Here is a 54,760-nt window from a genome sequence, read left to right as displayed (position 1 = left end):
TTATTGAACGAGAAAAGTCAGATCTTCGTCCACGCCGAGCCCTATGCAGTCTCCGATTATGTTAACCAGTATGTCGGTACGCACTCTATTCGCCTGCCCAAGGGCGGGCGCCCGGCAGGCAGGCTGCACCACAGAATCTTCGGATGCCTCGACCTGTGTCGAATCAGCTACGGCGGTAGCGTGAGGGTAATCTCGCCTGGATTAGAGACCTGTTATCATCTGCAAATAATACTCAAAGGCCATTGCCTGTGGCGTGGCCATGGCCAGGAGCACTATTTTTCGCCGGGCGAACTATTGCTGCTCAATCCGGATGACCAAGCCGACCTGACCTATTCAGAAGATTGCGAGAAATTTATCGTTAAATTGCCCTCAGTGGTCCTTGATCGGGCATGCAGTGACAACAATTGGCACAAGCCGAGGGAGGGTATCCGTTTCGCCGCGCGACACAATCTCCAGCAACTCGATGGCTTTATCAATCTACTCGGGTTAGTTTGTGACGAAGCGGAACATACAAAGTCGATGCCTCGGGTCCAAGAGCACTATGCGGGGATCATCGCTTCCAAGCTGCTCGAAATGCTGGGCAGCAATGTCAGCCGTGAAATTTTCAGCAAAGGTAACCCGTCTTTCGAGCGAGTCGTTCAATTCATTGAGGAGAATCTCAAACGGAATATCAGCCTTGAGCGGTTAGCGGAGCTGGCGATGATGAGTCCACGCTCGCTCTACAATTTGTTCGAGAAGCATGCCGGCACCACGCCGAAGAACTACATACGCAACCGCAAGCTCGAAAGCATCCGCGCCTGCTTGAGCGATCCCAGTGCAAATGTGCGTAGTATAACTGAGATAGCCCTAGACTACGGCTTCTTACATTTGGGACGTTTCGCTGAAAACTATAGGAACGCGTTCGGCGAGTTGCCTTCCGACACCCTGCGTCAATGCAAAAAGGAAGTGGCTTGATTACGAACGTAGCCGAAGAAGGGATGGGTTGAATCGCCCCGGCTTTCTTAGACACGGCGGTTGCAGGAGCTGAGTGCAACACGGTCATTGAATTGAGGCTGGAGCATCATGCCGCATAGCCAGGGCTTCCTGCATCACCTCACCCATGACTTCGATCGGGCACTTAAAGTCGAAGCGCTTACGCGGACGCATATTCAGTTGCAGTGCAATGGCGTCGAGTTCTTCCTGGCTGTGTACCGACAAGTCCGTGCCCTTGGGCAGGTACTGGCGAATCAGGCCGTTGATGTTTTCGTTGCTGCCGCGCTGCCAAGGGCTATGAGGATCGCAGAAGAATATCGCCACACCGGTTCTCTGGGTGATCTCAGCGTGCCGCGCCATCTCCCGCCCTTGGTCGTAGGTCATGCTCTTGCGCATCGCCAGCGGCATGCGATTGAGCGCGGCACTGAAGCCCTCCATCGCCGAGGTCGCCGTCGCGTCGTTCATCTTCACCAGCATCAGGTAGCCACTGGTGCGTTCCACCAAGGTGCCCACCGCCGAGGCGTTGGCCTTGCCCTTGATCAGATCACCTTCCCAATGGCCCGGCATCAGGCGGTCTTCAATTTCCGGCGGGCGCACGTGGATGCTGACCATCTCGGGAATCTGGCCGCGCCGATCTACACCGCCAGAACGTGGCCTGCGTGTCGTCTTACCTTGGCGCAGGCAGATGATCAGCTCCTTGCGCAGCTCTCCGACGGGCAGGGCGTAGATCGCGCTGTAGATCGTCTCGCGACAGACGTAGGCATCTCTGAGGTTGGGTATGTTCATGCTTCGCAGCTTGCCGGCAATCTGCTCGGGAGACAAACGCTCACGCAGCATGTGGGTCACCAGCTCGAAGGGGTTCTACCCCATTTCCACGGACGGTTTGAAAAGGGCTGAAAACTTCAGATCTTGCCGGGCGACTCTACGACGCATTCGTGGGTTATGAAACCGCTCGATGTAGTCGAATAGATCCGCCCGAGCCTCATCACGAGTTCGATACGACTGATGGACAACGCGCTCCCGTTTGAGCTGACCGAAGAAGCCTTCACAGGCAGCGTTGTCGCCGCAATGCCCGACGGCACTCATACTGCACACCAGCGTGTTGCGATTCAGAAAGCGCTGGTAGTCGGCGCTGGTGAATTGGCTGCCGCGATCCGAATGCAGGATCACTGACCAGTCACCCTGGCGCTGCCAGATCGCCATCTCCACCGCTCGAATCACCATCTGCCGATCCTGGCGGTGATGCATCGACCAACCGATCACCAGCTTGCTGTACAAGTCGAGCACCACGCATAGAAAGAGTTTGCCTTCCTGGGTGGCGATTTCCGTGATGTCCGTGACCCACTTGCGCTCTGGTTCCTGCGCGGTGAAGTCGCGCTCCAGCAGGTTTTTCACGCCTGCTGGGCGGCTGCTGGCGACTCTTCCAAAGCCACGCCGCTTCCGGCGTGGCCAGCCTTGAATTCGCTCAGCCGCCATCAGGCGAGCAACTCGGTTCAGGCTGACGGCTTCGCCCTCGTCGAGCAAATCCTCGTGCATTCGTGGCGCTCCGATCACACCCCGGCTGTCCTCGTGAATCTCCCGAATGCGCTTCACCAAGCGCGCATTCTCCTGAGCTCGCGCGCTTGGTTCACGATCCTGCCAGGCGTAATAGCCGCTGGCAGAAACCTTCAGGCAACGGCACATCAATCGTACCGGGTACTCGTTGCGGCAGCGCTGGATCACCGTGTACCGCTCGATGACTCCTTGGCAAAGTACGCTGCCGCGTCTCTTAAAAAATCACGTTCCTTGGTTACTCGGGCCAACTCGCGCTTGAGGCGGGCAAGCTCCTCATCCCGCGGGCTTCCCGTTCCAGGAAAGGCTTTCTCAGTACCTGGTTGTGCCTCCCGCACCCAGCGTGTGAGCAGGTTGGGAGCAACACCAATCTCCATGGCCACCTGTCGACAGCTCGCCCCTGAACGACGAACCAACTCGATGGCTTCCCGCTTGAACTCGGGACTGTATTTCTTGCGTTTCATGAACACTCCTTCAGCTCGGTGTGAGCTTACTCGAAAGTGTCCGTGCTGACGGGGTAGAACCCAAGCGTTCACTGCCTGGCAACAGCTTGCGCCTGGGCCGGCAGGCTTGGCGCCGGCGCTGCATCTGCTGCTGCGCTCCGTGGGCCGAGTAGGTGCCGCAAGCCTGGCGATTACGACGCAGCTCCCGGCTGATGGTCGAGGGGGATCGGTTGACCAGGCAGGCAATCCTTCTCTGACTGAAGCCTTGGACATGACCGATTTGGATCGTGGCGCGCTCTGCAACGCTGAGTTCGGAATAGGACATGGGGCAGCACCTTACCGGAAAGGTCAGGTGTTGCACTCAGTTTTTGCCGCCGCCCACTCTCCAAGCTCTGAAATAGCGTTTCTCAAACTCCACTGGCGATAGCTGCATAGCGCTGCTGTGCCGGCGTTTGCCCGCGCTCTTTGTGGCCGCCTGCCAATCCAGGTCGGGTTTTTCGACCCGAAATGCCTTTGCGCATCTCCACTTTCAGCGTCTGACCTTGCTGGCCAGTTCGCCGCCGATGCCGAAGTGGCCTTTGGGCATCTCGGTTATGATCACTCGTACGCTGGTCAGCGGCGCATCCAGGGAGCGCGAGATGGCCTCGCTGACTTCCCGAATGAGGGTTTCCTTCTGCTCGTCGCTGCGGCCTTCAAGGATGTGGATCTGGGCAATAGGCATGGTGTGCCTCCTGAAGAAGAGGCCGCCCGGGCAGGGCGGCCGGATGGCTCAGACGAAGCGCGCGGAGACGCTGCCAAGCCCCTGGTAGCGCACGGTGATGTTGTCGCCCGGCGCTACTGCGACGGCGGCGGTGATGCCGCCGGTCATGATGAAGGTGCCGGCCGGTATGTGCTCGCCGCGCTCGGCCAGCAGGTTGGCGAGCATCGCCACGCTGGACAGCGGATGGCCGAGCACCGCGGCACCGGCACCGAGTTCCACCACCTCGCCGTTCTTCTCCATCACCACGCCAAGAGTGCGCAGGTCGACATCCTCCAGGCTGGCCATGCGACCGCCGGTGATATAGCGGGTCGAGGAGGCGTTGTCGGCCACCACGCTGATCAGGTCGAACTTGAAGTTCTCGTAGCGTGAGTCGATCACCTCGACGGTGGGGATCACGTAGTCGACCGCGGCGATCACGTCGCCGATATGGCAACCAGGCCCCACCAGCGGTGCCTTGGTGACCACCGCGATTTCCGCCTCGATCTTGGGGTGGATCAGCTTGGAACACTCCACCGTGCCGCCGTCGGGCACGCTGAAGTAGTCGGCGAGAAAGCCGTAGATCGGCGTCTCCACGCCCATCTGTGCCATCTTCGCCCATGAGGTCAGGCCCATCTTCAGGCCGACGATCTTGTTGCCGCGCTCCTCCTTGCGCCGGCGGATTTCCCACTGGATGTCGTAGGCATCGGCGAAGGTCATCTCGGGATAGTCGTTGGTGACCTTGTGGATGTCATGGGCCTGCAGTTCGGCGTTCTCGATGTGCTCGGCCAGGGCCAGCACCTGCTCGGGGCTGAGGGTACGGTTCATGCGCTCACCTTCTGGTTCTGGCGGGCCCGGGACATATCCAGGGCGAGGTCCTCGATCATGTCTTCCTGGCCACCGACGGTGCCGCGGCGCCCCAGCTCGACCAGAATGTCGCGGGCCGGTATGCCGTACTTCTTCTCGGCGCGCTGGGCAAACAGCAGGAACGAGCTGTACACCCCGGCATAGCCCAGGGTCAGCGCATCGCGGTCGACGCGGATCGGCTGATCCATCATCGGCACCACCAGGTCCTCGGCGACGTCCATGATCTTGTAGAGGTCGATGCCGGTTTCCACGCCCATGCGCTTGCACACCGCGACGAAGACTTCCAGCGGGGTGTTGCCGGCACCGGCGCCGAGACCGGCGACCGAGCCGTCGATGCGTGAGGCACCGGCTTCGATGGCGGCCAGCGAATTGGCGATGGCCATGCCCATGTTGTGGTGGCCGTGGAAGCCGATCTCGGTGGCCGGGTTCAGCTCGGCGCGCAGCAGGCCGATCTTCTCGCTGACTTCATCGGGCAGCATGTAGCCGGCGGAGTCGGTGCAATAGATGCAGTTGGCGCCGTAGCTTTCCATCAGCCGCGCCTGCTCCAGCACTTTTTCCGCGCTGATCATGTGCGCCATCATCAGGAAGCCTACGGTATCGGCGCCCAGCTTGCGTGACATGCCGATGTGCTGCTCGGAGACATCGGCCTCGGTGCAATGCGTGGCCACTCGAATGGTGGAGACGCCACAGTCGAGCGCCATCTTCAGGTGGTCGACCGTGCCGATGCCTGGCAGCAGCAGGGCGGATACCTTGGCCTGCTTGAGGCGCGGGATCACCGCACGCAGGTATTCCTCGTCGCTGTGCGCGGGGAAACCGTAGTTGATCGAGCGACCGCCGAGGCCGTCGCCGTGGGTGATCTCGATCAGTGGCATGCCGGCAGCGTCGAGGCCGGTGGCGACCGCGATCATCTGCTCGAGGCTGATCTGGTGGCGCTTGGCGTGCATGCCGTCGCGCAGGCTCATGTCGTGCAGGGTGACGTTCTTGCCTTGCAGATTCATGGTGCGACTCCTTTAGGCCAGTGCCGCTTCACGACGTGGCAGTTGAATGGTGCCGGCGGCGATTTCCTCGGCGAACATCTCGCCGGTGCGCAGGGCGGCGGCGGTCATGATGTCGAGGTTGCCGGCGTACTTGGGCAGGTAGTCGCCCAGGCCCTCGACTTCCATGAAGATCGAGACGCGGTTGCCGTCGAATACCGGGCCGTTCTTCAGCCGGTAGCCGGGCACGTACTTCTGCACCTCGGCGATCATCGCGTGGACCGATGCGGTGATCGCATCCTGGTCCGGTTCGGTTTCGGTCAGGCAGTGGATGGTGTCGCGCATCATCAGCGGCGGCTCGGCCGGGTTGACGACGATGATCGCCTTGCCTTCCTTGGCCCCGCCGACCTGCTCGATGGCGCCGGCGGTGGTGCGGGTGAACTCGTCGATGTTCTTGCGGGTGCCCGGGCCGATGGAGCGCGAGGACACGGTGGCGACGATCTCGCCGTAGGCCACCGGCTGCACGCGCGATACCGCGGCGACCATCGGGATGGTGGCCTGGCCACCACAGGTGACCATGTTGACGTTCATTTCCAGCGTGCCGACATGCTGCTTGAGGTTCACCGGCGGCACGCAGTACGGGCCGATGGCGGCCGGGGTCAGGTCGACCATCAGCACGCCCAGCTCGTTGAGCTTGCGGCTGTTCTCGGCGTGTACATAGGCGGAGGTGGCATCGAAGGCGATGCGGATATCGTCCTCGAGCACGTGCGGCAGCAGGCCGTCGACGCCCTCGGCGGTGGTCTTCAGGCCGAACTCGCGGGCGCGCTTGAGGCCATCGGACTCGGGGTCGATGCCGACCATCCAGACCGGCTCGATCCACTCGGAACGCAGCATCTTCATCACCAGATCTGTGCCGATGTTGCCCGGGCCGATAATGGCGGCTTTCAGTTTCTTGTTCATCAGGCTGTCCTCGATCAGATGAAGCGCACGGAGGCGCTGCCGATGCCGCCGATCTCGACGCGCATGAAATCACCGGCCTTGACCGGTTCCAGCGGAACCAGCGAGCCGGACAGGATCACTTCGCCGGCCTTCAGGCCGATGCCGAAGTGGCCGAGGGTGTTGGCCAACCAGGCGACGCAATTGACCGGCGAGCCGAGCGCAGCCGCTCCAGCGCCGGTGGAGAGCAGCTGGCCGTTCTTCTCGACCAGCATGCCGCAGGTGACCAGATCGACCTGGCGCGGTGAGACGGCCTGGTCGCCGAGCACGAACAGCCCGCAGGAGGCGTTGTCCGCCACGGTGTCCTGGATCTTGATCTTCCAGTCCTGGATGCGCGAATCGACCACTTCGAAGCAGGGGATCACGCATTCGGTGGCAGCCAGCACGTCGGCGTTGGTCACGCCCGGCCCCATCAGGTCCTTCTTGAGGATGAAGGCGATCTCGCCCTCGGCGCGCGGCTGGATCAGCTTCTCGCTGATCGGCATGGCTTCGCCGCTGTTGTAGACCATGGCATCGGTGAGGTAGCCGAAGTCCGGCTGGTGCACGCCGAGCATGTTCTGCACGGCCTTGCTGGTGACGCCGATCTTCTTGCCGATCACCCGCTCGCCGGCGGCCAGGCGGCGTTCCAGCATGCGCAGGGAAATGTGGTAGGCGTCCTCGACGCTGATGTCGAAGCCGCGGCTGGTCAGCGGCGTGACGGTCTCGCGCTGGACCATCGCCTGGTAGAGCTCGTCGCCGAGTTCGTTGATCAATGTCTTGTCCATATCGGTCTCTCTCAGGAATGGAGGGCGTCGGCCTCGGCGAGGAAATTCTCGACCAAGCGGGCGAAACGCTCGGCGTGTTCGATCTGGGTCCAGTGGCCGCACTGGCCGAACACGTGTAGCTGGGCGTTGGGAATCCACTGCGCGAGGGTCAGCGAAGCCTGCAGCGGGATGATCCGATCCTCGCGGCCGTGGATGACCAGGGTTTCGTTGGGCAGGGCGCGGATATCGGTCTCGTTGCTGGCCAGATCGTCGACTCCGTTCTGCCGTGGCGGCGGGAACATCGCGGCGAACGACTCCTGAAAGCCGGGGCGGATGCTGGCCTGGTAGCGCAGCTCGGCCAGCTCGTCGTTGACCAGGGTGCGGTCGTGGGCGAACAGATCGAGCAGCCTGCGCATGTTGGCCAGCGACGGCGTGTAGCCCCAGGCTGTTTCCAGTCCTGCGGTGATGGGGAAAGACACACCGACGCTGCCCATCAGCACCAGCCGGCGCACACGCTCGGGGTGACGGATGGCCAGTGCCAGTGCCAGCCCGCCGCCGAACGAGTTGCCGACGATGTCGGCCTGCTGGATGCCGAGGGCGTCGAGCACGCCGATGGCATGCTCGACCCAGCGCGCCTGGCTGTACTTGCCATCGGCCGGACGTTCGCTGTAGCCGAAGCCGAGCATGTCCGGGGCGATCACCCGGCGCGTCTGCGCCAGCTGCGGAATGATCCCGCGCCAGTTGGCCCAGGCGGTGACGCCGGGGCCGGAGCCGTGGATCAGCAGAGCCGGGAAGCCTTCGCCCTGATCATGCAGGTTGGTGCGGTAGCCGGCGGCGAGGATTTCGCGACCGATTTCAGGGCTTTGCTGCGGTGCGTTCATGACCAGGTCCTCAAAGTTTCACACAGATGTTTTTCAGCTCGGTGTAGAACTCCAGCGAGTGCACACCCCCTTCGCGCCCGATGCCCGACTGCTTGCTGCCGCCGAAGGCGGTGCGCAGGTCGCGCAGGAACCAGCTGTTGACCCAGACGATGCCGGCCTCAATCTGCCCGGCGACGCGGTGGGCGCGCGAAGCGTTCTCGGTCCAGATCGCCGAGGCCAGGCCGTAAGGCAGGCTGTTGGCCAGTTCAATGGCTTCCTCCTCGCTGTCGAACGGGCGGATATGGCAGCAGGGGCCGAAGATTTCCTCGGTGACCACCGCCGAATCGTCGGCCAGGCCGGTCCAGATAGTCGGCTGCACCCAGGCGCCGCCGGCCAGGTGCGCCGGCATCTCCGGCACGCCGCCGCCGGTGACAACGGTGGCGCCGTCGTCGACTGCCTGCTGGTAGTAACTGAGGACTTTTTCACGGTGCTTATGGCTGATCAGCGGGCCGAAATTGGCCTCTGGATCGTTCGGTTCGCCGATCTTCAACGCTTCGGCGCCGGCCTTCAGGCGGGCGACGAACGCGTCGAAGATCGGCCGCTCGACATACACCCGCTCGGTGCCCAGGCAGACCTGGCCGCAGTTGGCGAAGGCCGAGCGCAGGGTGCCCTCGATGGCCTTGTCCATATCGCAGTCGGCGAAGACGATGCCGGCGTTCTTGCCGCCCAGCTCCAGCGACACCTGGCGCACGCCCTTGGCCGCGGCGCGCATGATGGTTTCGCCGGTGCCGGTCTCGCCGGTGAAGGTGTAGGCGTCGACGTCCGGGTGCTCGGTGAGGAAGGCCCCGGCCGAATCGCCGCCGAAACCGTGCACCACGTTGTACACGCCGGCCGGCACACCGGCGGCCTGCATCACCTCGCCGAGCAGGGTGGCGGTCAGCGGGGTTTCCTCGGATGGTTTGACCACCACGCAGTTGCCGCAGGCCAGGGCCGGGCCGACTTTCCAGGTCATCAGCAGCAGCGGCAGGTTCCACGGGCTGATCACCCCGATCACCCCCTTAGGCCGGCGCACGCCGTAGTTGAGTGCACCGGCGCCGTCCGGGGTGGCCATCTCGAAGGCTTCATTGGCAACATTCTTGAGCAGGTCGGCGAACACCTTGAAATTGGCCGCGCCGCGCGGAATGTCGATGTGGCTGGCCAGCGACTTCGGCTTGCCGGTGTCCAGGCATTCGGCCTCGAGAAACTCGCCGAAGCGCGCCGTGATGCCATCGGCCACGCGATGCAGAATCTCAGCGCGCTCGGCCACCGTCATCTTCCCCCAGGGTCCCTTCAGCGCAGCGCGTGCCGCCCTGACCGCGGCGTCGACCTCGGCGCGGCCGGCCTCGTGGACGCGGCCGATCACCTGGCCGTTGGCCGGGCTGACATTGTCGAACAGCTTGCCGCTGGCCGAACCGACGAAGGCACCGCTAATGAAATGCTTGATTTCTTTCATCTGCGCAATCTCTGCAATAAGTCGTACCGGACCATCAGGTCAGCACGGTCATGAATCGTTCGTTGAGAATGCGGTCGTGGTAAAAGATCGCCTTGCCCAGCTGGTCGGTGGTCCAGGTCACCGGTTTGTGGTCCGGGTAGTTGTAATCTCCCCCGCAGAACACTTCGTTGCGGTTACCGGACGGGTCGAAGAAGTAGATGGTCTTGCCGTGAGTGAGGCCGTGGCGGGTTGGGCCGATATCGATAGATGTGTCGGTCATGGAGATCAGGTCGGCGGCGCGAAGCAAGTCTTCCCAGGTTTCGAGGTGGAAGGACACATGATGGAGGCGGCCTTTTTCCGGATGGTGAATGAAGGCCACGTCGTGGGCCTTGGTCGACAGACTGAGAAACTGGGCGACGCGCGTGCCATTTTCGTCCAGCACCTGTTCGGCCAGATAGAAGCCGAGCACCTTGGTGAACAGGTCATAGGTCGCCGGCAATTCGTCGCCATACATGAGGGCGTGGTCGAAACGCACAGCCGCCATACCTTTCAGATCGCGCGGCCATGCCTCGGGATTGACGTCATTCAAACCCCACTTTCCAGTATATTCCTTGTCTGCATACAACTCGAAGTGATGCCCGGAGGGGGCCTGGAAGCGCACGCGCCGGCCACAACTGTTCAGTTCACCTGCGGGTAGCTGCTCAACGGCACAGCCATATGCCATCAGATCCCGCTCCAGTTGCCGGAGAGCATCCTCATCCACAACCTTGAAACCCATAAAATCCATGCCCGGCTCGTCAGCCTCGCGTAGCACCAGGGAAAACTTATCCACTTCGGTCCAAGCCTTCAGATAGACACGGCCCTGGTCGTCACGGTCCATCTCGATCAGGCCCAGCAACTCGACGTAGTGTTCCAGGGCCTTGCTCATGTCCAGTACACGCAGCTGCACATGGCCCGGTCGCATTACACCTTTGTTCATGACGTCACCTCTTCATAGTTCTTGTTGTCAGGTTTGTTTCCGCCAACGTGGCGAAAGTACTCGATGGTCAAGTCGGTTTGCGGAAACACTTGACAGGCCAGGGCCAGGCCTTCGGCGGCGGCCTTGGCCGGCACGTGACCGCGGCTCATGCGTCCGCTCCGGTAGGCTCCGCTGAGCACCCGCACTCTACAAAGGCCGCAACCGCCACCGCGACAGCCCACCGGTATGCAGCGCTTGCCCTGGGCTTCCATGGCGCGCAGCACCGACTGGCCCTCCGCGCAGCGGAATGACTGGCCGCTTAGCACTTCGAACACCTCGTAGCCGGCACTGTTCATATTCATCCCAGATACACTAAACATGACGGAAGTATCCCCCAACAGCTCTGGGTGATGCCGGCAAAACCCCGAAAATGAGCGTCAGGGACCTCATGTACGTTGCTTCTTCGCATGTCGATTTCTCTTCTTAACCAGACATAAGGGTCAACCGAGGTCTCCCCCTGCCACCGGAAGAGTTATACCGGTGATGTAGGAGGCGGCGTCAGAAGCAAGGAACAGAATTGCCTCGACCTGCTCGTCAATGCTTCCGTAGCGTTTCATAAGGCTGCTGTCGAGGGACTGGTCGACGATCTGCTGGTACCAGACCTTCTCCTGCTCACTCGGCTCGGCGCTATTGCGCGGAATCCGCCGTGGCGGCGCCTCGGTGCCACCCGGTGCGGTGGCGTTGACGCGGATGCCGCGCTCGGCGGTTTCAAAGGCCAGACAGGCGGTCAGGGCGTTAACGCCACCCTTCGCCGCGCCGTAAGGCACGCGATGGATCCCGCGCGTGGCAACGGAGGAAACATTTACGATGGCGCCACTGCCCTGCTCGATCATTGGCGCCAGCGCGGCGTGGCAGCACCATAGGGTAGGAAACAGTGAACGCCGCACTTCGGCCTCGATCTCGCGTTCCTGGTAATGCTCGAATGGCTTAGCCCAAATGGTGCCGCCAACGTTGTTGATCAGAATATCCAGACGACCGAAGCGCTCGAGCGCCGCCGCCATCACCCGTTGGCACTCGGCGAACTGCTCAAGGTCGGCGGTCAGGGTCAGCACCTCAGCAACTCCGACCAGTTCGTCGGCCAGCTCATGTATTAGCTCGGAACGGTCGACCAGCAGCAGTCGACCGCCTTCGGCCGCCATCCGTTCGGCCACGCGGCGACCGATGCCCTGGGCGGCGCCGGTGATAACGGCAACCTTGCCCTGGAAACGTTTGTTCATGAACCACCTCGGTTGTGTAGCCCGGATGCAATTTGGGAAAGTTCGTAGAGAACCTGGGCCCTACTGCCCGAATAAAACAGGCCCGCTCACCTAGTAAGCGGACCAAAGGAGCCTCTAGGCGCTGGCGGCGAACTTCTCATAATAGAAATTGGCCGGCTGGATGCCCTGTGCCCGGATGTACTGACTGACCGCCTCGACCATCGGTGGCGGACCGCAAAGGTAGACATCTACCTCACCGCCGTTGAGGTGTTTGGGCTCGATGTACTGGGTCACATAGCCCTTTTGCGGATAGGCGCTGTCCGGGCTGGCGACGCAGGCGGTGTAGCTGAAGTTGGGAATGCGCGCGGCGAATGCCTCTAGCTTGTCCATTTCGACCAGGTCGTGGTCATGGGTGACGCCGTAGATCAGATGGAGCGGGTGCTCGCTGCCCTGCTCGGCGATCTTCTCCAGCATCGCGGTGAACGGCGCTAGGCCGGTACCACCCGCCAGCAACAGCAGCGGCCGCTTGATCTCGCGCAGATAGAACGCGCCCAGCGGTCCAGCCAGACTGACGCTATCGCCGACCTTGGCGAGGCTGGTCAGGAAACTGCTCATCAGCCCGCCCGGCACGTTGCGGATCAGGAAGCCGACCTCGCCATCCTTTTGCAGCGAGCTGAAGGAATAGGCGCGGGTCTGGTCGCTGCCCGGCACTTGCAGATTGACGTACTGGCCTGGCAGGAACGCCAACTGGTTCAGCGATGCGCTTTTGATAGACAGCGCGATGGTGCTCTCGGACAGCTGACGCACGTTGCTGATCGCTGCCTGATAGCTGGCCTGCTGGGTCTTGCAGACGTCCGATGCGGCCGGAACGCGAATCACGCAGTCGCTTTCGGCGCGCATCTGGCAGGTCAGCACGTAGCCCTGCTCGGCTTCGGCTTCGCTAAGTGCATCCTCGATATACTCCTCGCCGAGGCTGTAGCGGCCGCTCTCGGCGAAGCATTTGCAGGCGCCGCATGCACCGTCTCGGCAGTCCAGGGGTAAATTGATGCCTTGGCGGTAGGCTGCATCAGCAACAGTCTCGCCAGCATTAGCATCGATGAAACGAGTGACGCCGTCTTCGAAGTTCAGTGCAACCTTGTGTGTCATGGCGGCACCTCAGACGTGGTATACATCGATAACTTGGCGGATGTAGTCGTTCTTCAGCACGACCTTCTTGGCCTTAATCAGCGGGGTCTCGCCACATGTGTCGAGGGTGCAGAAGTTGGTGCCAAAGAAGTGGTCCACCGTCTTGTACCGATAACTCATGGTGTGCCAGTTGTAGCGCAGCTTACAGAAGCCGCCGGACTGCTCGAGCAGCTCCAGATTGCTGATGTTGTGGCTGGTTCGGGTGTCCGGAATGGTGGCACTGGAGCGCTCGGTCTTGATGCGGAACACCCGATCCTCTAGGCCACCGCGATTGCCGTACCAAATCAGCGAGATCTGGCTCTGCGGGTCTTCGGTCAATTGGTCGCGGTCGTCCCAGGCCGGCATCCAGAAAGTGGCGTCCGGCGCGTACATTTCCAGCCAGCTTTCCCACTGCTTGTCGTCGAGATAGCGTGCTTCGCGGTAAAGGAAATCGCGCACGGCTTCGTAGGAGATAGTCATTTACACGCCCTCCGCATGGATCAGCCGATCCTGTTCTGCCTTGACGGCCTTGATCATCTGCTGTTGCCAGTACTTGTGCTGCATGACGAACAGGCCTTCGTCTTCCGAGCGGACACCGCTCAGCTTCGGATGCAGATCGATCTCCTTCGCGCCCTCGTCCGGCCCCTCGATCCAGTGTTTGGCGCCACGGGACATGTCGTTCATCCCCCCGCCGGCGAAGCCCTCCTGGCAGGCGCGGAATTCCTCCAGGTCGTCCGGGGTGGCCATGCCGCTAACATTGAAGAAGTCCTCGTACTGACGGACACGGCGGGCACGCGCCTCGGCGCTTTCGCCTTTGGGCGCGATGCAGTAGATGGTGATTTCGGTTCTATCCACCGACAGCGGACGGGTGATACGCAACTGCGAGCCGAACTGGTCCATCAGGTAGAGGTTCGGGTAGAGGCAGAGGTTGCGGGAGACGCCGATCATCCAGTCGGCACGGGCTTCACCAAACTCGCTGGCTAAGCGATCTCGCTCGGCGAACAGCGGGCGGTTTTTCGGGTCACCCCAGCGTGCCCAGACCATCTGGTGGCCGTTTTCAAAGGAGTAGAAACCGCCGCCATCCCCGCCCCAGCTACTGGCGCTCATGGCGCGAATATCATCGCCCGCTTCTCTTAGCTTGCGCTGCTGCTGGGTGGCGGCGTAGTTCCAGTGAACAGTACTGACGTGGTAGCCGTCGGCACCGTTCTCGACCTGCACTTTCCAGTTGCCTTCGTAAACATAGGTACTGGAACCGCGCAGCACTTCCAGACCTTCGGGCGACTGGTCGACGACCATGTCGATGACCTTCCTCGACTCGCCGAGGAACTCTTCCAACGGGGCGACGTCCTCGCGCAGGCTGCCGAATAGAAATCCGCGGTAGGAAGCAAAGCGCGCAACTTTCTTCAGGTCGTGCGAGCCGTCACAGTCGAAGCTGTCCGGATAGCCGGCGCCCTTGGGGTCTTTGACCTTGAGCAGCTTGCCCGAATTGCTGAAGGTCCAGCCGTGGAACGAGCAGGTGTGGGTGGCCTTGTTTCCACTCCTAAAGCGACAGAGCGTGGCGCCGCGGTGACTGCAGGCATTGATGAAGGCATTGAGCTCACCATCTTTGTTGCGTGTGATGAATATCGGCTGCCGGCCCATCTGCGTGGTGTAATAGTCGTTCTTCTCGGGAATCTGGCTCTCGTGGGCGAGATAAATCCAGTTACCCTCAAAGATGTGTTTCATCTCTAAATCGAACAGCCGAGGGTCGGTGAACATCTCGCGCTTGCAGCGGTAGATGCCCTCATCCTCATCTTCTTCAACGAGACTATTTATATAGTCGAGCCCCAGGTGCATTGTCATGGTCATGCCTCCATTATTATTGTTTCTGTTGCATAAAGCCTAAGGGGTAGGCCTTTCTAGAGATATCCATTTTTTGCACTCCTGTATCCGCCTCTTGCAAGACTGGACTTATCCCTATCAAACCGGACACTGCAGCCCGTTAAGGAACTGCTGACCAAAATTAACGTGTCGCACCTACAGATACTTCTTGAACGTCGCCGCCGCAATGCACACCGCCACGCCGAGCAGTGCCGCGCTGGGCAGCAGGATCAGCAGCGGGTTTACGCTGACCGGCAGTGCCAGGTAAGTCACCCACGGCAGCACGGCCAGCGGGGTCAGGCTGGCCCGGGCGCGGTGATAGATGAACCCCGACTCGCGTCCCGCGCCGAAGCGGCGCACATCCCGGCGCACCAGGCCGTCCACCAGCCCGACGAAGGCGGCCATCAGGAACAGTGGCAGGGTCAGGCACAGCACCAGCAGCCGCACGAGGAAGACCAGCGTCGTGTAGGCCGCCGCGATCAGGTAGCTCTCCACGTTCACGTAGACCAAGCCGATGTAGTAGCGGAGATCCTTGCTCGGGCGATGGCTGCCGGCGCGGGCCTGCGCCGAGGCGTCGCGTATCCAGTCCAGCAGGCCGCTCTTCACGAACAGCCAGTCGTAGCCCTGCTCCACCAGCCGGTGCGCGGTGCGCCCCGGCTCCTGCACCAGCGCGCTGCGCGTGAAATGCGTGGAGAGCTGATCGAGCTCGTAGTGCAGCATACCCTGCGCGTGGCGCCAGCCCTGCTCGGGCCAGAAGAAGTGCATGCCGACGCATTCGATCAGGATGCACAGCAGCAGCGCGCCGCACAGCACGCCGAAGAAGCGGAACGGCAGCGTGACCAGGCCGGCGATCAGGCCTTGCTGTCTTTGCTGCTGGCGCTGGGCCGCGACGGCCGGATCGCTCATGCTCCTTCCTCTTCAGCGGCGGCCATCTGCCTGAAGTCGTCCAGCAGGTCGTCGGGCAGCGCCTCGTCCTGCAGGCCGGGGATGCCCTGGTTCTCCCACCAATCTCCCGCCTCGACGTAGTGCTGACGCATGTAGCCGGCCAGCTCCTGCAGGTCCTTCGGCATGGCTTCGTCGGGGTCGGGAGCGGGCAGCGGCATGCGGACTTTCCAGAGGTTGCCGCCCTCGCTCAGCGCGAAGCACTGCCCCTTGGGCAGCGCCACCACATGCGCCGGCTCGATCAGCGGCACGCTGTTGCTGCTGATGCGGTCCTGGGTGTTGGACGTGAACGCGGTATTGCCGCGCGGGTCGGAGCTGTCGGTGGCGCCGCTCATCAGTGCCGTGGCGTACACCTCGACCTTGGGCAGTTGTCGCGTCAGCAGCTCGGCGGTGGCGGTCTCGCGCACGCGCAGCATGAACAGATTGTTGAAGTTGCCGACCACCTGGCCGGCCTTGGCACGGTTGCCGATGCGCGCCTCGATGTCGCTCAGGGTCTGCGTGTAGGCCGTCACCTGCACGCCGGCACCGCCGCCCTTGTTGACCATCGGGATGAACTCGTCGCCCATGAGTTCATTGAATTCGTCGGCGTGGACGTTGATCGGAATCCTGGCGCCCGCGGCGGCGCCGGGCAGCCCGTCGTCGATGCCGAACTTGTAGATATGGCCGGCGACCGAGACCAGGTCGCTGAACATCGAGTTGCCCACCGCCGCCGCGACTTCGGCGTCGGACAGCGCGTCCAGCCCCACGTAGACCACCGCGCGTTTGCGGATGACCTGCATCCAGTCGAAGATCGGCCGCGGGTCGGACAGGTCGGAATAGTTCGGCGCCAGCAGTTGCGCGATCTTGCCGGTGGTGAGCTTCTCCAGCAGCGGCAGCAGCGAGGCGACGATCTTGTCGAAGTACGTCCGGTCGTAGCGCACGGCGCTGCGCAGGCCGTCGAGCACGGGGTCATAGACGCGCACCTGGGACAGGTACTGTTCGAGGGCCACCACGCGCTTCTCGCGCCCGATCATGTTGCGCGGGATGTTCTTGTCGTTCAGCTTCGCTTCGAGCTGGACGATGACCTCCCAGGCCTTCGGCTCGTTCCTGGCGAAGTAGTGCTGGGCGTACTCGATGAACAGCGCGTCGATGTTGATGACGTGGCGCTGGATCAGCAGATAGTCCGGCCGCTGCCCCAGCTCGACCAGGGCGCGCGCGATGATGTTGACGAAGCGCCAGGCGAATTCGCGGAACGCGGCGCTGTTGCCTTCGCCCGAGAGCTGTCCGGCGATGCGCGTGGCCACCTCGGAGATCCGCCCGAACCGGCCCACGGCGTTGTAGCGCGCCGAGATGTCCGGCCAGCCCAGATGAAAGACGTAGAACTCGCCTTCGCGCCCGGCGCGCTTGGCCTCGACGTACATGCGCTTCAACAGGTCCGCATCGCCCTTGGGGTCGAAGACGATCACCACCTCGTGCTCGCCGCGGACCTTGCGGCGGATGTCCTGGGTGATGAACAACTCGGCCAGCCGCGTCTTGCCCACGCGCGTGGTGCCCAGCACCAGGCTGTGGCCGACGCGCTCGCCCAGCGGCAGGGTGACGTCGACCTCGTGCGGCTCGATGCCATGCAGGCGCGGCAGTCCGCCGACCGGCGGCAGCGGCCGTGCCGGATTGAAAGGACTGTCCCAAGCCAGGACCCGCGCAAGCTTCGAGAGTGGAAACGGCGCGAACTCAAGCCGCTCCTCCAGCCGCCGGGCGGCCCGGTAGATCGCCATCGGCTCGACGTAGCGGCGGAACTCCGGCCGGTAGGTCTGCATCAGCCGGTGCGTGTGCCGCTGCTCCCAGCGAAAGCCCCGGCCGACGAACAGCCGTTGCTGACTCACCGGCACGTCGCGGCTGGTCATCACGTAGCGCGGCAGGCGGCGGATGTTGCGGCGATGGCGCAGGATCGCCCAGGCATCGCGCAGGCGAATCGCGCCGAAGGTCAGGAAGGCCAGCGCCGAGCCCAGGCCGAGCAGCGGGTTCAGCGCGAGCGACCACGGTGCCACCAAGCACAGAATCGCGGCGCCGGCGCAAACCGCCACGGTGTAAAGCTCCACCGCTGGCCGCAGCAGCACCTCGACCGCATGCGGTTGGGCCATTTGCGCACCTACTGCTCGATGCCGGTGGACGTGATGAGCACCGGGTAGTGGCGCAGGCCCAGGCGCTGGGCCAGGTCGTCGCCGGAGGCCGGCGAGAGGGTCAGGCCGGGAGCAAGCCTGCGCAGCGCCGTCAGCGCGGCCATCGACTCCACGTTGACCACCAGGCCCACGGCCTGCAGCTCGCGCAGCGCCGCCTGCCGCTGCCGCAGCCAGGCACGCGACCGCTCGTCGTCGCCGATCAGGAACAGCGGCGTCAGGCCCGGCGCCCGGATGACGCGGCGCTGCACGTCGCCCGGCGACAGTTGCGTCGAGCGCACCGGCAGCATCGCGGCCTCGGCGTCGGCCGCGTTGCCCACGCGCGGGGCTGGCATCGGGGCCGGCGGCGTGGCCTGGTCCGGCTGAGGATTCAACGACTGGTAGTACGGCAGCGCGGACGCGCCGCCACGGTCTTCGACCACGATCAGCGGCGCGGCGGCGGTCTGGGCGAGGACGCTGGTCGTGGACAGCAGCCCGATGGCGGCGATGAGGGCGATGGGGTTCATGGCGTGGCGGCCCGGAAGGTTGTAACGGGAACGCCGGGGCCGAGCACGCGGGTCAGGTGCCGATGCACGCTGCGCCGGTAGCGCGCCGCGGGTGCCCCGCCGGCGGGCCGGTGGTAGCGGCCGATGGCGAGCAGCCAGTCCTCGCCCGGCGTGTGCCGTTCGCGCAGGATTTCCGCGGCGATGGCGAGGTTGCGGTACGGGTCCAGCAGCTCGCAGGGCTGCGTGTAGCGATGCGCGTGGTAGCCGAGATTGACCTGGCCGAGGCCGGCGTCGATGCGATTGGCCGGCGTGCGGGCGAGCGCTCGGCGCAGCCCCGCGCAGGCCGCGGCGCGGGTGGCGTAGCGCTGCGGCGTGCCGGCGACGTTGAGCGTCCAGGGCCAGGGGATCAGGCGCCCGCGCAGCGTGGCGCCGCTCTCCTGCAAGGCCACCGCGTACAGCACCGCCGCCGGCACGTCTGCGCGATGCGCCGCCAGTCGATAGGCCGGCGGCGGCACTTCCCGCGCCAGGGCGACCAACGGCCAGCCGCCGGTGGCGAGCAGCAGCACGGCGCTGGCGCAGCGGATGGCGACGCGGGACGGCCGACGCCCCCCGCCCGGAGTACCTATTGCCGCTGCCATTGGCCGTTCACCTCGCGCACCACGGCCGGCAGATCGCCGGGCAGGCCGAGCGACAGCCAGCGCCCCGCGTCGTGGTTGAGCGTGATGGTGCGGGCGCGCACCCTGGCCGGCTCGATGCCCGCCCGGCTGGCCCACTGGCGGATGCGCGCGTCGTCCTGGCGGCTGCCGACCATGTAGATGTCGAAGGCCGTGCCGGCCGCCTGCAACTGCTGCACGCGCTGCGCGCACGGTGCGCAGTCGGCCTTGACGAAGACCGCCAGGCGCCCGGAGCCGCTGTTGCCGGCACCCTGCGCCTCGGCGCCGGGCAGGCTCACGCGCGGCTGGCCGGGAAACAGGCGCTGCCACGCCGCGTCGTAGGCCCGCTGGTAGGCCAGCGTCTTGCCGACGCGCCGGGCCTCGGCCTGCACCTGCAGCTCGGCGTAGCGGCGTCGTTCCGCGTCCGTGCGCGCTTCGATGCCCAGGGCCGTGAGCGGATCGAGGTTGGGCGAATACACACCCAGCGGCCCCTGCATCAATTGGCGGTAACGCGCCCATTCCTCGGGCTGCAATCCCCAATCGCGCGCCAGGCGCTCGTCGAGCGCGGCATCCGCACCCGGCTGCACCTGGGCGGGCACCATGCGGGAGTTCGTCACCGGGGCCGGCTGGGCGGATGCGCCGAAAGCGGCGAACAGGACGACGGCGGCGAGCAACGGCCGCAAGATCATGGCGACCTCCTACGGCACCGCGACGCGCTGCGTCTGGCCGTTCACCTGGAACACGCCCGCCTGCGCCTCGATGGACTGCAGTTGCCAGCCGCCCTCGGCATCGCCCTCGCGCAGCAGCCGGGCGCCCGCGAGCGAGACCGCGGCGGTGGAGGTGATCGACAGAAAGCGCTCGCCTCCACGCAGCTCCACGCCGAGCACCCGGAACGGCGGCTCCGGCACCTTGGGCTTCGTCGCAACCGGAGCGCGCGGGCGAGCGGCGGATGCCACCTGCCGGGACCTCTCCAGGCGGGTCTCGATTCCGTTCACGCGCGCCTGCAGCGTCTGCAGGTCGACGGCCAGGGCCCTCCTCTCATCGGCCTCTTCGAGGCGCGCCATCCGCTCGTCCAGCGCCTGCCGCGCGGTGGCGAATTCTGCCTGGCTGATCGGCACCGGCCGGCGCTTGTCCGCATCGGCCTGTCGTTCGAGATCGGCCACGCGCAGGCCCAGCGCGTTGACCTGCGCATCCTGTGCGCTGCTCTGGGTCTGTTCGGCGAGCCGCGACAGACCGACGCTGTTGATGAGTGCCACGGCACTGATGAGCAGCAGCCAGAAGGCCGCGGCGACCTTGAGCCAGCGCGTGCGGGAATTGCGCTCGGATGGCGCTTGGGGAAAGGTCATGGCTGCAGCTCCTCGGGCCGGTCGGCGTCCGGCACGGGCGTGGCGGTGCCGGGCGGGTTGGCGGAAAGGAAGGTGGAAGCACCGTGCTGGCTGAAGCAGACCTGGCGGGTCAAGTCATCGACCGACAGCTCCCAGGCGGGGCCGGCAAGGGTCAGCAAGGCATCGCGCAGCATCAGCGGGCCCAGGCGCAGGTGTGCGGCAGGCAGCGGCAGCGCGTAGAGCGTGGCGGCTTCGACCGCATCGCAGAGCCGGTAGCCCGAGCGCAGGAGCACATGGCGCATGGCATCGCCCACGCTGGCATCGAGCATGGGCGGAATCGAGACCTCTACCGCCTGCTGCAAGAGATCACGCTGCGCAGGTTCCGGCACCAGCTCGACCAGGGTGTAGCGGCCGTAGCGGGCCACCGGAACGAAACCCGGCTCCGGCGCGACGGCGGTTGGCGATGCGGCCGGCACCGCTGGCGCAGACGACGCGGCGGTCGTGGCGCAGCCGGCGGCCAACAGGCTGCCGGCCAGCAAGCCAGCGGCGAGGGCCAGGCGGTGAACAGCGCGGATGGATGGTTGCATGGAGGGCGCTTCCCTGGAACACGGAGCGCTCACCATCGCCGCCGCTTGGCCTGTGGGCAGCAAACAAAACGCACTGACGCCCGCCCGAATACATGGCTGGGCAGCGCCATGGACTGTCATACGCCCAAGAAAAAGGTTCATCGCGCTTTCCCGGGGAAGGCAGCCTTGATTTTCAGAAAGAAGTATTCCGAGTCCCGGAAACCATAGGCCATGCGCTTGATCACCTTGATGCGGTTGTTAACCCCCTCAAGTATGCTGGTATGCATGTGGAAGTGGGCACTGGCAAGGATGCCTCGGGCGTATTTGCGCAGGTTGCGAGCAAAGCGTTGCAGTGGCGCGAGGCCGCTCTCGCGAGCATGCCGCAGCCAGGTTCGCCAGCGCCGCCAACCCTCTCGTACGCTGGGGGCGTACCAGACATCCTTCAGCGCATCCTTGAGCACATAGACCGTAGCCAGCGGCTGGTTGGCAGCGAGCAGTTCCTGTAACTGCACGGCCTGTCCGGCCTTCAGGTTGTCGCGATTGCGCAGCAGCAGCCAACGACTCTGCTTGACCGCCTTTCGTGCCAGCTTGTCTTCGCGCAGAAGGTTGGCCTGGTCGACCCGGATACGGTCGATCACATCCCGCCCGTAGCGCGCGACGACGTGAAACGAGTCGTACACCACTTCGGCCTGCGGGCAATGCTTTTTCACCTCCAGGTCAAAAGCCGTGTTCATGTCCATAGCCACCGCCCCGATCTGTTGGCAATGCTCGCCGAGCAATTCAAAGAACGGGCGGATCGATTCACGGCTGTTGCCGTGGCCGACCCACAGCACCCGTGTTCGCTCGGCATCCATGATGACCGTGGCATAGCGATGCCCCTTGTGCAGGGCGAACTCGTCCATCACCAGGCGGCGGACACCATGTGAATCGAAGGTGCCTACCTCGGCTTGCAGGCGTCGTTTATCGAGCGTCTTGAGGGTGTGCCAGTGCAGGCCGGTGAGCTGGCTGACGTGGCTGATCGGCAGCAGCCGCAGCAAGCTTTCGAGCCAGACCCGTAACCGCTGGGTTAGGCGAGATGCAGGCTCCAGCCAGTCGATCCGCTCGGTCACCCGACCACAGTTCAGGCAATCGACTCGGCGCACTGGAAGTTGAAGCAGGACGCGCTGATCGAACAGATCACGATCACTCACCAGACGAATCCGGCGCTCGTGAATCAACGGGCTGAGCTGACCACAACGCCCGCATTTGGGCACTGAACCGGCTTGAGGCTCGAGTTCAATCCAGAAGGAAGTTGTTGGCGGATGGGCGGCAGGCAACGGCGTCATAGCCTGGCCAGAAAGCGGCAAGATCAATAGGATGCACGGCGACAGCAGGGACAGGTGAAGGGTGTGTTTGGCGACTGCCAATTTACCTGCTTCCCTGACTGTCAACTCGCTCTTCCCCCAGAGTCTGCGAAGAACCAAGAAAAACGGCCCCGAAGGGCCGTGGAAAGAAGCCGGCGACCCCGAGGGGCCACCGGCATGGGCGCATGGATCAGACCGTGACAAGCTGCCGGGCCAGTGCGACCTCGACGGAATCACCATCCTGGTTCAGAACATCCAGGCCCGACTCGGGTACGTCTCCCGACGTGCTTTGCGACACCATGATCTTCCGGGCCATCAACCCCAGGCAGGTCATCTGCGAGGAGTTGGCGTAGCCGAGGTAGATCACGCGCACCGGCTGCTTCTGGCCGATGCGCCAGGAGCGCCGGGCGGCCTGCTGCAACGAATACACGTTGTAGCCGGACTGGAGGAACACGATGGTCGGGAACTCCAGCAGGTCCAGGCCGGTTTTCACCAGCTCGGGATTGGTGATGAGCACGTCGATGCCACGGTCCAACTGCTCGGCGATCCAGTCTTCCCGGCGGGAGGCATCCACGCTCGCGCGCAGTACCGCCACCTTGAAGCCCTCCTGCTCCAGCAGCACCTTCAGGCGCGATGCGGTGTCGCGCGTGCCGGTGTAGACCGAATAGACCAGGGTCTTGCGACCTTCTGCCTTCTCCTGCTTGCAGATCTCGATCAGCTCGCGTTCCTTGGGCATCACCTCCAGCTCGTTGAACTGAGCCGGCACGAACGCCAAGGTGTTGCGCGTGCGCGGATGCACCACCGTTTCCGACCGGAAGCAGCAGTCCGGCCAGGCCAGCAGCACGTTGAGGACCACACCGAGCAGCGTCGTGTCGCGCTTCGCCAGGGCCTGCTTCAGCTCCTGGGTCAGCCGATCCGCCAGATCGCGGTAGGCCGCGGCTTGCGCCGTGTCCATCGCGACTTCGCGGAACTCCTCGTCGTAGGGCGGCAACACGTTGCCACCGATGTCCTTCAACTTGAGGAAGACCGTGAACGGCAGGACGCAACGCAGCACACCCTTGGGACCGAAGCCCGGCGCCTTGACCGTGCGCACCGATACCTTGGTGCCCTTGGCCGTCTTGTGCGCCGTGCCCGTGCTCTCGGAATAGATATCCTTGAGCACGCCGTGATCGCGCATGAACGCCATCGCGGCCGAGGTCATGCTGCCGTTCTTCGTCGGCCGGTAGCCGTCTTCGATCATCCGCCCTGGCAGGGCTCGGAACAGCAGGTGGAACAGGTCGTCGCCGTAGCCGCCCATCAGTGTGCCGGTGAGCAGCAGCGTCTTGCGCGCCTTGGCCGCCAACACCCCCATTGCCTGGCCCTGAGCGGAGCCGCCGTTCTTGTACTCGTGCGCCTCGTCGGCGATGAGCAGGTCGAACGTGCCTTGGGGAAGCTGCCTCTTGATGAACTCGGACGGCTGGTAGCCGCCCTCGCCGAAGCCGAACTCCATGTTGGCCATCGCGCGTTCCATCCGGTGGGCTTGCCGATCCGAGAAGACCAACTCGCCGCGGTCGTCCATCAGGTTGATGAACTCGTGGACGTTGTCCCCGAGCATCGACGCGAGGAAGGCGTCACCGAACTTCTGCATCAGCTTCTGCGCGGTGACTTCCCCGATGGTTGGAATACGCTTCAGTGCCTTGAGCACGGTCGAGGACTGGTCGCTGGCGGACAGGCCTCTGGGACGGATCAAGGACCACAGCGGTGCACGGCAGTGGCTGCACTTGCGGCGGGACTCTTCGGCTTCGAGTTCGACCGGGTTGATCGGCTCGCCGTCGAGATCGGTGATGACATGCCCGCAATCCGGGCAGGCCCCCACGTCGCCGTGAGGCGTGCGCCGTCGAACGAAGACAGGTTTCCAGTGGAACCCCATCCGCATCCGCACTCGGCCCAGGACGAAGAACTCCTGGCCCTGCGCCGGCACGTCCAATTGCTCGCGCAGTTTCAGCAGCTTGACCAGCGTGTCCGGGCCGTTGAGCACCCAGACCTTGGCACCGGCCACCGTCTCCTGGATCTCGCGCCGCCACTTGTAGACCAGGTGGGGTGGCGAGAGCACCAGGGTACGGCGGTAGCCTTCGGCGTTGAGCACGGCGGCAGTGGCAATACCCACTGTCGTCTTGCCGCAGCCCATCTCGCCATTGACGATCGCGGCACGTTCGCCGCGATCGACCAACAGCTCGGTGACGGCGTGGACCACATCGGCTTGCGCCGGGAACAGCTTGCGCTTCAGCGCGGCGAGGATCAGTTGCCGATGCACCCGCACCTGGCCGGTGTAGACCGGAGGATTGGCGCGGTTGAGCGAATCGAGCAGTTCGTCGCCGAACTCCGATACGAAGTCCTGCAGGCTGAGCGTGAGGGGTGAAGCGGCCGCTTCGAGCAGGTCGCCCTGCGCAGCGGTTTCGGGAACGGTTTCGAGATCGAGGGACATGGTGATGCTCCAAGGAGATGGGGCATGCACCTCCCCCACGGGGCGGTGACATGCCCCTGGGGGGGAAGAAAGATGCGGCAAAGAAACGTGTAGGTGCCGCTGGATGCGGATCAGTATTCGCTGGGCAACAGCAGCGTGGTGACGCTGCGATCCCATTCGGTGATGATCCAAAGCTTCAGGTCGCGCGTGACCTGGTAGGACGAAAACAGACGATCCTCACCGGATTGCAGCGCAGCGTCGTTCAATCGCCGATCGTCGTCGCTCAGGTCGCCCCAGTCGCCATGAAGATGGCGGCGCAGGTACGGCGTGGGGTTGAGCCGGCCCTGTCGGACCAGCTCGTCGACGCCGGCGTCATGACCACCTGCCCGGGCGAAAAGCGTGCTTGTGACGCGAGGTTGAGGATTGCGAGTGCCATGGTGGTTTCTCCTTCTGGAAGAAGGGGCCACGGCACCCCATCGGGGCAACGTGACCCCGGTGGGTGGATGAAAGCGACGGCGAACCGTCAGGGAACAGGGATCAGCGGATGGTCAGCACTTCGCCCCACGTGGGCGAGCCCAGCGTCAAGTCCCATGCACGAATGACCGGCACGAACTTGTCGGTGAGGATGCGCGTCTCGGCCACGGAGCCATCGTCGCGTTCGGTGTATTCCGTCTGGAGGGTCTTCTCCTTGTGGGTATCACCTTTGACGACGAGCACGCGCCCGCTCTTGGACTTCACTACGCCGGAGATCGCGCCTGCGGCCAAAGCCAGGGCGAGATGCCAGTGCGACAAGGCCCGCGCGGGCGGACGCAGCGATTGCTGCGCGGCGCCCAGGTGCATATCGAGCGCCGGCCAGGGTCCTTGTAGCCGGCCGACTTCATCGGCGAACTGCTCGGGCTCCATCGTCACGCGATAGAAGTGCTCCGGCTCGGCCGGGCTGGCAGGGACGGTGTACGGCAGGAACGGCCATTCGAGCGGCAGTTCCTCGGCTTCGGCGTCACCCTGTCCGATCTGCAGCAGCAGACCGCGCACGGCCTTGACCGACTCCGATGCCTGGTCGCGTTGACGAATCCTGCGACCGAAGATCACCACCTGCTTGAACTGCGTCTCCACCGCACGGTAGATACGCAGGTCGGCGAAGTGGCGCGTCAGCCATCCGACCAGCTCGGCGTCGAGCACGTAGGACGGCACGATGAAGATCAACACGCCGCCGTACTGCATCAGCGGCAGCGCACGCTGATAGAAAAGCTTTTCCAGCCGCGCACGGCCCTGGCCCTGATAGCCGATGTTGCCGTTCACGTCCTTGCTCAGGTCGCCATACGGCGGGTTCAGCCACAGCAACCCGAAGGACTGGCGCGAGATCAGCGTGTCCATCAGGTCACCGTGGATGCAGCGATCGACCAGTTGCCGTGCGTGGCGGGCACGCTCGGCGTCGTACTCGACGGCGAAGGCCTGGACCTGCTCGCGCCCGAGGGCGTGGGCGGCTTCGGCGATCGCCACGCCTTCGCCGGCGCAGGGATCAAGGATGGACATGGCGCCGGGAGACGGCGCCAGCGCGGACAAGGCCCGCTCCAGGGTCGGCTCGTCGGTGGGGAAGTAGCCGTTACGAATGAAATTGCGCGCCAGGCGCGGAAACATGAGTGCCATGGATTTCTCCTGGTGATGGATGAGGGAAGGCGGGCACGCGCGGCGCGCATGCCCGTGGGGATGGCTCACGCCACACGCCGAAGCGGTGCGTTCGCGGCCAGTTCGTACTGCGTGGCGCCGAGGGTGCCGTTGCGGATCAGCTCGCCCAACGCCTTCGTCAGCGCCGGGACATCGAGGGCCAGCCGATGGCCTTCCAGCGGCCCGAGGGCCAAGGGAAGACCGGTCAGCATCCGCCGTGTCTGCAACAGCTCCAGCACGGTGTCGCGCCAGTGGTCGAGCAGTGGCAGCGGGCAGGTGTCCTGCACCAGCGTCCACAGCCGGTCGAGCCGGTGAGCAGAATCCCTGGGCAGAAGCGCCAGCGCGCTGGCGTTGGCCTTGTCTGGCTTCACGCAGCGACGGTCGAACAGCCACACATTCGTCAGCGAACCGAACAGCGTTCGCCGATAGGCACGGGTGATGCGCTTTTCCAGGTTCTCGACGTTGCCGACGAAGACCGGGATGGATGCGCCCTGCTCGGTGATGACGTGGAACTGATCCAGTCCCTGCTCATCCCGGCCGAGGGTCAGGCGGGCGAGGAACTCCTGAACGGCGGTGTCGCGCGCCCAGATCGAGAGAAAGACGAGATTGCCTTGCTCGTCACCGACGCAACCGTCGGCCATGAGGTCGGGGCATTCGTCGATGCGATACAGCGGCTTCGCCGAAGAAGGTGCAGGCATGGTGATGTCCTCTTGGAAATGAAAGAGCAACCACAGCCCGCGGGGCCATGCTCGCCCCGGTTGGGTGAAGGAAGATGTGTGCCGCTAGACGGCGCGTCCCGCGTGGAAGCGGTGAACCCGCTCGCGCCACTCGGAGCTTTGCACCGGCGCCATGTCGAGATAGCGCAGCGGGCACGAGTAGTAGTACGGATGCACGGACTCATCGAGGGATGAGTAGCCCCAATCGCCGCCCGAGCTTTCCAGCAGATGGCAGCCGATGTAGCAGACGGACTCACCGGCCGCGAGGCCCATGACGCCCGCCTGCCTGGCGGTGACGCGAACCACGGTCCACAGGACGTCGCCGTCCAGCGTGTGGTCGATGACTTCGCAGCAAGCGCGTTCGGACGCCTGCGGAGCGATCAGCTCGCGGATCAACTGATCGCGCGTCTGACGAACGAAGGTCCAGCCCATGAAGGTCTCCTTGAAGAAGAGGCCGGAGCCCTCCTCGTCGGGGGAGAACCCCGGCGGGTGGCGGAATGCCGCGCAAGGCGGCGGATGCATCAGGCAGCTTTGAGGTGCCAGTCCTGGGACAACGGAGCGAACTCGTAGCCCAGCTTGTCGAGACGGTCGCGCTGCTGACGCAGCACACGACGATCCACGGTCGCATCGAGCTTCACGGTCTCGCACAGGGGCCACAAGGCACCGAACAGCGCCGCGTCGTCTGCCTCGGCCGAGGCCGCAGCGGACACGGGAGCCGGTTCGCTGCCGAACGGCGTGGTATCGACCAGGGGATCGCGCGGACTGCGCGGCTTCGCCTTCGGCTTGGCCGGGGGCGTTGCCGGCACGGGCGCCTGCGCTTCCTCGTCGATCGGATCGACTTCCTGCGGACTCAGCCGGCGGGCTTCGTCGCGGCTCAGGGCGTCGATGTTGGACAGCGTCATCCCGCCCAGATGGGCGCGGATCTCGATGACCATGCGGCCGTTGGCGTTGTACGTGGAGGGGCGAATCTCGACGATGACGAAATCACCGTCGTACTTGCCCTCGCGGTACTGATCGAGTTCGGCGTTTTTCACGACGAACTCGCCGATCGAGGTCGCCAGGCGGCCGACGTTGAAGTCGCCGTTCCTGCCGTGGATGGTCTTGATGGCCAGTTGGCCGGGGATGGTGATCATGAAGGTCTCCTGCTGACGAAGAGAAGACAAGGCCCCAGTGATGGGGCCTTGCGGATCAGAACGACTCGGCAACGGCCAATGCGGGGGCATCGGCTGCGTCGTCGGCAGCATCGGCGACGGGCTCGGAAGGCTCCGGTGCCGAGGCTTGCTGCGCAGCGGGCGCGTCGGACCTCACAGGGACTTCCGGCTCCCGCTCGTCTGTCTCGGTCGGCTTGGGTTCGGCTTTGTAGACGAGCTTGCCGTCGACCTTGATCCAACTGACGAACAGCAGCCGGGCCTTGAGGCTCACCCCCTGTTCGCCGGCACGCTTGCCCTTGGAGTAGGTGAAGGTGTCGGTCCACAGGTCGCCCAGGCGGAAGCCGATCATCACCTTCTTCTCGGCGTCGACCGCCTGAATGCAGCGGCGCACCAGGTGCTGCGCTTCCGATCCCGATACGCGCGTGTCGAAACGCACATACGAGACGTCGTCGCTGGGACCGTTCAAGGCTGCGATGTCGCAGGCCAGGAACGCATCGCCTTTCTTGGGCTTCACTTCGCGGATGCGATTGAGGTACCCGAGGCCGGCGATGTGCAGATCGAAGTAGGTTTTTTCGTTGGAAGTGGTCATGGTGAATCTCCTGGGAACAATGAGGCGGAGACACACCCGACCCAAGGCGGGGAAGGTGTGGAACCCCCGCGTGGGTTGATGGACAGCTTGGTGGCATCGCCATCGAAAACCGATGGCCGTTCGCGCATGGATGCCGGTGCGAACTGGAGTGATCAACGCGGTCGGAACCGCATCGCAGCCTTGAAGATCGTGGCTGCCTGGGCATGTCGCTGACGGACGTCAGCGGAACATGGCCGGAAGCGTGGCGCCAGGACGGCGCGCAGGCGAGCGGCAATCGGCACTCACGGCTGTCCGCATTGCCGGGAAGAAAGAGGCCCCCGGAGCGGGGGCCAGGGATGGGCGGTCAGTTACCGCTGGGCGTGGGAGGAACCGCCTGCAGCGACAGGTGTGTCGCGGTGGCGGACACGTCGAGGTCGTCCTCGCTGCGCAGGATGCGCGCAAACACGCCCTCCTGCGGATCGAAGAACTCGCCGAAGTCGTCGCCGCCGAACTCGGCACGCGCCAGTTCCCACCAGTCGTCGAAGGCACCGACATCCGGGTTGCAGCCGGCGGCATAGGCGATGGTCTTCTGGCGACCATCGGGTCGACGCTCGCCGCGCTCGGCCAGGAAGTGCACGCCGTGATCCTTGGCCAGGACGACGCGGCACTGATTCGCAACCGCTTCGGCGAGCACGGGCCGCAGCTCCGTGCCTTTGAATCGAACAGTCATGGGTGTGACTCCAGGGAGGCAGGAAGAGAGGCTTCCCGCCGCGAAGGCGGGAAGCTGCTGGGAGGTCAGTGCCGGACAGCCTTGCGACCCGACAGGTACTGCACGCGGATGCGCCTCCAGCTCCCGTCGTCGATCAGCCGTTCCAGCGTCTCGCCGAGGGTGTCGAAGAACACCTCATCGACCCGTTCGACCAGCTCGCCGTCGCGGCGCAGCTCAACCGCGTAGAGGTCGAGGCCACGCTCATACAGCACGGTGACGCGACCCTGGAACTTCGTCGTGTCGACGGTGAAGCCGATGGCCGGTGGCGTGCGGATGATGTCGGTGGGCAGCGGATCGACCCAGGTGATGTCCCGCGCACCGGCATCCACCAGCATGTGGGTGATACGCCGGAAACCGTCGGGAGCGGGCAACTGCTCCAGTTGGTCGATCAGTTCCCGCAACTCGGGGCAGCGGGGCTCGGGAATCGGCAGCTTCGCCGGTGCGGACCCGAGCACCAACCGCTTCACCGTGTAGGGCTGGCCGTCGGCGGTGAACTCGGTCTGCTCCTCGGGCGTGTCCGCCCGCTGACCGTCGAAGCGGCGTCTGACATAGGGTTCGACCTGCACCTTGGCGCCCTCGTCGGGCACCTCGGTCACGAGCGTGCGATCGAGCACCGCGAACTCGGCCCGTCCCGTCTTGACGACGATGGCCTCGTCGGTGGTGGCGATGACCTTGCCCTCGAAAGGCTTCGGGTCGATGTGAAAGCCCAGCGTCGAAACCTTGGGCTGGCCGTCGAAGATGTTGAACTTGAACGAACGGACGTTGGAAGGCACATGACCGACAACGAGCGTCGGCATCTGTGCGCGAATGGCTTGGGTATCCATGGGGAGACTCCTTGTGGCAACCAAGGGACTCCCGCCCGCAAGGGAGGTCTGTCCCTTGAGGGTGAAGTGGATGAACGCGGGTGCGCCCGGAGAACGAAGCAACCAGCACGGCGAACCGCGCCGCAGTCTTGAAGGTCTCGACTGCCTGGGCATGCTGCCGGCAACGCCAGCGAACATGCGGCCAGCGTGCGGCACATGGCGGCGGCCGTCCGTTGGGAATCGGCAATGCGCCGGCACCGCGTTCCGCGAAAAAGAAGAGCCCCGACGTGGGGCTCGAATGGGTTGCGGGTTACTCGTCGTAGAGCGTCAGCCCGTCCAGCACGGGCGCGTCGGCATCGAACACCAACATGCGAACGTCAGCGAGCGCAGCCAGGTGCACCACTTCCACGAAGGACTCCGGCACGCCCTTGGCCCGGTGCTCCTGCCGCAGCTCTTCGGCGGTGATGCCCTCGACATGCTGCAGGTTCGCATCCGTCCAGGGGGTGGCGATCAACTTCACGCCGATCGCGGGGCTGTACGGGATGCGGAAGGCGACGAACAGAAAACAGCTCGGCGTGGCGATGTCGGCCAGGTTGGCCAGATAGCGGCCGGCCTCCTCGGTGATGTGCGCCGAGCTGATTTCCCAGGCACGGCTGTAGAAGCCGGTCTCGAAGCGCAGGCGCCGCACCACCTCGCGCGCGGCCTCCTCGGAGTAGGTATCGGCGACGTGCAGCGGTTGGCCGGCTTCTTCGGCCATGACGGCGTAGACGAGGTTTCGGGCGATGCCATGGCTGGGGCACTGCGCGTCCAGCTCGGGCGGCACGTTCTGGCCCTCGGTGATCAGCGCGAAGTCGTCGCAGAAGATGCAGGCATGGCGCTCGACCTGGCTGTCCGGCAGGTGCGACTGCGAGACGTGCAGCGGCAGATAGCTCAGCGGGCAGTCGTCGTCGTAGGAAATGGCGAGCAGCCGCTGCACGGACAGGCCATCGTAGCCGCGGACGAAGGGGTTGTTGGAATGGGACATGGGATTTTTCCAGCAGAGGATGCCCGAGGCAATCCCCTGCCGGGGATTGAACCCCAGCGGGTGGATGAAGTGGCAGCCGGTCAGCCGGCCGCGGCGTCGGGCCACCTTGGTGGCGGGCGGCGCAGGTCAGTGGAAGATGCTGATTCGGGACATGGCCGCTCCTGCGAACGGAAGGAGGGACATGGCCCCGAACGGGGACGCATGTCCCTCGTGGGGTGGGATGAAATGACGGTGGGTTGCCAGGCGCGGTTCACCAGCCGTTGTAGTGCAACGTGAGGTCAGCGATGACCTGACGCCGTTCCAGATCGAGGCCGCCAAAGTCGGACAGCCCCTCGAAGCCGCAACTCTTGAGCATCGCGCCGCCCTCGCGGGAGTTGTAGAAGCTCACCATCGCGGACAGGAACATGCGTTGACCGCTGCTCAGCACGCCCAGGGCGTCGTTGAGCATCAGCATGTTGGGCCGCAGGTCCCACTTGGTGGTGGCATGCTGCAGACCTTCGCGTGTGCCGTCGCCGAACCACTCGTGGCCGGCGATCTGCGCGCCGCGCTTCCAGGCCTCGAAGAAGGCCTGCGGTGCAGCGTCGAAGTGCGCCTGTTCCAGCGCCATCTGATCGAGCACGTCTTCGGGTAAAGACAGATTCATGAGAGAACTCCTTGAAGGGTGGGAATTAGGGGTGAGCGCGCTGTGTCCAGGCATGGGTATCCAGGGCGCGCTGTGCTGCGAGGTGGTTCGGGAAATACTCGACGGACTCCCGCGATACCGGGCCCTCGTCGTCTTGCGTGCCGATGTAGTGGCCGGCCGCGCTGCGCAGCACCTGTAGCGGCAAACGCTTGCCGGTCCAGGCCAGCGCCAGCGCACCACTGCGCACTGCGGTTGCAGAGGAAGATGCAGAAGGTTCAGACATGCCGTGCTCCTTGGTGGGTCGAGGAGCACGCATCCCGTAGAGGATGGAGTTCCCCTCGGGTGGTTGAGAAAAGTGCATCGTCGCCAGGCCGGCGAGCGTCCGCGGTGGGCGATGCGAAGCGGACTGGATCGGTCGACGCGGCGAACCGCGTTGCAGTCTTGAAGACCGAGACTGCCAGGGCATGCCGCTGACGACTGTCAGCAACGCATGGCGTGAGGATGGGCGCGAAGCATGGCTGCCGTCGCAGGGAAAACCGAATCGCGGACGGCCCGCTTTAGGGCGGGCCCGCGTCACGGGACAAGGCAAGGACCAGGGCGCCGAAGGCCACGCGGGCCTTCGGCTGGAGAGGAAGGAAAACCACCTGTGGGCTGCGTCAGCGCGGGCCGTCGTCAAAGCCGTTCGCTGCGTCAGCAATCGCACCCGGCCCGTTTCGTGGCTGGGGCCGGAAACCTCTGGCGTGCATCCACACACAAAGGGAGCCCGTTGTTCCGCCGGCGGGCACCGGCACGGAATACCCTCGGCCCAAGGGGCCTCCTCACGGCTCGCGCGGCGGCAAGGCGTCAGGAAGCCCCTCATGACCGAGGCAAGGCACACCGATCAAGGGAATGGCGGCGGGCGCGATTCGTGGAGCAATGACCTTCTCGCCCCGTCGCCCGATGGTGGGCAGACGGGGCGCGCACACCGTTGCAGAAGGAGACGCGCGCTTTGGAGGTCCCGCGCGGTGCGGGACGTTTGCCTCGCCGCTAGTGAAGTGGCCGGCGCGGCAGGGGGAAGCGAGGATCAGGACGCCTTGGAGGCAGCGGGCCGCTTGCGCGGTGCGCTGCGCCGGCCCGTCGGGGACTCGATCGGCAACGTGCCCTTGCAGTCCGGGTAGCGCGAGCAGGACCAGAACGCGCCGCTCTTGCCCGTGCGCTGCTGCATCGGTGAGCCGCACTGCGGGCAGGCCGGCGCCGGCGGCAGCGGCAGCTTGAGCGAGAGCGTTGCGCCGCGGTACTGCTGCACGAGCTGGCCGACCCACACGGACTGCTTCTCGATGAAGGTGTCCAGCGCCATCTGGCCGGCCTCGATCATGTCGAGCGCCTGCTCCCACACCGCCGTGGTGCCAGGGTCGGCGATGGCCGAGGGCACCGCGTCGATGAGCGTGAATGCCGCGTCGGAAGCGCGGACGGCGCGGCCTTTCTTGACCAGGTAGCCGCGACCGATCAGACCGTTGATGATGTTGGCGCGTGTCGCCTCGGTGCCGATGCCGGTGGTATCTCGCAGCTTCTGTTTCAGGCGCGGGTCGGTCACGAACTTGGCGACGGTCTTCATGGCCTTGATCAGCTCGCCCTGCGTGTAGGGCTTGGGCGGCAGCGTCTTCAACGCCTTGAGATCCACCTTCCCGACCGGGCAGGACAGGCCCGCATGCAGGGCGGGCAGCACTTGGCTGCGCTGCGCTTCCTCGTCATCGGCAGCGTCCGGCTCCGGCGTCGCCAGTACCAGGCGCCAGCCGATCACGGCGATCTGCTTGCCCACCGCCACGAGCGACTGGCCGCCGCAAGCGAGCTGCGCTACCGTGCGGTCGAACTCATGGTGCGGGAGGAACTGCGCGAGGTAATGGGCGCGGATCAGCCGGTAGACGGCCAGTTCCTTCTCGTTCATGGCCGACAGGTTGGCGGGCTCCAGCGTCGGGATGATGCCGTGGTGAGCCGACACCTTGCCGTCGTTCCAGGCGCGCGAGCGCTGTTGGCGATCCAGGCGCTCGATCAGCGGCCGCAGGCTGGGGTCGGTCTTGACCAGGCTGTCGAGTACGGTCGGTACCTCGGCCCACATACTCTCGGGCAGGTAGCCCGAATCCGAGCGCGGATACGTTGTCGCCTTGTGCGTCTCGTACAGCGCCTGGGCAATGTCCAGCGTCTCCTGCACGTCGAGGCCCAACTGCTTGGAGCACACCTCCTGCAGCGTGCCCAGGTCGAACGGCAGCGGCGGTGCCTCGCGCACGCGCTCGGTGTCCACCGACACGACCTGCGCATCGCGTGCCGCGCGAATGCGATCCGCAGCCTGCTGCGCCACCGGCTGCTGAAGGCAGCGACCCGCTGCATCCGTGCTGCCTTCGGGCGGTATCCAGCTCGCGGTGAAGGATTGGCCGGCATGGGATAGCAGCACATCCACGGCCCAATACGGCATGGAGACGAATCGCGCGATCTCGCGATCACGATCCACGACCAACTTCAGCGTCGGCGTCTGCACGCGCCCCACCGACAGCACGCCCGTATAGCCGGCCTGACGCCCCAGCAGTGTGAACAAGCGGCTCAAGTTCATCCCGATCAGCCAGTCGGCGCGCGATCGGGCGAGTGCGGAGAAATACAGCGGCAGCGTCTCGGCGGACGGCTTGAGCGCACCCAGCGCTTTGCGGATCGACGCATCGTTGAGCGCCGACAGCCACAGGCGCTGAATCGGCCCGCGGTAGCCGCACAGGTCGATGATCTCGCGGGCGATCATCTCGCCCTCGCGGTCGGCGTCGGTCGCTATCACCAGCTCGCCCGCCTTGGCGACGAGCTGCTGCACGACCTTGAATTGCGCTGCGGTCGCCGCCTTGGGCTCGACACGCCAACGCTCAGGAAGAATGGGCAGTTGCTCGATGGCCCAGCGCTTGTACTGCTCGCCGTACCCTTCGGGCGGAACCGCCTCCACCAGATGACCGATGCACCAAGTCACGACGACACCCGCGCCGCTGTAGCAGCCGTTGCCGCGTTGGCTGGCGCCCAGCACACGGGCGATGTCCTTGCCCTGGGACGGCTTCTCGCACAGGAACACGCGCATGAAGCCTCCTTGGAAATGTGCGGTTCATCGGATGGGCGTCAGCTTGGCGGGGCCAGGAGATGCCGGCAGCAAGGAAATCGATTGATGCAGACACCGCTTTGTGATTGGCAGGCGGTTCGTTGCCGCAGCGGTGTGAATAGATCGTAGGAGCTGGCACAGCAAGAGGGTCGTTTCGGGAGGGCGGCTGGAACTCCGTGGACGACCTTAGAGCTATCCCCTGGGGATAGCTCGCTGGTGCATCGCGGGCGTATGACGGTTGCTACAGCCGCCCTCTGGGGAACGGCGATGGGCGAATTACTGTCCGCCGGCCGGCTTGGCGCTGAGCGCCACCGACTCGATGCGGTACGGCAGGATGCCCACGCGGCGGGCTTCGATCTTGAACGTGATGCGCTCGTTGTCGTCGGCGTCTTCCCACTCGTCCTTGACCGTGCGCCCTTCCACCAGCACACGCATACCCTTCTGGTACAGACCCGCCCAGCGTTCGGCGTCGCGGTGCCACAGCTCCACGGGCGCCCAATAGCCGCCGCGGTCTTCGTAGCCGTCCTTCGTCGGCACTGGATTGTCGAAGTAGACGTTCAGGCGCAGCAGCCGGCGCGGCTCGTCGTTGCCGTTCGGGAATTCGCGGTAGTCCGGCGCAGAACCGATGTTGCCCTCGCCGACGAAGTGCGTGCTCATGGTGACTCCTTGGTGGTGGGTGGAACGGCCGCGGTATGCCCGTGGACACGCCGCAGGTAAGCCGCTTCGGCCTGGGCGGCCTTGTTGGCGCATCCCAGTGCTTGGCGAGCGATGCTGTGGGTCAGACTGATCTGCATGTTCAGCACGATGCGCTGCAGTTCGATCGCGTACAGCTCGTCGATCAGCGAGGCCGGCGTCGCGGGGTTGGCCAGCAGGGCCTCCCACAACGCCACGCCCATGGAGGAACGGTCGAGGTTGCGCCAGCGCAGGAAGGTCGTCCCCGCGCCAGTGGCCTGCTGGGCCAGTTGCACGTCAAGCAGGCTGAACGGGTAGGCGCGCGCCTGGGGCAGCACGCGCCGCTGCGCCAGGCCAATCACGTCGTCGCGCAGCGCTGCGCACTGGCTGGCCCAGGTCTCCAGACTCCCCTTACCCTTAAAAGGCTGTAAAAGGCCTTTTAGGTAGCCTGCGTGTTCCAGCCGCTGGAAGTCCGCCTGTTCCAGCGCCACGAAGCGCGTGGAGTGACCGATGGGGGGCGATGCCGTCATGCGTCAGCACCCTCATTACCCGTCGCTGGATTGGCTGCGCCATCCGTGTGAGCCGGCGCATCGGGCTCGATGGCGGGCGCAGCAGGCGGTGTGCCGGGCTTGGTCGTCCGCCGCGCGATCGGTGGCGCGAAGCGCGAGCGGCGCGTGCCTTCCTGCACGTCCTGCGGCAACTCGCCGAACTTCTCCAGCGCCGCTCGCGCCGCCGCGTTCCTCGCCGCGAAGTCGTCGCGCGTCGTGCCCGAGTAGCGGTACTGCTGGGCGAGCGAGAACAGGCTGCGCAGCGCGTGCGCACCATCATTGAGCCAGCGCTCCAAGGTGCTGCGGTCGATCAGCGCCGTGTGGTGCGCCAGGATGAGTTTGCGTGCCACGTCGTCGTAGTCGGCCAGCAGATACACCGCCATGAAGCCGAGCTGGGCGTTCACGAACAGCGGCAGCTTCACCGGCTGCACGTTCATGTTCTCGCCCAGAGATAGCGCCGGGGGCACGTCGGCCAGGGCCTGGTCGACCTGTTCGCGCAGGGTCTGCAGGCGGTTCTTGGTGTCGGCGAGCTTGTCCTCGATCCGCAACATCCACCAATCCGAGTAGGGGTCGTCCTGCTCGGCGCCGCGCTTCATTTTGTTCATGGCGCCGATGAAGCCGTTGAGACCGATGATGCCTGGGCGCCCCTCGGTCGGCGCGCGGCCATGCCAGATGCGCGATGCGTGGTGCGTGTGCAGCGTCAGCGACATCGCGCTGCGAAGCGATCCGAGATTCAGTTGCAGGGGTTCTGTGCGTTCGTTGGCCATGGGAGCGACTCGCGGTGAAGGGGCGAGTCGCCAGCATCGACATCGGCCGGAAGGCCGTCAGTCAACAAACCGTAGCCCATGCGCGCCCGGTTTGTTCCGCACGGAAGGCTGTGTGTGCCGGCTATCCCCTGGGGATAGGTCTTGAGCCGCCAATGCTTGATGTCGGGGCTTGAACCATGACAATGACTGGGGGCGCATCGCACCTGGGGTTGCTGCGCAGAAGAACGAGGGGAAAACATGCAGGATGGGAAAGCCGTTCAGTTGCTGTTGAACGAGGAAGAGCACGGGCACGGCCACGTGGTCGAGAAGCTGCTGAAGCGGGCGGAACGCCTGGAATGCCTGGTGGCCTTCGCGAAGACCTCGGCCCTCGGCGACTTGTTGAAGCCCTTGCGCAAGGCGCTGGAAAGCGGATTGAAGGCCAGGTTTGCGATAGGTCTGGACTTCTACCTGACCGAACCCGAAGCACTCCGACAGCTCTTTGCGCTCGCCGAGAAGCACGCGCTCGTCCTGTACCTCAGCAACGCCAGCGACACCTTCCACCCGAAGATCTACGCCTTCCAGAATGGCAAGCAATGCTCGGTGATCGTCGGCTCGGCCAACCTCACCCACGGAGGCTTCTACGGAAACTACGAGGCATCGGCCCTCATCGACGACGCGAGCGGCGCGCTGATGGCATCTGTCACGCGACACCTCGATGCGCTGGTCGCGGACAGGATTCTCGTGCCAGCGACCAAGCCCCGGATTGATGCCTACGAGCGGGAATACATCATCCACGACACTTGCCGGAAGGTGGCCAAGAAGCGCGCGCAGAAGGCGAGCCGAACCGAGGGGCCGGACTTCACGATCCTGGCCGACCTCCTGGAGCTGATGAAAAGCGACGATTCAGCGCATGGATTCACTGCGCAGAAGAACGGCCGCAAGGGAAACCTGCGCCAGGCAATGCGCAGGCTGGCAGAGCTGGCGGCCCTGAGCAGCAATGCCAGGCGGGACTTTCCGAGTAACTACGACGCGCTGATCGGCCTGTTCCATTCCGGCGGGCTGCACCGCAGCAAGAGCCGGATCGCCAACCACCCAGGGCAGTTCGTGGCCGCAGTGGCGGACATCCTTGACCGGCGCAACCTCTCGCCTGCCGAAGCGTTTACCGTTCTACATGGACATTTCGGCGCCATCACCGGAGCAGGCATCAACCTGCTGACTGAGATTCTGCACGCGCTGGACAACAAGCGGTTCGCCGTGATGAACCAGAACGCGGTGTCGGGACTGGCGCTCGCCGGCATCCGGGACTACCCACTGCATCCAACCAAGCAGAACGTCAGTGCGGAAAGCTACGCAAGGTACTGCGGGCATGCCGATACGGTCAGACGATCGTTGGGCCTGGACGACTTCACGGAGCTGGATGCACTGTTCAACTACGCCTATTGGCGGGAAACGGAAGAAGACGAAGCCGCGACCTGACCGGATCACCCCACGGAAGGCGACCTGTTCCGTCTATCCCCTGGGGATAGCTCAGGGATCGCGCAAGGCTGAACGCAGCCGTGCGAGGTAGGCGCGCGCCACCTCGGGGTCGGCTGGGCGGGAGGCCGAAGGCGACGACGATCACGCGGGCCCCGCAGCTCGCGGCGCGAGCGGCGCTGCTGCGTCGGTGCCCGCCCACGCCTTGAACTCTCCGCGGATCGCCTTCTGGATGATGCCGAACAGGTAGCCGGCCGGGTTGCGCACCGCGCTGTTGTGGCAGCGTGCCGCCCACTCGTCGAGAACGGCCTGCCGCTGCGCTTCGTCCACCTGCTGCAGGGCCACCAGCGCGCCGGCCTGCTGCTCATCCTTCAAGCGCAGGAAACGCTCGGGCAGTCGCAGGTTCTGCAAGGCCCTCGCGCGCGGTACTGTACGTACTTCATTTATACGATCATTACGTACTGTACGGTCCTCCTTCGGAATCCGAAGAGAGCTATCCGGCGCGGGTTTCGGCCCTGCTTCGGATTCCGAAGACGGGCGCGCAGCATTCCGAAGAAGGGCTTCCTGGCCTTCTTCGGATTCGTGGTCCGCACCCTCCTGTGGATAACCTGGCGTCGTCCAGCCATGCAGCGCCATGCGCTGCGCCAGCACCTGCAGGCGGGTCGGCAGCGTGCGGCCGCTGAGCAGCGGGTCTTCGGCAATCTCCTTGAGCGTGTTCATGCCCACGATCTGCACCGCCTTGGCGGCATGGGTCAGCGCCTGGCTGACCAGGCCGAGGTAGTCGGCATCGAGCTGCATCGCCTCGAAGGGCGACAGCGGTTCGTCGTGCAGCACGTAGAGGTTGCCTTGGATGCGGCCGGTCTTCGGGTCGCGCCGTCGTCGCACCAGGCTCAGCCAGCGCGTCAGCCGCAGCAGCGTCAGGGCGCGCGCCACGGTCTCGTGCGAGGCTTGTGCCGCGCAGGGCATCGAGGCCAGGTAGGGGCGCAATTGGTCGTAGGTGGGAAAGGCGGTCACGCCATCGTCGTTGAGCTGCAGGCGGAACACCTGCCAGGCGTTGCGCTCCAGCGGCGTCAGGCGTCGGTCGAGGAACAGCCTGCGCGGCACGCTCTCATGGCGGTTGCCGCTGTAGAGGAAACCGTCGGCGGCCGGCGCCGTGCCCTGCGCCGGTTCCTTCGGCTCAAGGTGCCGCAGCGCCTCGTCGAACAACGCCGACAGCGCAACCGGGCCATCGCGCCGTGATGCGCTGCCCGTGGTCATGGCTACACCAGCCCCTGGTCGATCCAGTTCCGTATCGCCGACCAGATCACCGACATGGGCAGAGTCATGGCCTCGGCCAGATCCATGGTCAGCGCCAGCATCGCCATGTCGTCGGTCAGGGCGATATGGCGCTCGGAGACGCCGGCCTTCCAGCGCTCCCACAAGGCCACGTCCTGCGCCTCGTCGAGCACCGGATGCCGGCCCTTGCGCTTGGGCAGCCCGAGGATGTCGCGGCGCAGCGCCACTTCCTGATGCGTGAGGCCGTAGAACTTGCTGACCATCTCCGTGCTCGCCCCCAGGCGCAGCATGCGGTCCACCGTAGCGATCTCCCGCTCCACGTCGTGCACCTGGCTAAGCAGCCGCTTCAACACTTCCCGGTTCACCGACACCGAACACCACGACACCGTGGCATTCACCAGCATGCTCACGAGTTCGGGGTGCTTCAGCGCATCCAGCTCCTCCTCGCCGAAGCCCATGGCCTTGCAGCGGCGCAACTGGCCGTTGCGCAGGTCATGCAGGGCCTGGGCGATCACGGCCTGGTTGAGTGGGTGCGGTGCCGACATGGATGCCTCCTGCGCGCTCAGGACTCGTGGTCCGAGTCGCCGGCTTCCAGGTCCAGCAGCCGACGCGCCAGGCGCAGCAGACGGAACAACTTCACCAGCGCAGCATCGCTCAGGCGTGTGGCCGAGCCGCCGTGGCCATGCAGCAGCGCCGCCAGCTCGTCGGCCAGCCGCGCGCGGTCCAATCCGTTCGCGGAGGGCGGAGCCGCACTCAGCGCATGCAGCAGGGTCAGCACCGCCCGCGCGAACGCCGGCAGCGCTTTCGCCTGGCCCACGGCCGGCGCCACGCAGACGAAGCCGATGCCGCCGTCGCTGGCCTCGATGTGGTCGGCTACCGCCGCTTCCCCGGCGATCTCGCGCGCGAACTGCGCGATGTGCACGCGCAGGCGATCCGGCACGTCCAGGCCTGGCTCGACGTACCAGACGTCCGAAATGGGATAGAGCCCGCCGACCTGCACGGGGATCGCACGTAGCGCATCGGTCTCGAAGTCGGGCAGCTTGTCGCCAAGCTGGTCCGCGACCATCCGCTGGATGGACTGCAGGCGCTCGGTGGTCGGTGCCGGCGTCACGATGTGCCCCTGCAGGCGCTCGTCGCGTTGCTCGTCCTGCTCGCTCGGCACGAGGGTAGTGTCTGCGTCCTCTCCGCTGCCCGAGTGGGGTGGTGCAATGGGCGGCGCGGGCGGGGTAGCGGCCGGGGGCGCAGTTGGCGCGACGTCCTGCGACGCGGGATCGGTGGGTAGCCGTCGAGTCGCGGGAACCGCCGCTGAAGTGGGCACTGGCGCCGCCGGTTCGCTGGTCAGCGCGCGCTGGCGGCTTTCGCTGTCGTTGATCTCCAGCGCCAGCGTGTCGTAGTCCACCCCCAGCAGTTCGGCCATCTGGCCCACCAGCTCGTCCTGCACCCGCTGCGGCGAGAAGTCGTCCGGCTGCGCGTCGAACTGCGTCAGCACGTCCTGAAACAAGGTCGCGAAGTCCACGGCCATGGCGCGGCCCAGCGCACGCCGCTCCCAGGTGCGCTCGCACGCCTTGCGCAGCACCGCGAGCCGGTCCACCTGATGCCGGCCCAATCCGCTGTACAACAACGTCGGGATAGCCGGCAGCAGATGGCGCACCGCATCGTTCATGCGGCTGATGTGTGACTGCGGCACCGGATAGCCGTCGGCCGTCAGACGCCGCGCTAGTTCGCTCTGCGTCAGCGGCTGGCCGCTTTCCTGCTCGTAGAATTCGCGGGCCTTCTCGATGCCCAGGGCCCGTTCGATGAAGGTCAGCCCGGCGCGCAGCTCGTTCTCGGCCAGATGCCCGGTCAGCGCCACGATTTCGCCGCGCGCCGGCCACGGCCGAAACAAGCACGGTACGCGATAGAAGCGTTCCTCCTTGGTCTCGCTCCACAACTCGCGCAGGATCGCCAGCCGCGTGTTGCCGCCGTTGCGAATGATGTAGTGCGCCTCGCCCGGCCTGCGCGTGATTGCGGGGGGCGCGTCCAGCCCGCGTTCGCGGATGGATGCCTTGATCTCCGCATAGGCCGGGTTGCGCGTCACGCGCGGGTCGTGGTCGTAGGGCCGCAACTGGTCCAGGGTCACCACCATCGGCGTGTCGGCGATGGGGTCGATCAAGGTCGCGGCCGCAGGGCCGCTGCGCTCGAAGCCGGTGGCCAGCAGCTTGACAGCCATGTCCTGCGGCGTCAGCTCAGCCACGGCCGTTCTCCTGCGCTTGCCGGTCGGCGCGGCGAAGTTGCGCGCGGGCATTGCGGTCGGCACGGTGGTCGCTCGCCGTCGAGCTGGTGTAGATCGACGGCGAGCCGGTGTAGATCGACGCGCAGCCTGGTTTCGTGAATTTCAGGTGCCCGCCGGACGTGCGCACCACGCGCCAGCCTTCGCCCAGCGCGAACTCGATCAACGCGCGCAGCCGTTCACGGCCGCGCGCCAGTTCATGCACGCTCGCCATGGCCAGCCCCTCCCGCATCGGCCCGGCCGGTGACCAGCGCGAAGTGCTCCCGCCACGCGGGGAACAGCTCGCCGCCCAGCGCGCGCATGGTGTCCAGCGCCGCGGGCGCCGTGCGCCCAGCCGGCTGCCGGTACTCCACCCGATGCACCGGCAATCCTCGTGTCGCAGCGCGCGGATAGGCTTCGATGGCTGGCACGTTGGTGTCCAGCACCTGCACGCCGGCCTGTTCCTGGAACACCTGTCGCAGCGCCTGCTGGACCAGCCGCGCGTTCGACGACACCGGATGCACGCGGTTGATGAGCAGGCGCAGCGGCGGTGGCTCGATGCCCAGGTGCCGATACGGCGCGATGTCCTCGATCAGTTGCAGCGTGCCGCGCCGCAGCTCGCGCGCCGCGAGGATCTCCGGCGTCACCGGCGACAGCGCCAGGTCGGACGCCAGCACCGCCATCTCCAGCAGCACGCTGCGCGCGCCCTGGGTGTCGATCAACAGCAAGTCATAGTGCGTGCGGAAAACGGGAAGCAAATGGCGCAGTCGCAGGCGCCCATCCGCTGCGTGCAGCAGCAGCGTGTTCAGTTCGCCGCGGTCGTCGTTGGAGAGCACCAGGTCCAGGCCCGCGATCGCGGTGCGCGACACCAGGTGCTCGATGCGCCGTTCGTTGCAGGTCAGCATCTCGTAGATGCCGCCAGGCGCGCGCACGTCCAGCGTGAAGTAGCTCGACAGCGTGGGCTGCACATCCAGGTCCAGCAGCAGCACGCGCAGCCCGGCATCGGCAATGAGGCCACCCAGATTGGCCGCCGTGGTGGTCTTGCCGACGCCGCCCTTGGTTGAAATGATGGACACCACCTGCATGAGCTTCTCCTGGTCTAATGGCATGAACCGAGAAGAAGCGTCAGGCGCGTTCCTTGAGGCGATCGACGATCCACTGTTCGATCTCCACCGAGTCCCAGCCCACCGCGCGCACGCCCAGACGCAGCGCCCTGGGGAACTTGCCTTCCTTCATCAGGCTGTAGATGTGCGCGCGCTTGAAGCCGGTCCTGGCCTCGACCTCGGCGCGGCGCAGGATGCGGTGTTCGGTCGGTGCCGCCGTGGCGGTGGTGGTCTGCGAAGACATGAGGGTCTCCTTAACGCTCAGTGGCGCTGATTGGCATGACTCGAATTAAGAACGCCGCGTTGAGGAAAGACACCGCAAATGCGGTTTCCACGACCGCAGATACGGTCTGGTGTCGCTCAGGAAGTTGTGCTCTGCAGATTGCGTCGAGCCAGTGCGAACTTGGCCTGCAGGGTGCGCTCGGTGATGCCCATCGCGTTGCCGTGGTGCGCCACCATCGCGCTGATGATGGCCTCCTGCGTCAGGAAGCTGGAATACGGCGTGCCGCTGGGCGACTTGCCCAGCAGCAGCGTCAGTAATCCGCCCACGATGTTCAGGTAGGTCGATTCGCTGCGCGGCCCCAGCGTTTTCGCACGCCCCGTGTCGGCCGCGCAGGCGGCGTGCGTTTTCAGCAGCGCCTCGTGCTCGGCGCGCAGCGTCTGGTGCATGCCCAGGTGTTCCACCAGCCGCGCCTTGATCGCTTCCCGCTCGGCCAGCAATGCGCCCACGGTGTCCAGGCTGATCGCCGGGTGAAGCGCTCGCTCGATCTCATCGAACAGAAACGCCGGTCTCTCGCCGGGGTAGTGGTGCGCCATCCAGGCTTTCAGATCGACGTGGCGCACCGTCAGCGACGGGTCGTCCATCGCGAAGCTTTGCGTCTCCCGCACCAAGCCCTCCTTGCCATACCGCATCTCGCCGTGGGCCAGCGCATCGAAGATTCTTTCGGTGTTCAATCGCAGCATCGGCCAGCGCGGAAACTCCGTTGCCTCCGGCAGAGGCCGCCCTCCCAAGGTCGCCAGGATGCGCAGCTCGAAGCGCAGCAATCCACTCCAGCGGATTGCCGCCTCGACCGGGCGGTAGTAGGTCTTGGCGCCATCGGCCAGGCTGCTCGACTTCGGCATATCGCGCGCCTCCTTTCGTCATCGAACCGAGTCCAGGCACGCGCACCCGCCGTACAGGCGGCGTGTGTGGCTGTGGACTCTCCGGGCGAAACGAGCAGATGGCGAAGCGGCGAAGACCGTGGCATCGTTGATGCTGCCGGTTTCGTTGCGAGATGCGCGCCTTGCTGCGCATGGCACCATCACTCACAATTCGCAAGCCGCGAACACGCTGTCACCAGCGTCATTCGCGGGCACCATGCCTGACCCGGATAACCAGGCCAAAGTCTTTGCAGGGAAAGAGGCCCAGTAAAGCGCGATCAGCTCAACACGCCAGAGCCGATGCGCATATGGCAAGCACTGTTGCGCCTCGCGTCTTCGCTGTGACGCGCCACGTTGGGCATGCGAAGTTGCTCGCAGAATGCCAACGACAAGCGCGAGCAAGGCCTGAGTGCACCGCGGCGATGGAATCCCGCTATGACAAAACAGGTCTGGCGTTTGACCAAAATGGAATCGGTCAACCCGCCTGAGGCAGCCTCATGCGAGCCGTTGCGTATCCAACGGCGTATGGCCGACACGCTGCGCACGGTCGATGAAGTGGCGCAGCGGCTCCGACATCGCGCCCTCGGGATGTAGCAGGTAGGTCGTCAGCGCTGCCGAGTCTTCATCCAACGGTCGGACGATCACGTCCGCCTGCCGGCGTGCCGCCACGTGCGCCGCGCTGGAAAATCCCACGCCATAGCCGGCCGCCACCAGGGCCAGCATCAGCGAGTGGGTCGTCACGTACTCGGCCACGACCGGCGGTGTCTCCACCCGGCGCAGCAGGCGCTCGCATTGCCGGCTGCACTCCTCACACACCTGCGGGTGGCACAGCACCAGCGGGTAGCTCATCACCTCGTCCAGCGGCACCCGCTTGTGCGCCAGCAAGGGGTGCCGCGCGGGTATGGCCACCACCAGCGGGTCTTGCCACACCGGCTTGGCGACCATCCCGGCCGCCATCTCGCCGGCCATCGCAAAGGCCGCGTCGTACAGGTCGTTGCCCAGCCCGCCCACCACCTGCGACAGCGGCGCCTCGAACAGCCGGATGCCCACTTCCGGCGCCTCCTCCCGGCACAGCGCGAGCAGCGCCGACAGCCGGGTCCGCCCGACGCCGCCGGCCAAGGCGATGCGCAGGGTGTCCCGGTGTCCCGCTGCCACCGCCCGCGCCTTGGTCTGGGCTTGCTCAAGGGTCAGCAGCACGCGCCGGGCTTCCTCCAGGAACACCTGGCCGGCCGGGGTCAGGCGCACGCCGCGCGGCGTGCGCTCTAACAGCATCACGCCCAGGCCTGCCTCCAGTTGGCGAATCGTGCGCGACAGGGGCGACTGCTCCACATGCAGCCGCCGCGCCGCCCGGCCGAAGTGCAACTCCTCGGCCACGGCGATGAAACAGCGAAGATGGCGTAAGTTCATGGACTTCTCCTCAGAAAGTGGAGTCCATTCCTCTGGCTTTAGGGAACTGCATGAGCGCTTCCCGGCGGCGATGCCGGTCACAGAGGCTTGCCAGTCGCCGCCGTCCGACCTTCTGTCGTGGCCACGGGGGGCGAGTGTCCAAGCAAGTCCGGTTATCCCGTCGGTGTTGCCTTATCGGAAAATTGCCAGATTGTCATTATTGTGTTGTCTGAGTGGAGTGAAGTCGATCAAGCCCGACTCGGCTACCCTGTCCATCACTGCCGACCGCAGCGTGTTCTGGAAAGACGAACGCATGAGCGACGAGCAGCTCGCGCAGTGGCTGCATGCTTCGGCGCAGCGTCATCCGCAGCCCAAGGACTTCATGCGCGGCGACCGCCAAGCGGGCCTACCGGCGCGTCGCCCAGGTGATGGCGGCTGCGCAGAAGTCCGGGCGTGTTAGAACCGGACTTCGTGACCGATCTGGGAGGCGATCGGGGTGACCCGAAAGACACCCAACTGCATCGGCATGCTCGCCCTGACGCCGGCGTGACGTCATCGGCTGCACCGATCGCGGACTCCAGCAAACGTGAGCGCCTGCGCGCCGTGCCCGGCGCACCGTGCGGGCATGAGGCTTTGACGCGATGCCACCGAAGGAGGTGCTGACGGGATGCGGAAGGAGATGCTGGCGTCCGATAGGCTGAACCAGAAGAAGACAGACAGGAGGCGGCCTTGGATTTCAGATTGCTGCGTTACTTCGTCGCAGTTGCGGAAGAACTGCATCTGGCCCGTGCAGCCGAGCGTCTGGGCATCGAGCAATCGCCTGTGTCGCGTGCGATGCGCGACCTGGAAAGCCAGCTCGGTGTACAGTTGTTCGACCGCAGCACACGCCTGACGCGGCTGACCTGGGCCGGCCAGGTGTTCCTCGGCGAATGCCGGCGCGTGCAGGCTACCGTGGAGCAGGCAGTCAAGAGCACCAAGGCCGCGGCGCAGGGCTACCAAGGCCATCTGCGCATCGCCATCTGCGACAGCCTGGCGCAGCCCCGCATCGCTACCTTGCTGGCGCGCAGCCGCGAGGATGAACCCGAGCTGGAGATTCGCGTCTTCGAGTTGCCGTTCGTGCAGCAGCTCAAGATGCTGCACAACGATCTGCTGGACATCGGCTTTGCGTTGTCGAACGCGGTGCATGATGGGCTCGTCGCCGAGCCGGTGTGGACCGATCCGCTGTCGGTGATCGTGCCCGCACGCCATCCCTTGCTGGCACACGTCCAGGTGCCGCTGGCCGAAGCCTTGAAGTTCCCGCTGGTTCTGTGCCATCCCGAATCGGGATCGGGCTGCCGCCATCAGATTCAAGCGATGCTGCAGGACGCAGGCACGCCGCTCAAGCTGGTCGATGAAGTGACCAGCCTGGGCGTGATGCTGACCCTGGTCGGCGCCGGCTACGGCATCGGCTTCGCCATCGCCTCGCAGGTGCAGACGCTACAGCGCCCGGACATCTCCATTCGTCCCCTGACCGGCACCCCACCGATGCTCTCTACCTACCTGCTGCGCCGCCGGGGCGAACCCTCGGAGCCCATGAAGCGGTTCCTCGCGCGAGTGAAAGACGAGGCCTCACCGGTCGATGACTAGCCGGTCCGTTGAGGCCGTAGCTCGCCTGTCCATTGCGGCCTGTGGCGTGATGTGCCAGTAGACGGATAGACTTCGGAATGAAATCCGTTGCTCTGGCTGTTGATGGATGTGCTTGGCTCGCTTTGGATCACCCTCAACGGCCTGCGTTGACCAGGCCGAAGACTTGAGTCCACAATCGAGTCCATTCCGTGACGTCTGGATCGGAAAAAATGTTCGTAATAAACGAGTTGGTGACCGGGTGCTGTTCCCTTCGCCCGCTCCAGACACCTAACGTTAAGGCCCTGTTTTTACAGGGTTTTTTCGTTTCTGGCTTTTGGTGGTGTCGAAGAAGTGTCGAAAAGGTCCAGCCGTACAGGCTGTGATCAGACGGAAGAAAGCGCCTGAATGACGTGCTTCGGATCGTTATGGATGGCACGCAGCAGGGCCTTTGCTGGTCCGGTCGGCTCGCGTCGACCTTGTTCCCAGTTCCGCAGCGTACCCAGTTGAACATCGATCATTGCTGCAAACTTGGCCTGGGTCAGACCGGTCGCTTTGCGGATCTCTTTCACCTGCAGCGAGTCGACGACGAATTCCCGCGAGGGTTGACGTTCGCCACGGTGAATCTCGTCCATCTGCTGGACGCTTTCTAGAAGGTCTTCGAAGAATTTGCTCATGGTGATTACCTCCACCGTTCGATGATTTGCTTGAGCACCTTGCGCTCGTCTGCCGTCAGGTCGTCCTTCTCGTTCTTCGGATAGATCAGCAGTAATGCGATCTGCGAAGCCGCCGTGAAGTGGTAGTAGATGACCCTGGACCCGCCTCGCTTGCCGTGACCGCTAGACGCAACGCGAACCTTGCGAATGCCGCCAGTACCTTCAATCACATCACCCATGTCGGACCGGTCGGCCAGTTGCCGCTGAAACTCTGCGTAGCTGTCATCGCTAAGCAGCTCCCGCAGGCGCTTGGTGAAGATCGGTGTCTCGATAAAGATCATAGCCGAATAGTACGCCAGTGGCGCACCTCCTTCAATTGATTCGATTACTGGCTGGCGAGCGGTAACGTGATGCCGGCCAACGGCCCCAACCTGATCGCATCATGCAAATGCTCAGGCGCGAGGTGGGCATACCTCATCGTCATGTTCAGCGAGGCATGACCCAGGATCTCTTTCAGCGTCACGATATGGCCACCGCCCATGATGAAGTGAGCTGCGAACGTGTGGCGAAGGATGTGGCTTGCCTGTCCGCGTGGTGGCTTGATCGAGGTCGAGAGCAGGACCAGCCGAAACACGCCAATGCAGTTGGTGAACGGCCCGTAGGTTTGCCAGTGCTTCTTGATCGCCGCCACCAGCTCGGGCGTTACCGGGACCATCCGCACCCGCTTCGACTTCGTATTGGCGAACACCAACGCATTGCCTCGAATCCGCTCCGGTCGAAGCGCTTGAGCCTCACCCCACCTCGCCCCGGTCGCCAGACAGATCCGCGCCACCATCGCCGGATGTGGAGACGTGGTCCGCGCCTGGAGTGCATCGAGCAGTTCGGATATCTGCGGCTTGGTCAGGTAGGCCAAGGGGCGCTCCTGCAACCGAACCGGACGAATACGGGTGAAAGGACAGGGATAGTCGATCACGTCGAGTTTATGCAGCTCGTTGTAAACGGCTTTCAGGTAGCCGAGGCGATTGTTCGCCGTCTTGCCGGTGACGCCAGCTGACATCCAACGCGCGCGTGTGGCGGCGACCTTCGCGCCATCGACCATACGAGCTATCGGGTCGCCCATCGCCTTGGCACACGCCCGCAGGATCGCCACACGCCGAACGCCATCGGAGAGCGAGACGCCGTGAAGATCGAACCATAGCTCGACCAGCTCTGACAGCTTGCGCTTGTCCTTTGGCCGCGGTGCCCAATCGTTGGAATCGCTGCACTTGGCTCGACAGGTAGCTTCGAAGCGCATTGCCTCGGCCTTGGTCTTCAGCGTCTTGCGAAACCGCTTGCCTTTGACCGGCTCAACGTCGACCCGCCAGCGACCGTCAGGGAGCTGCTGGATCGCCATCAGACCGCTCTGCCCCATCGAACGTGGCGTTCTTGAAGCAACGTCTTGATGTGCTTGTACAGATCACGCTCGCTCATGTCCTTGGCGGCGTAGTGGTCACGAATGACCGGCCAGCATTCCCATTCCTTCAGTCGATCAAATGCGGTTTTAGCGCCCACTCGCTCCCGTGCCAGCAGGCTTACGAAGTTTCCCAGGAACAGTTCCACGTTCTTGCCCGAGAAGCCCCGCGAGGTCTTGTAGTAGCGTTTGCATTCCGTTTCATCGACCAGAGAATCGACCGCCACATCGACCCGCACGTCATCACGCATGAGCGTCCAGATCGGTTCGTACTGCCCTGGGCGGTGCAGCAATTTGAACTGGCACAGCCCGTAGCGCCACAGGCCGTCCAAGTGCGCGGAAAACGCCGCAAACGAATCCGTTTCGATGGCCTCGCCGGTCTTGGCACTGATCGACCCGCTGGCGAACTGCTGGATGACCGAATGGTGGTAGCGCAGCTCGACCCGCCACACGTCCTGGGCTGGATCGTAGTTATCCGGGTCAGCCACATCGAACGAATCCCGGCGACGCCAGACGCTTTCCCAGAAGTCGAGCTTATCGGTCGCGCGGGCCTGTTCGGTTTTGTTGTAGATGCAGAGCTGGACGCCACCGGCTGAGCCGAACATGGACGTTTCGCCCCGACCGTAGACGCTGGACTTGGTCGCCCAGTTGATCTCGTTGATACCCGAGATATCCCGGTGCGTCCGCGCGCGACAGTGCAGGCGTGCCACCAGATCCACCGGAGGCTTCCAGCCCTGGAGATCCAACGCCAGATGGACAGCGCACTGGTTGCGTTCGCGGTGTGTCATCACGGCTGCGGCGTAGTAGTCCATGCGCTCTTGCAGACGCTCAGGCGACAGCGCGTCGATGGCGTGCGGTGATACTTCGATCTTCAGATGTGGGCCGATGTTCTCGAGCTTGGCGTTGAAGTTCTTGATGAGCAGGATGAACCCGAGGTCAGCATTCTGGAGCTTGTACTGGTAGCCCGAGTCCCGCCCTACCCGACCGGCATGCCAGAACTCCCCGGCGAACTCGACCATGACGCCCGGTTTCTCGAACAGCGCCATGATTTCAGGGCGGATCAGTCCGCGATACAGCTGGCGGACCGTATCGACGCCGCAACGAAGCAAGCGAACGCCCGACAGGTCGGTCAGCTTGGCCGAATGGCTATCGAAGAACAGTCGCCCGGTTGGGGTTTCCTGAAAGTTCTGATCAACACGAATTTGGTCTTTAACGCTCATTCTCTTGTGCTCCAAATTGCAACGAATTGACACTGTTCAGTTGGGTTTATCTGACGTGTTACAGGGACGTCAGCGCGCGCGTTTGCACGCCGGCTCGTGCCTCGCCGCGCGTGCAAAGAGCGCGGAGCGCACGCGCGCTGACGGTCATCACCACAGGAAACGCCCTTTCTCATAGGGCACCCGCGTGACGGTGGTTCCGGCTTGCTGCTGGCTTGGTTGATAGGTCGGCGAGGTGGTCGGTGGTGGCTGCTGGTTGCGCTGGTCCTGCGGCGAGCCACGGTCGGGCTTGGTGTCGTCGAAGTAGCCGTTCTGCACGACCGACATGCAGAAGCCGAACGACACTTCCAGGCGTGTGCCTTGCTGGGTGTTGCATCGACACCCCGTCAGCCCTTCATCGCTGTCACCGACCTGCATGCGCTTGTAATTGCGGGCGATCAGATCGCGGTCGGTGGTGGCGATGCACACGGGCTTGGGGAAGGTTTGCGGGCCGGTCAGGCCGTCATACACCGGCGCCGATGCTGGCAGGTCCTGCACCCTGGGCACTCGCCTGCCCAGGTACTGCTCGACGGTGATCGGCGCGGCCTGTTCGGCATCGGAGGCGCTTGGCCGGATGAACGCTCCGACCGTATCGCGCACCTGATCGACCATGCTCCCGGCCGGCGCGCTGCTGGTGGCTTCGAGCGCGACTTTCTCGGCGTTGTAGCGCTCATAGGCGCGATAGACGAGGATGCCCGCGCCAATCAGCACGCAGATGGCCAAGATGAACTTGGTCGGCACCTTGGCCTGGAAGTGGTGCTTGGCGTTGGTGCTGGTGTAGGCGCCGAAGTAGCGCTTATCCAGGCGCAGCGACTTCTTGTCCGCGTCCTTGAAGCTAGTCTTCAGCTCGACCTTTTCCACCACCACTTCCGACTCGAAGCGCAGCAGCTGGGCGGACTTGAACACCCGCCAGTAGTGAATGTGCGTGTTGCACAGCCGGCGCAGGTGCACATCGAGATAGCGCGGGTCCTGGGTGACGAGGTGCACTTCGTGGCCTTGGTGGCGCATGGTCTCGAAGCGGGTGATGTGCTCTGGTGGCCGCGCCCTGGGATCGCGTGAGCCGAACCAGCCCTGTGCTTCGTCGACGACGATGATCGAGTCGTTGGGCAGCTCGAACCACTTCTCGGGGTCTTCGAACTCGAACCACTGCGCTTGCAGCTGATCGGGCTTGAGGCCGTTGATGTTGTGGTAGTAGACCACCCGGCCTTCGGCGTGGGCTTTCTGGTCCACTTCGCGGATGGTGTTCAGGGTCTTGCCATGGCCGGGCTTGCCGGTACGGATAACGAGCATGACGGCGCCTCCTTATGCGTCGATAGAGGTGCCGCCCGGCTTGCGCCAGACCTGATTACGACGGCGGTCGGTTGCCTTGTCGATCCCGGCGAGCATGAAGCGCGTCGAGATAGCGGCGAAGTACAGGTTCACCACCACATCAAACTTGGCCAGCCCGAGAATCCCCTGGATAACCGGGCCGACATCACCCATCAGCCCGAACAGATAGTCCTGTGCCTGGCCGATGATCATGTTGAAGCCGATATAGGTAACGAAGCCGAAGCCGAGGATCTTCAGCACCATCTTCACCAGTGGGCCGAGGATGATGACGAGCATCTGCACGATGAAGAGAAACTGCATTACTGACCTCCTACGGAGCGGCCCACGTACAGGGCAGCCAGGACGGTAGCGACAGCGACGAACAGGCCGCTCAGGTCATTGGCGGCGCGGCATAGCGGCTCGTAGCTGATTTCGAAGGAACGCCCGCCACTAGTGCGCAGGCTGAAGGTTTCCGCAGCGGGACAGCTGGCCGGAAGGAAGCGGGTGCCCTGGTTTACGAAGGTCGGCAGCTCGATCTCGCTGCTGCCTTCGTCGAGCTTGAACTTGTCGCCCTGGACAGCGGCTTCGATGGCGGATTCGTGCTTCTCGAAGTCGGCCTGTTCTTCGGCGTGGCAGCGCAGTTCCTTTTGCTGACGGAGGATCGCGCACTGCACGGCATCGCCCGTGCACTTGATCTCGGCGTTACAGGCTTCACCCTCTACGCTGGGCTTACCGCACTTGTTTGGGTCCTTGGCCGGGTCGCACTCGGCTTCGCCCGATCCATTGCCGTCGCCGTCACCACTGCCATCGCCGTCACCCGATCCGTCTCCAGACCCATCACCGGAGCCATCGCCACTGCCGTCTCCGTCGCCATCTCCATCACCGTCGCCGTCGCCGTCGCCGTCATCACCATCGCCGGGATCATCAGGGTCGGGGTTCTCGCTGTCGTCGCAGCCACCGACCTCGACTTCGGGATCACATGGCGGGGGCGGTTCCTTGCTGCAGAAGGTGCCGTTCCAGGCGTAGCCGCCCGGGCATTGGTTGTCAGGATCGGGCGCTGGGGTTTCGTTGGGGTCGGTCTGCTGGCTCGGGTTGCCCGGTTGCTTGCGGGTGTCTTCGTTGCACTGGATGCCGTTGCCGGTATAGCTGTAAACGCCAAAGACCCCTGAAGGATCGCCGCTGCTGTAGACGTAGACGTTGCCGGCCGGCGTGAAGCCGAAGGCGTACTGGCAACTATTGGCGCAGACCGAGCCCGGTGGATCGATCACCGGCTGGCCAACGGCTTCTTTCATCTTGTGTTCGTGGGTGACGACCTGGCCGATGGTGGCTTCGCATTGGTTGGCTTCGGGGATCACACACGAGGTAACAGTGCCGAAACTTATCTCGGGATTGGAAAAGGCGTAATCAAGCGGCTTCTCTTTCCATTTGCAGAAGCCGGTATTGCCGCCGGACCAGTAGCTGTAAGTTTTTCCACCGGAAACCACGGGCGGGTTTGCATGGGCATTACAGGCCTGCTCCCGAGTGGCGTAGCAGGTCGAGCCTTCGGCGGCGTTTGTATGCCGAAAGCCGGTTGTTTGAGCGACCGACCGATCAGAGTAGAAGCCGGCCGAAACCACCAGCAGGAACAGCGCGAGAAGATGCCCATACCTGCGCCCTTGGATATCGTCCATCGTTACACCCGCCCAAAAAACACGAGATAAAACGCCAGGGTGGTGAGGATCAGGACGTACAGTTCGTAGCTCATTGGCGTTTCCCTGGAAGAGAAAACCCCGCCGGAGCGGGGTTTGTTTGCTTCGGCACATGCAGTGCGCAAAACCCCGGTTACAGGGCGCGGCGCATGTACTTGAACGCCATCGCGGCGATGATCACGGCGAAGACAGCCCAGCCGATGGTGCCAACGTCGGTGCCCGCGGTATCCAGCGCCGCGGTAGCTTCGGTCGGGACAGCCGCGTATACGGAGCCGGCCAGGGTGGAGAGCGCGGCAGCAGCGCCAACGCCGATTTTCTTGATGAAGTGCTTGTTCAGTTGCATGGGTGATACCTCACTGTTTCAGGGCTTTTTTCAGGACCAGGAAGCCGAACACGGTGGCGAACAGAACAATCGCTTCGCCTTGCAGCTCGGAGACTTGGTCCCAGGTCAGTGCAGAGCCGTAGAGGCTTTGCATCTCCTCGACCGTGAGAGCGACCAGCGAGCCGGAGCAGATGGGCGAACCATCGGCGCCTTGCAGCCAGTCACCGTCACAGGCGAGGAAATTCATTCGCCGGCCTGCTCGAGGTCGGCGGTTTGTTCGGAGGGTTCGCAGTCAGGGCAGACGGCGAAATGGGGCGGCAAGCTGAGATCCGGCAGCAGGTCGCTTTGCGGCGCGGGCAGCGCCATGAGCTTGCCCATGTCGTTTCCGCAGCAGTCGCAGTACACCCGGTCATCGATCAGCATGGCCGCCCCTCCCGGTTAGTTGGCCTTGGCCGGGTCGCCGGCTTTGGCCTGGGGTTGAGCTGGGGTGCGCGGAGTTTCGGCAGCGGCGCGGGTCTGGACGGCTTCGAGCTGGAGCGCCAGATTCTTGCCCTTGTTCTGGCCACCACGGGCAATCTCGAAGTGGATGCGCACCAGTTGCAGCGGCTCGAACTGCGCGCCGGCTGCGAAGATTTCGTCGGCTACTTCGTCCGCTGCTGCCATGCCGATAATCGACAGGCCGTGTTCGGTCTTGCCGTCCGGCTC

The 54,760-nt window shown here is 64.5% G+C and carries 58 protein-coding genes and 5 pseudogenes (2 of these 63 cut by a window edge); 4 read left to right on the top strand and 59 right to left on the bottom strand.

Annotation, left to right across the window (positions count from 1 at the left end; all coding sequences use genetic code 11):
* On the top strand, positions 1-954 hold the 3' portion of the coding sequence (gene xylS / locus CXK91_RS06380) for a XylDLEGF operon transcriptional activator XylS (protein WP_045633706.1). The gene continues 12 nt to the left of window position 1, outside the view; 954 of the gene's 966 nt are visible here — the last part of the coding sequence; the start codon falls outside the window, past its left edge; its stop codon occupies positions 952-954.
* An 84-nt stretch (positions 955-1,038) separates the two neighbouring features.
* Here xylS and CXK91_RS06375 read toward each other — a convergent pair.
* From CXK91_RS06375 to CXK91_RS06170, 40 genes and pseudogenes are all read right to left on the bottom strand, one after another.
* Positions 1,039-1,827 (bottom strand): annotated as a pseudogene (locus CXK91_RS06375) (IS30 family transposase); the annotation flags it as partial.
* A gap of 6 nt (positions 1,828-1,833) precedes the next feature.
* Positions 1,834-2,987, bottom strand: a protein-coding gene (locus tag CXK91_RS06370) for an IS3 family transposase (RefSeq protein WP_103455382.1) whose coding sequence is annotated in 2 segments (ribosomal slippage) — positions 1,834-2,741 and positions 2,741-2,987 — 1,155 coding nt in all. Because the reading frame shifts where the segments join, the coding sequence is not laid out codon by codon here.
* A 64-nt stretch (positions 2,988-3,051) separates the two neighbouring features.
* Positions 3,052-3,291: pseudogene (locus CXK91_RS06365) on the bottom strand (helix-turn-helix domain-containing protein); the annotation flags it as partial.
* Between the two features lie 204 nt (positions 3,292-3,495).
* Complete coding sequence (locus CXK91_RS06360) at positions 3,496-3,687, bottom strand: 2-hydroxymuconate tautomerase (protein ID WP_004575912.1); 192 nt, start codon at positions 3,685-3,687, stop codon at positions 3,496-3,498.
* A 48-nt stretch (positions 3,688-3,735) separates the two neighbouring features.
* Positions 3,736-4,530, bottom strand: coding sequence for a 2-oxo-3-hexenedioate decarboxylase (gene dmpH, locus CXK91_RS06355; protein WP_064481768.1), 795 nt, complete (start codon positions 4,528-4,530; stop codon positions 3,736-3,738).
* The gene (gene dmpG / locus CXK91_RS06350; protein ID WP_045633704.1) at positions 4,527-5,567 is read right to left on the bottom strand and encodes a 4-hydroxy-2-oxovalerate aldolase; all 1,041 of its coding nucleotides are present in this window, start codon (positions 5,565-5,567) and stop codon (positions 4,527-4,529) included. Before dmpG ends, dmpH begins: the two co-directional genes overlap by 4 nt.
* Before the next feature lie 12 nt (positions 5,568-5,579).
* Positions 5,580-6,503 (bottom strand): acetaldehyde dehydrogenase (acetylating), encoded by a 924-nt coding sequence (locus tag CXK91_RS06345; protein ID WP_064481767.1) that lies wholly within the window; start codon positions 6,501-6,503, stop codon positions 5,580-5,582.
* 14 nt (positions 6,504-6,517) lie between these two features.
* On the bottom strand, positions 6,518-7,303 hold the full coding sequence (gene dmpE, locus CXK91_RS06340) for a 2-oxopent-4-enoate hydratase (protein WP_045633702.1): 786 nt from the start codon (positions 7,301-7,303) through the stop codon (positions 6,518-6,520).
* 11 nt (positions 7,304-7,314) lie between these two features.
* Complete coding sequence (locus tag CXK91_RS06335) at positions 7,315-8,163, bottom strand: alpha/beta fold hydrolase (RefSeq protein WP_045633701.1); 849 nt, start codon at positions 8,161-8,163, stop codon at positions 7,315-7,317.
* A 10-nt stretch (positions 8,164-8,173) separates the two neighbouring features.
* Positions 8,174-9,634: a 2-hydroxymuconic semialdehyde dehydrogenase gene (locus tag CXK91_RS06330; protein WP_064481766.1), complete on the bottom strand. Its 1,461-nt coding sequence runs from the start codon at positions 9,632-9,634 to the stop codon at positions 8,174-8,176.
* A gap of 34 nt (positions 9,635-9,668) precedes the next feature.
* Positions 9,669-10,592: a catechol 2,3-dioxygenase gene (locus tag CXK91_RS06325; RefSeq protein WP_011005909.1), complete on the bottom strand. Its 924-nt coding sequence runs from the start codon at positions 10,590-10,592 to the stop codon at positions 9,669-9,671.
* Positions 10,589-10,927 (bottom strand): 2Fe-2S iron-sulfur cluster binding domain-containing protein, encoded by a 339-nt coding sequence (locus tag CXK91_RS06320; RefSeq protein ID WP_045633698.1) that lies wholly within the window; start codon positions 10,925-10,927, stop codon positions 10,589-10,591. Before CXK91_RS06320 ends, CXK91_RS06325 begins: the two co-directional genes overlap by 4 nt.
* A gap of 144 nt (positions 10,928-11,071) precedes the next feature.
* On the bottom strand, positions 11,072-11,848 hold the full coding sequence (locus tag CXK91_RS06315; protein WP_045633697.1) for a 1,6-dihydroxycyclohexa-2,4-diene-1-carboxylate dehydrogenase: 777 nt from the start codon (positions 11,846-11,848) through the stop codon (positions 11,072-11,074).
* 114 nt (positions 11,849-11,962) lie between these two features.
* Positions 11,963-12,973, bottom strand: a complete 1,011-nt coding sequence (benC, locus tag CXK91_RS06310; protein ID WP_064481765.1) for a benzoate 1,2-dioxygenase electron transfer component BenC — start codon at positions 12,971-12,973, stop codon at positions 11,963-11,965.
* A 9-nt stretch (positions 12,974-12,982) separates the two neighbouring features.
* The gene (gene benB / locus CXK91_RS06305) at positions 12,983-13,471 is read right to left on the bottom strand and encodes a benzoate 1,2-dioxygenase small subunit (protein ID WP_045633695.1); all 489 of its coding nucleotides are present in this window, start codon (positions 13,469-13,471) and stop codon (positions 12,983-12,985) included.
* Positions 13,472-14,827, bottom strand: coding sequence for a benzoate 1,2-dioxygenase large subunit (gene benA / locus CXK91_RS06300; RefSeq protein WP_045633694.1), 1,356 nt, complete (start codon positions 14,825-14,827; stop codon positions 13,472-13,474).
* Positions 14,828-15,007: 180 nt separating this feature from the next.
* Complete coding sequence (locus CXK91_RS06295; protein WP_064481764.1) at positions 15,008-15,757, bottom strand: TIGR03747 family integrating conjugative element membrane protein; 750 nt, start codon at positions 15,755-15,757, stop codon at positions 15,008-15,010.
* Entirely contained in the window at positions 15,754-17,910 is a 2,157-nt protein-coding gene (gene traD / locus CXK91_RS06290) for a type IV conjugative transfer system coupling protein TraD (RefSeq protein WP_064481763.1), read from the bottom strand. Before traD ends, CXK91_RS06295 begins: the two co-directional genes overlap by 4 nt.
* A gap of 8 nt (positions 17,911-17,918) precedes the next feature.
* Positions 17,919-18,452: an integrating conjugative element protein gene (locus CXK91_RS06285; protein WP_064481762.1), complete on the bottom strand. Its 534-nt coding sequence runs from the start codon at positions 18,450-18,452 to the stop codon at positions 17,919-17,921.
* Positions 18,449-19,069, bottom strand: a complete 621-nt coding sequence (locus tag CXK91_RS06280) for a transglycosylase SLT domain-containing protein (RefSeq protein ID WP_064481761.1) — start codon at positions 19,067-19,069, stop codon at positions 18,449-18,451. The genes CXK91_RS06285 and CXK91_RS06280 overlap by 4 nt, the downstream gene beginning before the upstream one ends.
* The gene (locus CXK91_RS06275) at positions 19,054-19,773 is read right to left on the bottom strand and encodes a TIGR03759 family integrating conjugative element protein (protein WP_064481760.1); all 720 of its coding nucleotides are present in this window, start codon (positions 19,771-19,773) and stop codon (positions 19,054-19,056) included. The genes CXK91_RS06280 and CXK91_RS06275 overlap by 16 nt, the downstream gene beginning before the upstream one ends.
* Before the next feature lie 9 nt (positions 19,774-19,782).
* Positions 19,783-20,430, bottom strand: a complete 648-nt coding sequence (locus CXK91_RS06270) for a hypothetical protein (RefSeq protein WP_064481759.1) — start codon at positions 20,428-20,430, stop codon at positions 19,783-19,785.
* On the bottom strand, positions 20,427-20,996 hold the full coding sequence (locus tag CXK91_RS06265) for a PilL N-terminal domain-containing protein (RefSeq protein ID WP_064481758.1): 570 nt from the start codon (positions 20,994-20,996) through the stop codon (positions 20,427-20,429). Before CXK91_RS06265 ends, CXK91_RS06270 begins: the two co-directional genes overlap by 4 nt.
* A gap of 137 nt (positions 20,997-21,133) precedes the next feature.
* Positions 21,134-22,337, bottom strand: a pseudogene (locus CXK91_RS06260) (ISL3 family transposase).
* Positions 22,338-22,508: 171 nt separating this feature from the next.
* Positions 22,509-24,782, bottom strand: coding sequence for a helicase-related protein (locus tag CXK91_RS06255; protein ID WP_064481757.1), 2,274 nt, complete (start codon positions 24,780-24,782; stop codon positions 22,509-22,511).
* A gap of 110 nt (positions 24,783-24,892) precedes the next feature.
* Positions 24,893-25,197, bottom strand: a pseudogene (locus CXK91_RS06250) (hypothetical protein).
* A 101-nt stretch (positions 25,198-25,298) separates the two neighbouring features.
* Complete coding sequence (locus CXK91_RS06245) at positions 25,299-26,408, bottom strand: DUF6094 domain-containing protein (protein ID WP_064481756.1); 1,110 nt, start codon at positions 26,406-26,408, stop codon at positions 25,299-25,301.
* Positions 26,409-26,473: 65 nt separating this feature from the next.
* The gene (locus CXK91_RS06240; RefSeq protein ID WP_003141029.1) at positions 26,474-27,124 is read right to left on the bottom strand and encodes a hypothetical protein; all 651 of its coding nucleotides are present in this window, start codon (positions 27,122-27,124) and stop codon (positions 26,474-26,476) included.
* Between the two features lie 84 nt (positions 27,125-27,208).
* Positions 27,209-27,574, bottom strand: coding sequence for a hypothetical protein (locus CXK91_RS06235; protein WP_037060734.1), 366 nt, complete (start codon positions 27,572-27,574; stop codon positions 27,209-27,211).
* Positions 27,575-27,663: 89 nt separating this feature from the next.
* Positions 27,664-28,275 carry a DUF3275 family protein gene (locus tag CXK91_RS06230; RefSeq protein ID WP_009401119.1) on the bottom strand — a complete coding sequence of 204 codons (612 nt, stop codon included), beginning with the start codon at positions 28,273-28,275 and terminating at the stop codon, positions 27,664-27,666.
* A gap of 55 nt (positions 28,276-28,330) precedes the next feature.
* A complete protein-coding gene (locus CXK91_RS06225) occupies positions 28,331-28,882 on the bottom strand; it encodes an STY4534 family ICE replication protein (protein WP_009401121.1) in 552 nt (183 codons plus the stop codon).
* Positions 28,883-29,225: 343 nt separating this feature from the next.
* A complete protein-coding gene (locus CXK91_RS06220) occupies positions 29,226-29,591 on the bottom strand; it encodes a DUF3085 domain-containing protein (protein ID WP_009401122.1) in 366 nt (121 codons plus the stop codon).
* A gap of 65 nt (positions 29,592-29,656) precedes the next feature.
* The gene (locus CXK91_RS06215; RefSeq protein ID WP_009401123.1) at positions 29,657-30,454 is read right to left on the bottom strand and encodes a hypothetical protein; all 798 of its coding nucleotides are present in this window, start codon (positions 30,452-30,454) and stop codon (positions 29,657-29,659) included.
* 289 nt (positions 30,455-30,743) lie between these two features.
* Positions 30,744-31,457: an ABC transporter substrate-binding protein gene (locus CXK91_RS06210; protein WP_103455379.1), complete on the bottom strand. Its 714-nt coding sequence runs from the start codon at positions 31,455-31,457 to the stop codon at positions 30,744-30,746.
* A gap of 250 nt (positions 31,458-31,707) precedes the next feature.
* A complete protein-coding gene (locus tag CXK91_RS06200) occupies positions 31,708-32,100 on the bottom strand; it encodes a hypothetical protein (protein ID WP_103455377.1) in 393 nt (130 codons plus the stop codon).
* A 25-nt stretch (positions 32,101-32,125) separates the two neighbouring features.
* Complete coding sequence (locus tag CXK91_RS06195) at positions 32,126-32,362, bottom strand: hypothetical protein (RefSeq protein ID WP_013982118.1); 237 nt, start codon at positions 32,360-32,362, stop codon at positions 32,126-32,128.
* 780 nt (positions 32,363-33,142) lie between these two features.
* Positions 33,143-35,164, bottom strand: coding sequence for a DNA topoisomerase III (locus CXK91_RS06185; RefSeq protein WP_064481755.1), 2,022 nt, complete (start codon positions 35,162-35,164; stop codon positions 33,143-33,145).
* A gap of 294 nt (positions 35,165-35,458) precedes the next feature.
* On the bottom strand, positions 35,459-35,839 hold the full coding sequence (locus CXK91_RS06180; protein ID WP_064481754.1) for a single-stranded DNA-binding protein: 381 nt from the start codon (positions 35,837-35,839) through the stop codon (positions 35,459-35,461).
* Complete coding sequence (locus CXK91_RS06175; protein ID WP_064481753.1) at positions 35,836-36,384, bottom strand: DUF3158 family protein; 549 nt, start codon at positions 36,382-36,384, stop codon at positions 35,836-35,838. Before CXK91_RS06175 ends, CXK91_RS06180 begins: the two co-directional genes overlap by 4 nt.
* A complete protein-coding gene (locus CXK91_RS06170; protein ID WP_064481752.1) occupies positions 36,381-37,169 on the bottom strand; it encodes a PFL_4669 family integrating conjugative element protein in 789 nt (262 codons plus the stop codon). The genes CXK91_RS06175 and CXK91_RS06170 overlap by 4 nt, the downstream gene beginning before the upstream one ends.
* A gap of 237 nt (positions 37,170-37,406) precedes the next feature.
* Here CXK91_RS06170 and CXK91_RS06165 point away from each other — a divergent pair, with 237 nt between their 5' ends.
* The gene (locus CXK91_RS06165) at positions 37,407-38,624 is read left to right on the top strand and encodes a phospholipase D family protein (protein ID WP_064481751.1); all 1,218 of its coding nucleotides are present in this window, start codon (positions 37,407-37,409) and stop codon (positions 38,622-38,624) included.
* A gap of 51 nt (positions 38,625-38,675) precedes the next feature.
* Here the strand turns inward: CXK91_RS06165 and CXK91_RS06160 are convergent.
* From CXK91_RS06160 to CXK91_RS06120, 8 genes and pseudogenes are all read right to left on the bottom strand, one after another.
* Positions 38,676-39,878 (bottom strand): annotated as a pseudogene (locus CXK91_RS06160) (STY4528 family pathogenicity island replication protein).
* A gap of 2 nt (positions 39,879-39,880) precedes the next feature.
* Entirely contained in the window at positions 39,881-40,441 is a 561-nt protein-coding gene (locus tag CXK91_RS06155; RefSeq protein WP_043223311.1) for a DUF2857 domain-containing protein, read from the bottom strand.
* Positions 40,442-40,458: 17 nt separating this feature from the next.
* Positions 40,459-42,129: a ParB family protein gene (locus CXK91_RS06150; protein ID WP_064481750.1), complete on the bottom strand. Its 1,671-nt coding sequence runs from the start codon at positions 42,127-42,129 to the stop codon at positions 40,459-40,461.
* Entirely contained in the window at positions 42,122-42,379 is a 258-nt protein-coding gene (locus CXK91_RS06145; protein WP_064481749.1) for a type II toxin-antitoxin system HicA family toxin, read from the bottom strand. Before CXK91_RS06145 ends, CXK91_RS06150 begins: the two co-directional genes overlap by 8 nt.
* Positions 42,363-43,229 carry a ParA family protein gene (locus CXK91_RS06140; RefSeq protein WP_064481748.1) on the bottom strand — a complete coding sequence of 289 codons (867 nt, stop codon included), beginning with the start codon at positions 43,227-43,229 and terminating at the stop codon, positions 42,363-42,365. Before CXK91_RS06140 ends, CXK91_RS06145 begins: the two co-directional genes overlap by 17 nt.
* Before the next feature lie 40 nt (positions 43,230-43,269).
* Entirely contained in the window at positions 43,270-43,491 is a 222-nt protein-coding gene (locus CXK91_RS06135) for an AlpA family transcriptional regulator (protein ID WP_064481747.1), read from the bottom strand.
* A 116-nt stretch (positions 43,492-43,607) separates the two neighbouring features.
* On the bottom strand, positions 43,608-44,369 hold the full coding sequence (locus CXK91_RS06130; RefSeq protein WP_009401138.1) for a hypothetical protein: 762 nt from the start codon (positions 44,367-44,369) through the stop codon (positions 43,608-43,610).
* A 513-nt stretch (positions 44,370-44,882) separates the two neighbouring features.
* Entirely contained in the window at positions 44,883-45,794 is a 912-nt protein-coding gene (locus CXK91_RS06120) for a LysR family transcriptional regulator (protein WP_009401139.1), read from the bottom strand.
* 217 nt (positions 45,795-46,011) lie between these two features.
* On the opposite strand from CXK91_RS06120, the gene CXK91_RS06115 reads away from it, so the two are divergent.
* Both CXK91_RS06115 and CXK91_RS06110 read left to right on the top strand, forming a co-directional pair.
* On the top strand, positions 46,012-46,233 hold the full coding sequence (locus CXK91_RS06115; RefSeq protein WP_009401140.1) for an ExbD/TolR family protein: 222 nt from the start codon (positions 46,012-46,014) through the stop codon (positions 46,231-46,233).
* A gap of 269 nt (positions 46,234-46,502) precedes the next feature.
* Positions 46,503-47,399, top strand: coding sequence for a LysR family transcriptional regulator (locus tag CXK91_RS06110; protein ID WP_009401141.1), 897 nt, complete (start codon positions 46,503-46,505; stop codon positions 47,397-47,399).
* Positions 47,400-47,761: 362 nt separating this feature from the next.
* On the opposite strand, the gene CXK91_RS06105 is transcribed toward CXK91_RS06110, so the two are convergent.
* The 11 genes from CXK91_RS06105 to CXK91_RS06050 form a co-directional block, all read right to left on the bottom strand.
* Entirely contained in the window at positions 47,762-48,052 is a 291-nt protein-coding gene (locus CXK91_RS06105; protein ID WP_003302338.1) for a helix-turn-helix domain-containing protein, read from the bottom strand.
* 5 nt (positions 48,053-48,057) lie between these two features.
* Positions 48,058-48,372: a type II toxin-antitoxin system RelE/ParE family toxin gene (locus tag CXK91_RS06100; protein WP_103455375.1), complete on the bottom strand. Its 315-nt coding sequence runs from the start codon at positions 48,370-48,372 to the stop codon at positions 48,058-48,060.
* A gap of 44 nt (positions 48,373-48,416) precedes the next feature.
* Positions 48,417-49,424, bottom strand: coding sequence for a phage integrase (locus CXK91_RS06095; RefSeq protein ID WP_256055784.1), 1,008 nt, complete (start codon positions 49,422-49,424; stop codon positions 48,417-48,419).
* Positions 49,424-50,701 (bottom strand): hypothetical protein, encoded by a 1,278-nt coding sequence (locus tag CXK91_RS06090; protein WP_103455373.1) that lies wholly within the window; start codon positions 50,699-50,701, stop codon positions 49,424-49,426. The genes CXK91_RS06095 and CXK91_RS06090 overlap by 1 nt, the downstream gene beginning before the upstream one ends.
* Before the next feature lie 147 nt (positions 50,702-50,848).
* Positions 50,849-52,027: a zonular occludens toxin domain-containing protein gene (locus CXK91_RS06085; RefSeq protein WP_103455372.1), complete on the bottom strand. Its 1,179-nt coding sequence runs from the start codon at positions 52,025-52,027 to the stop codon at positions 50,849-50,851.
* 12 nt (positions 52,028-52,039) lie between these two features.
* Positions 52,040-52,366: a DUF2523 domain-containing protein gene (locus tag CXK91_RS06080; protein ID WP_103455371.1), complete on the bottom strand. Its 327-nt coding sequence runs from the start codon at positions 52,364-52,366 to the stop codon at positions 52,040-52,042.
* Complete coding sequence (locus tag CXK91_RS22880; RefSeq protein ID WP_256055783.1) at positions 52,366-53,715, bottom strand: virulence factor TspB C-terminal domain-related protein; 1,350 nt, start codon at positions 53,713-53,715, stop codon at positions 52,366-52,368. The genes CXK91_RS06080 and CXK91_RS22880 overlap by 1 nt, the downstream gene beginning before the upstream one ends.
* A gap of 151 nt (positions 53,716-53,866) precedes the next feature.
* A complete protein-coding gene (locus CXK91_RS06065; RefSeq protein ID WP_044316574.1) occupies positions 53,867-54,076 on the bottom strand; it encodes a major capsid protein in 210 nt (69 codons plus the stop codon).
* A gap of 10 nt (positions 54,077-54,086) precedes the next feature.
* Positions 54,087-54,302 carry a hypothetical protein gene (locus CXK91_RS06060; RefSeq protein WP_015277797.1) on the bottom strand — a complete coding sequence of 72 codons (216 nt, stop codon included), beginning with the start codon at positions 54,300-54,302 and terminating at the stop codon, positions 54,087-54,089.
* Positions 54,299-54,478, bottom strand: coding sequence for a hypothetical protein (locus CXK91_RS06055; RefSeq protein ID WP_008567547.1), 180 nt, complete (start codon positions 54,476-54,478; stop codon positions 54,299-54,301). The genes CXK91_RS06060 and CXK91_RS06055 overlap by 4 nt, the downstream gene beginning before the upstream one ends.
* A 15-nt stretch (positions 54,479-54,493) precedes the next feature.
* Positions 54,494-54,760, bottom strand: partial view of a hypothetical protein gene (locus tag CXK91_RS06050; RefSeq protein WP_181003917.1) — the 3' portion only. 93 nt of this gene lie beyond the right edge of the window; the window shows 267 of its 360 coding nt (coding positions 94-360); its start codon lies beyond the right edge, outside the window; it ends in the stop codon at positions 54,494-54,496.

The sequence above is a fragment of the Stutzerimonas stutzeri genome (assembly GCF_002909485.1).
In the GTDB taxonomy this organism is placed as follows: domain Bacteria; phylum Pseudomonadota; class Gammaproteobacteria; order Pseudomonadales; family Pseudomonadaceae; genus Stutzerimonas; species Stutzerimonas stutzeri_AH.
This window is presented reverse-complemented; position numbering and strand designations above follow the sequence as displayed.

Excerpts from the sequence above, each read along its gene's own strand:
- CXK91_RS06065 (WP_044316574.1), bottom strand. The coding sequence starts at position 54,076 with ATGCAACTGAACAAGCACTTCATCAAGAAAATCGGCGTTGGCGCTGCT.
- dmpG (WP_045633704.1), bottom strand. The coding sequence starts at position 5,567 with ATGAATCTGCAAGGCAAGAACGTCACCCTGCACGACATGAGCCTGCGC.
- CXK91_RS06090 (WP_103455373.1), bottom strand. The coding sequence starts at position 50,701 with ATGAGCGTTAAAGACCAAATTCGTGTTGATCAGAACTTTCAGGAAACC.
- CXK91_RS06360 (WP_004575912.1), bottom strand. The coding sequence starts at position 3,687 with ATGCCTATTGCCCAGATCCACATCCTTGAAGGCCGCAGCGACGAGCAG.
- CXK91_RS22880 (WP_256055783.1), bottom strand. The coding sequence starts at position 53,715 with ATGGACGATATCCAAGGGCGCAGGTATGGGCATCTTCTCGCGCTGTTC.
- dmpH (WP_064481768.1), bottom strand. The coding sequence starts at position 4,530 with ATGAACCGTACCCTCAGCCCCGAGCAGGTGCTGGCCCTGGCCGAGCAC.
- CXK91_RS06285 (WP_064481762.1), bottom strand. The coding sequence starts at position 18,452 with ATGAACCCCATCGCCCTCATCGCCGCCATCGGGCTGCTGTCCACGACC.
- CXK91_RS06220 (WP_009401122.1), bottom strand. The coding sequence starts at position 29,591 with ATGACTGTTCGATTCAAAGGCACGGAGCTGCGGCCCGTGCTCGCCGAA.
- CXK91_RS06210 (WP_103455379.1), bottom strand. The coding sequence starts at position 31,457 with ATGTCCCATTCCAACAACCCCTTCGTCCGCGGCTACGATGGCCTGTCC.
- CXK91_RS06230 (WP_009401119.1), bottom strand. The coding sequence starts at position 28,275 with ATGATCACCATCCCCGGCCAACTGGCCATCAAGACCATCCACGGCAGG.
- CXK91_RS06335 (WP_045633701.1), bottom strand. The coding sequence starts at position 8,163 with ATGAACGCACCGCAGCAAAGCCCTGAAATCGGTCGCGAAATCCTCGCC.
- CXK91_RS06275 (WP_064481760.1), bottom strand. The coding sequence starts at position 19,773 with ATGATCTTGCGGCCGTTGCTCGCCGCCGTCGTCCTGTTCGCCGCTTTC.
- CXK91_RS06080 (WP_103455371.1), bottom strand. The coding sequence starts at position 52,366 with ATGCAGTTTCTCTTCATCGTGCAGATGCTCGTCATCATCCTCGGCCCA.
- CXK91_RS06085 (WP_103455372.1), bottom strand. The coding sequence starts at position 52,027 with ATGCTCGTTATCCGTACCGGCAAGCCCGGCCATGGCAAGACCCTGAAC.
- CXK91_RS06345 (WP_064481767.1), bottom strand. The coding sequence starts at position 6,503 with ATGAACAAGAAACTGAAAGCCGCCATTATCGGCCCGGGCAACATCGGC.
- CXK91_RS06330 (WP_064481766.1), bottom strand. The coding sequence starts at position 9,634 with ATGAAAGAAATCAAGCATTTCATTAGCGGTGCCTTCGTCGGTTCGGCC.
- CXK91_RS06325 (WP_011005909.1), bottom strand. The coding sequence starts at position 10,592 with ATGAACAAAGGTGTAATGCGACCGGGCCATGTGCAGCTGCGTGTACTG.
- CXK91_RS06245 (WP_064481756.1), bottom strand. The coding sequence starts at position 26,408 with ATGGCACTCATGTTTCCGCGCCTGGCGCGCAATTTCATTCGTAACGGC.
- CXK91_RS06140 (WP_064481748.1), bottom strand. The coding sequence starts at position 43,229 with ATGCAGGTGGTGTCCATCATTTCAACCAAGGGCGGCGTCGGCAAGACC.
- CXK91_RS06100 (WP_103455375.1), bottom strand. The coding sequence starts at position 48,372 with ATGATCTTTATCGAGACACCGATCTTCACCAAGCGCCTGCGGGAGCTG.
- benB (WP_045633695.1), bottom strand. The coding sequence starts at position 13,471 with ATGACTATCTCCTACGAAGCCGTGCGCGATTTCCTTTACCGCGAAGCA.
- CXK91_RS06130 (WP_009401138.1), bottom strand. The coding sequence starts at position 44,369 with ATGCCGAAGTCGAGCAGCCTGGCCGATGGCGCCAAGACCTACTACCGC.
- CXK91_RS06225 (WP_009401121.1), bottom strand. The coding sequence starts at position 28,882 with ATGACCACTTCCAACGAAAAAACCTACTTCGATCTGCACATCGCCGGC.
- CXK91_RS06095 (WP_256055784.1), bottom strand. The coding sequence starts at position 49,424 with ATGGCGATCCAGCAGCTCCCTGACGGTCGCTGGCGGGTCGACGTTGAG.
- traD (WP_064481763.1), bottom strand. The coding sequence starts at position 17,910 with ATGGCCCAACCGCATGCGGTCGAGGTGCTGCTGCGGCCAGCGGTGGAG.
- CXK91_RS06155 (WP_043223311.1), bottom strand. The coding sequence starts at position 40,441 with ATGTCGGCACCGCACCCACTCAACCAGGCCGTGATCGCCCAGGCCCTG.
- CXK91_RS06320 (WP_045633698.1), bottom strand. The coding sequence starts at position 10,927 with ATGAACAGTGCCGGCTACGAGGTGTTCGAAGTGCTAAGCGGCCAGTCA.
- CXK91_RS06235 (WP_037060734.1), bottom strand. The coding sequence starts at position 27,574 with ATGGGCTGGACCTTCGTTCGTCAGACGCGCGATCAGTTGATCCGCGAG.
- CXK91_RS06315 (WP_045633697.1), bottom strand. The coding sequence starts at position 11,848 with ATGAACAAACGTTTCCAGGGCAAGGTTGCCGTTATCACCGGCGCCGCC.
- CXK91_RS06105 (WP_003302338.1), bottom strand. The coding sequence starts at position 48,052 with ATGAGCAAATTCTTCGAAGACCTTCTAGAAAGCGTCCAGCAGATGGAC.
- CXK91_RS06055 (WP_008567547.1), bottom strand. The coding sequence starts at position 54,478 with ATGCTGATCGATGACCGGGTGTACTGCGACTGCTGCGGAAACGACATG.
- CXK91_RS06200 (WP_103455377.1), bottom strand. The coding sequence starts at position 32,100 with ATGAATCTGTCTTTACCCGAAGACGTGCTCGATCAGATGGCGCTGGAA.
- CXK91_RS06295 (WP_064481764.1), bottom strand. The coding sequence starts at position 15,757 with ATGAGCGATCCGGCCGTCGCGGCCCAGCGCCAGCAGCAAAGACAGCAA.
- CXK91_RS06180 (WP_064481754.1), bottom strand. The coding sequence starts at position 35,839 with ATGAGCACGCACTTCGTCGGCGAGGGCAACATCGGTTCTGCGCCGGAC.
- CXK91_RS06135 (WP_064481747.1), bottom strand. The coding sequence starts at position 43,491 with ATGTCTTCGCAGACCACCACCGCCACGGCGGCACCGACCGAACACCGC.
- CXK91_RS06165 (WP_064481751.1), top strand. The coding sequence starts at position 37,407 with ATGCAGGATGGGAAAGCCGTTCAGTTGCTGTTGAACGAGGAAGAGCAC.
- CXK91_RS06270 (WP_064481759.1), bottom strand. The coding sequence starts at position 20,430 with ATGACCTTTCCCCAAGCGCCATCCGAGCGCAATTCCCGCACGCGCTGG.
- CXK91_RS06215 (WP_009401123.1), bottom strand. The coding sequence starts at position 30,454 with ATGGATACCCAAGCCATTCGCGCACAGATGCCGACGCTCGTTGTCGGT.
- CXK91_RS06240 (WP_003141029.1), bottom strand. The coding sequence starts at position 27,124 with ATGCCTGCACCTTCTTCGGCGAAGCCGCTGTATCGCATCGACGAATGC.
- CXK91_RS06185 (WP_064481755.1), bottom strand. The coding sequence starts at position 35,164 with ATGCGCGTGTTCCTGTGCGAGAAGCCGTCCCAGGGCAAGGACATCGCC.
- CXK91_RS06175 (WP_064481753.1), bottom strand. The coding sequence starts at position 36,384 with ATGACGGCATCGCCCCCCATCGGTCACTCCACGCGCTTCGTGGCGCTG.
- CXK91_RS06265 (WP_064481758.1), bottom strand. The coding sequence starts at position 20,996 with ATGCAACCATCCATCCGCGCTGTTCACCGCCTGGCCCTCGCCGCTGGC.
- CXK91_RS06145 (WP_064481749.1), bottom strand. The coding sequence starts at position 42,379 with ATGGCGAGCGTGCATGAACTGGCGCGCGGCCGTGAACGGCTGCGCGCG.
- benA (WP_045633694.1), bottom strand. The coding sequence starts at position 14,827 with ATGCACCTGGGGCTCGACTATATAAATAGTCTCGTTGAAGAAGATGAG.
- CXK91_RS06255 (WP_064481757.1), bottom strand. The coding sequence starts at position 24,782 with ATGTCCCTCGATCTCGAAACCGTTCCCGAAACCGCTGCGCAGGGCGAC.
- benC (WP_064481765.1), bottom strand. The coding sequence starts at position 12,973 with ATGACACACAAGGTTGCACTGAACTTCGAAGACGGCGTCACTCGTTTC.
- CXK91_RS06170 (WP_064481752.1), bottom strand. The coding sequence starts at position 37,169 with ATGGCCAACGAACGCACAGAACCCCTGCAACTGAATCTCGGATCGCTT.
- CXK91_RS06120 (WP_009401139.1), bottom strand. The coding sequence starts at position 45,794 with ATGAACTTACGCCATCTTCGCTGTTTCATCGCCGTGGCCGAGGAGTTG.
- dmpE (WP_045633702.1), bottom strand. The coding sequence starts at position 7,303 with ATGGACAAGACATTGATCAACGAACTCGGCGACGAGCTCTACCAGGCG.
- CXK91_RS06060 (WP_015277797.1), bottom strand. The coding sequence starts at position 54,302 with ATGAATTTCCTCGCCTGTGACGGTGACTGGCTGCAAGGCGCCGATGGT.
- CXK91_RS06280 (WP_064481761.1), bottom strand. The coding sequence starts at position 19,069 with ATGGCAGCGGCAATAGGTACTCCGGGCGGGGGGCGTCGGCCGTCCCGC.
- CXK91_RS06195 (WP_013982118.1), bottom strand. The coding sequence starts at position 32,362 with ATGTCTGAACCTTCTGCATCTTCCTCTGCAACCGCAGTGCGCAGTGGT.